This is a genomic window from Pseudomonas sp. Eth.TT006, from assembly GCF_054456575.1.
The window spans coordinates 1-57,063 of the sequence record NZ_JBTJEN010000007.1; the positions used below are offsets into that span (position 1 = coordinate 1).

Annotated in this window: 49 protein-coding genes, 5 tRNA genes and 1 riboswitch (1 of these 55 only partly in view); of the genes, 18 read left to right on the plus strand and 36 right to left on the minus strand. The window is 58.7% G+C overall.

Annotated features, from left to right (window positions below):
• Positions 1–152 precede the first annotated feature (152 nt).
• Both cheR and ACXR0M_RS12750 read right to left on the minus strand, forming a co-directional pair.
• On the minus strand, positions 153–980 hold the full coding sequence (gene cheR, locus ACXR0M_RS12745; protein WP_458832210.1) for a protein-glutamate O-methyltransferase CheR: 828 nt from the start codon (positions 978–980) through the stop codon (positions 153–155).
• A 46-nt stretch (positions 981–1,026) separates the two neighbouring features.
• Positions 1,027–1,959, minus strand: coding sequence for a chemotaxis protein CheV (locus tag ACXR0M_RS12750; protein ID WP_458832211.1), 933 nt, complete (start codon positions 1,957–1,959; stop codon positions 1,027–1,029).
• An 82-nt stretch (positions 1,960–2,041) separates the two neighbouring features.
• On the opposite strand from ACXR0M_RS12750, the gene flgA reads away from it, so the two are divergent.
• From flgA to ACXR0M_RS12770, 4 genes are all read left to right on the plus strand, one after another.
• Positions 2,042–2,803 carry a flagellar basal body P-ring formation chaperone FlgA gene (gene flgA / locus ACXR0M_RS12755; RefSeq protein WP_458832212.1) on the plus strand — a complete coding sequence of 254 codons (762 nt, stop codon included), beginning with the start codon at positions 2,042–2,044 and terminating at the stop codon, positions 2,801–2,803.
• A gap of 161 nt (positions 2,804–2,964) precedes the next feature.
• On the plus strand, positions 2,965–3,291 hold the full coding sequence (flgM, locus tag ACXR0M_RS12760; protein WP_458832213.1) for a flagellar biosynthesis anti-sigma factor FlgM: 327 nt from the start codon (positions 2,965–2,967) through the stop codon (positions 3,289–3,291).
• Between the two features lie 48 nt (positions 3,292–3,339).
• Entirely contained in the window at positions 3,340–3,807 is a 468-nt protein-coding gene (locus ACXR0M_RS12765) for a flagella synthesis protein FlgN (protein WP_458832214.1), read from the plus strand.
• A 91-nt stretch (positions 3,808–3,898) separates the two neighbouring features.
• Positions 3,899–4,645 (plus strand): flagellar brake protein, encoded by a 747-nt coding sequence (locus tag ACXR0M_RS12770; protein WP_458832215.1) that lies wholly within the window; start codon positions 3,899–3,901, stop codon positions 4,643–4,645.
• A 277-nt stretch (positions 4,646–4,922) separates the two neighbouring features.
• Here the strand turns inward: ACXR0M_RS12770 and ACXR0M_RS12775 are convergent, their stop codons facing one another.
• The 4 genes from ACXR0M_RS12775 to ACXR0M_RS12790 form a co-directional block, all read right to left on the minus strand.
• A complete protein-coding gene (locus ACXR0M_RS12775) occupies positions 4,923–6,275 on the minus strand; it encodes an MFS transporter (protein ID WP_458832216.1) in 1,353 nt (450 codons plus the stop codon).
• Between the two features lie 69 nt (positions 6,276–6,344).
• Positions 6,345–7,586, minus strand: a complete 1,242-nt coding sequence (locus ACXR0M_RS12780) for a glutamine synthetase family protein (protein WP_458832446.1) — start codon at positions 7,584–7,586, stop codon at positions 6,345–6,347.
• Between the two features lie 311 nt (positions 7,587–7,897).
• A complete protein-coding gene (locus ACXR0M_RS12785) occupies positions 7,898–8,590 on the minus strand; it encodes a sensor histidine kinase (RefSeq protein ID WP_458832217.1) in 693 nt (230 codons plus the stop codon).
• Positions 8,587–10,191 carry a response regulator gene (locus tag ACXR0M_RS12790; RefSeq protein ID WP_458832218.1) on the minus strand — a complete coding sequence of 535 codons (1,605 nt, stop codon included), beginning with the start codon at positions 10,189–10,191 and terminating at the stop codon, positions 8,587–8,589. Before ACXR0M_RS12790 ends, ACXR0M_RS12785 begins: the two co-directional genes overlap by 4 nt.
• A 210-nt stretch (positions 10,192–10,401) precedes the next feature.
• On the opposite strand from ACXR0M_RS12790, the gene ACXR0M_RS12795 reads away from it, so the two are divergent.
• A complete protein-coding gene (locus tag ACXR0M_RS12795) occupies positions 10,402–11,769 on the plus strand; it encodes a lysozyme inhibitor LprI family protein (RefSeq protein ID WP_458832219.1) in 1,368 nt (455 codons plus the stop codon).
• Between the two features lie 83 nt (positions 11,770–11,852).
• On the opposite strand, the gene ACXR0M_RS12800 is transcribed toward ACXR0M_RS12795, so the two are convergent.
• Positions 11,853–11,929, minus strand: a tRNA-Arg gene (locus ACXR0M_RS12800).
• A gap of 295 nt (positions 11,930–12,224) precedes the next feature.
• Between ACXR0M_RS12800 and ACXR0M_RS12805 the strand changes: the two genes are divergently transcribed.
• On the plus strand, positions 12,225–12,455 hold the full coding sequence (locus tag ACXR0M_RS12805) for a hypothetical protein (RefSeq protein WP_458832220.1): 231 nt from the start codon (positions 12,225–12,227) through the stop codon (positions 12,453–12,455).
• Between the two features lie 20 nt (positions 12,456–12,475).
• Positions 12,476–12,655, plus strand: a complete 180-nt coding sequence (locus ACXR0M_RS12810; RefSeq protein ID WP_458832221.1) for a PA3371 family protein — start codon at positions 12,476–12,478, stop codon at positions 12,653–12,655.
• Here ACXR0M_RS12810 and phnN read toward each other — a convergent pair.
• Positions 12,630–13,199, minus strand: coding sequence for a phosphonate metabolism protein/1,5-bisphosphokinase (PRPP-forming) PhnN (gene phnN / locus ACXR0M_RS12815; RefSeq protein ID WP_458832222.1), 570 nt, complete (start codon positions 13,197–13,199; stop codon positions 12,630–12,632). The genes ACXR0M_RS12810 and phnN overlap by 26 nt on opposite strands.
• Before the next feature lie 390 nt (positions 13,200–13,589).
• Here phnN and ACXR0M_RS12820 point away from each other — a divergent pair, with 390 nt between their 5' ends.
• The gene (locus ACXR0M_RS12820) at positions 13,590–13,916 is read left to right on the plus strand and encodes an Arc family DNA-binding protein (RefSeq protein WP_003178899.1); all 327 of its coding nucleotides are present in this window, start codon (positions 13,590–13,592) and stop codon (positions 13,914–13,916) included.
• A gap of 135 nt (positions 13,917–14,051) precedes the next feature.
• Here ACXR0M_RS12820 and mgtE read toward each other — a convergent pair whose 3' ends face one another.
• Positions 14,052–15,494 (minus strand): magnesium transporter, encoded by a 1,443-nt coding sequence (gene mgtE, locus ACXR0M_RS12825; RefSeq protein ID WP_007963078.1) that lies wholly within the window; start codon positions 15,492–15,494, stop codon positions 14,052–14,054.
• A 321-nt stretch (positions 15,495–15,815) separates the two neighbouring features.
• Between mgtE and ACXR0M_RS12830 the strand changes: the two genes are divergently transcribed.
• Positions 15,816–16,331 carry a DUF4124 domain-containing protein gene (locus ACXR0M_RS12830; RefSeq protein WP_458832223.1) on the plus strand — a complete coding sequence of 172 codons (516 nt, stop codon included), beginning with the start codon at positions 15,816–15,818 and terminating at the stop codon, positions 16,329–16,331.
• 19 nt (positions 16,332–16,350) lie between these two features.
• Here ACXR0M_RS12830 and ACXR0M_RS12835 read toward each other — a convergent pair.
• The 8 genes from ACXR0M_RS12835 to ltaE all read right to left on the minus strand — a co-directional run bounded on the left by ACXR0M_RS12835 (position 16,351) and on the right by ltaE (position 22,463).
• Positions 16,351–16,427: transfer RNA gene (locus ACXR0M_RS12835), tRNA-Arg, on the minus strand.
• A 72-nt stretch (positions 16,428–16,499) separates the two neighbouring features.
• Positions 16,500–16,576, minus strand: a tRNA-Arg gene (locus ACXR0M_RS12840).
• 71 nt (positions 16,577–16,647) lie between these two features.
• Positions 16,648–16,724, minus strand: a tRNA-Arg gene (locus ACXR0M_RS12845).
• Positions 16,725–16,831: 107 nt separating this feature from the next.
• A tRNA-Ser gene (locus tag ACXR0M_RS12850) sits at positions 16,832–16,922 on the minus strand.
• A gap of 62 nt (positions 16,923–16,984) precedes the next feature.
• Positions 16,985–17,173, minus strand: a complete 189-nt coding sequence (gene csrA, locus ACXR0M_RS12855; protein WP_002554426.1) for a carbon storage regulator CsrA — start codon at positions 17,171–17,173, stop codon at positions 16,985–16,987.
• Between the two features lie 188 nt (positions 17,174–17,361).
• Positions 17,362–18,603 carry an aspartate kinase gene (locus ACXR0M_RS12860; protein ID WP_007919332.1) on the minus strand — a complete coding sequence of 414 codons (1,242 nt, stop codon included), beginning with the start codon at positions 18,601–18,603 and terminating at the stop codon, positions 17,362–17,364.
• Between the two features lie 90 nt (positions 18,604–18,693).
• Positions 18,694–21,312 (minus strand): alanine--tRNA ligase, encoded by a 2,619-nt coding sequence (gene alaS, locus ACXR0M_RS12865; RefSeq protein ID WP_458832224.1) that lies wholly within the window; start codon positions 21,310–21,312, stop codon positions 18,694–18,696.
• Positions 21,313–21,458: 146 nt separating this feature from the next.
• Positions 21,459–22,463, minus strand: coding sequence for a low-specificity L-threonine aldolase (gene ltaE, locus ACXR0M_RS12870; protein ID WP_458832225.1), 1,005 nt, complete (start codon positions 22,461–22,463; stop codon positions 21,459–21,461).
• 302 nt (positions 22,464–22,765) lie between these two features.
• Positions 22,766–22,936: riboswitch (FMN riboswitch) on the plus strand.
• A 102-nt stretch (positions 22,937–23,038) separates the two neighbouring features.
• Between ltaE and ACXR0M_RS12875 the strand changes: the two genes are divergently transcribed.
• Positions 23,039–23,548: a 6,7-dimethyl-8-ribityllumazine synthase gene (locus ACXR0M_RS12875; RefSeq protein WP_458832226.1), complete on the plus strand. Its 510-nt coding sequence runs from the start codon at positions 23,039–23,041 to the stop codon at positions 23,546–23,548.
• A 161-nt stretch (positions 23,549–23,709) separates the two neighbouring features.
• Here the strand turns inward: ACXR0M_RS12875 and astE are convergent, their stop codons facing one another.
• From astE to ACXR0M_RS12910, 7 genes are all read right to left on the minus strand, one after another.
• A complete protein-coding gene (gene astE, locus ACXR0M_RS12880; protein ID WP_458832227.1) occupies positions 23,710–24,720 on the minus strand; it encodes a succinylglutamate desuccinylase in 1,011 nt (336 codons plus the stop codon).
• 12 nt (positions 24,721–24,732) lie between these two features.
• Positions 24,733–25,023, minus strand: a complete 291-nt coding sequence (locus ACXR0M_RS12885; protein WP_458832228.1) for a topoisomerase II — start codon at positions 25,021–25,023, stop codon at positions 24,733–24,735.
• A gap of 57 nt (positions 25,024–25,080) precedes the next feature.
• Positions 25,081–26,427 carry an N-succinylarginine dihydrolase gene (gene astB / locus ACXR0M_RS12890; RefSeq protein WP_458832229.1) on the minus strand — a complete coding sequence of 449 codons (1,347 nt, stop codon included), beginning with the start codon at positions 26,425–26,427 and terminating at the stop codon, positions 25,081–25,083.
• Positions 26,428–26,593: 166 nt separating this feature from the next.
• Positions 26,594–28,063, minus strand: coding sequence for a succinylglutamate-semialdehyde dehydrogenase (gene astD / locus ACXR0M_RS12895; RefSeq protein ID WP_458832447.1), 1,470 nt, complete (start codon positions 28,061–28,063; stop codon positions 26,594–26,596).
• Entirely contained in the window at positions 28,060–29,085 is a 1,026-nt protein-coding gene (astA, locus tag ACXR0M_RS12900; RefSeq protein ID WP_458832230.1) for an arginine N-succinyltransferase, read from the minus strand. Before astA ends, astD begins: the two co-directional genes overlap by 4 nt.
• Positions 29,086–29,137: 52 nt before the next feature.
• The gene (gene aruF / locus ACXR0M_RS12905) at positions 29,138–30,157 is read right to left on the minus strand and encodes an arginine/ornithine succinyltransferase subunit alpha (RefSeq protein WP_458832231.1); all 1,020 of its coding nucleotides are present in this window, start codon (positions 30,155–30,157) and stop codon (positions 29,138–29,140) included.
• 216 nt (positions 30,158–30,373) lie between these two features.
• Positions 30,374–31,594, minus strand: coding sequence for an aspartate aminotransferase family protein (locus tag ACXR0M_RS12910; RefSeq protein WP_458832232.1), 1,221 nt, complete (start codon positions 31,592–31,594; stop codon positions 30,374–30,376).
• 310 nt (positions 31,595–31,904) lie between these two features.
• Between ACXR0M_RS12910 and ACXR0M_RS12915 the strand changes: the two genes are divergently transcribed.
• Positions 31,905–36,926, plus strand: coding sequence for a dermonecrotic toxin domain-containing protein (locus ACXR0M_RS12915; protein WP_458832233.1), 5,022 nt, complete (start codon positions 31,905–31,907; stop codon positions 36,924–36,926).
• Between the two features lie 4 nt (positions 36,927–36,930).
• On the opposite strand, the gene argR is transcribed toward ACXR0M_RS12915, so the two are convergent.
• The 7 genes from argR to acs form a co-directional block, all read right to left on the minus strand.
• Positions 36,931–37,923 carry a transcriptional regulator ArgR gene (argR, locus tag ACXR0M_RS12920; RefSeq protein ID WP_458832234.1) on the minus strand — a complete coding sequence of 331 codons (993 nt, stop codon included), beginning with the start codon at positions 37,921–37,923 and terminating at the stop codon, positions 36,931–36,933.
• 234 nt (positions 37,924–38,157) lie between these two features.
• Complete coding sequence (locus ACXR0M_RS12925; RefSeq protein ID WP_003227281.1) at positions 38,158–38,922, minus strand: ABC transporter ATP-binding protein; 765 nt, start codon at positions 38,920–38,922, stop codon at positions 38,158–38,160.
• 27 nt (positions 38,923–38,949) lie between these two features.
• Positions 38,950–40,062, minus strand: a complete 1,113-nt coding sequence (locus tag ACXR0M_RS12930; RefSeq protein ID WP_458832235.1) for a M14 family metallopeptidase — start codon at positions 40,060–40,062, stop codon at positions 38,950–38,952.
• Between the two features lies 1 nt (position 40,063).
• Positions 40,064–40,762: an ABC transporter permease gene (locus tag ACXR0M_RS12935; RefSeq protein ID WP_458832236.1), complete on the minus strand. Its 699-nt coding sequence runs from the start codon at positions 40,760–40,762 to the stop codon at positions 40,064–40,066.
• Positions 40,759–41,448, minus strand: coding sequence for an ABC transporter permease (locus tag ACXR0M_RS12940; RefSeq protein WP_003227287.1), 690 nt, complete (start codon positions 41,446–41,448; stop codon positions 40,759–40,761). Before ACXR0M_RS12940 ends, ACXR0M_RS12935 begins: the two co-directional genes overlap by 4 nt.
• Before the next feature lie 91 nt (positions 41,449–41,539).
• The gene (locus tag ACXR0M_RS12945; RefSeq protein WP_458832237.1) at positions 41,540–42,313 is read right to left on the minus strand and encodes an ABC transporter substrate-binding protein; all 774 of its coding nucleotides are present in this window, start codon (positions 42,311–42,313) and stop codon (positions 41,540–41,542) included.
• 747 nt (positions 42,314–43,060) lie between these two features.
• Positions 43,061–45,016, minus strand: coding sequence for an acetate--CoA ligase (gene acs / locus ACXR0M_RS12950; protein ID WP_458832238.1), 1,956 nt, complete (start codon positions 45,014–45,016; stop codon positions 43,061–43,063).
• 419 nt (positions 45,017–45,435) lie between these two features.
• Between acs and ACXR0M_RS12955 the strand changes: the two genes are divergently transcribed.
• From ACXR0M_RS12955 to ACXR0M_RS12965, 3 genes are all read left to right on the plus strand, one after another.
• Positions 45,436–45,696, plus strand: a complete 261-nt coding sequence (locus ACXR0M_RS12955) for a DUF2790 domain-containing protein (protein ID WP_458832239.1) — start codon at positions 45,436–45,438, stop codon at positions 45,694–45,696.
• Between the two features lie 564 nt (positions 45,697–46,260).
• Positions 46,261–47,511, plus strand: coding sequence for a ribonucleotide-diphosphate reductase subunit beta (locus ACXR0M_RS12960; RefSeq protein WP_458832240.1), 1,251 nt, complete (start codon positions 46,261–46,263; stop codon positions 47,509–47,511).
• 489 nt (positions 47,512–48,000) lie between these two features.
• Entirely contained in the window at positions 48,001–48,225 is a 225-nt protein-coding gene (locus ACXR0M_RS12965; protein ID WP_458832241.1) for a DUF2188 domain-containing protein, read from the plus strand.
• 88 nt (positions 48,226–48,313) lie between these two features.
• On the opposite strand, the gene ACXR0M_RS12970 is transcribed toward ACXR0M_RS12965, so the two are convergent.
• The 3 genes from ACXR0M_RS12970 to dcm all read right to left on the minus strand — a co-directional run bounded on the left by ACXR0M_RS12970 (position 48,314) and on the right by dcm (position 51,705).
• Positions 48,314–48,742 (minus strand): very short patch repair endonuclease, encoded by a 429-nt coding sequence (locus ACXR0M_RS12970; RefSeq protein ID WP_458832242.1) that lies wholly within the window; start codon positions 48,740–48,742, stop codon positions 48,314–48,316.
• A 139-nt stretch (positions 48,743–48,881) separates the two neighbouring features.
• A complete protein-coding gene (locus tag ACXR0M_RS12975) occupies positions 48,882–50,093 on the minus strand; it encodes a type II restriction endonuclease (protein ID WP_458832243.1) in 1,212 nt (403 codons plus the stop codon).
• A gap of 175 nt (positions 50,094–50,268) precedes the next feature.
• Complete coding sequence (gene dcm / locus ACXR0M_RS12980; protein WP_458832244.1) at positions 50,269–51,705, minus strand: DNA (cytosine-5-)-methyltransferase; 1,437 nt, start codon at positions 51,703–51,705, stop codon at positions 50,269–50,271.
• Between the two features lie 573 nt (positions 51,706–52,278).
• On the opposite strand from dcm, the gene ACXR0M_RS12985 reads away from it, so the two are divergent.
• A complete protein-coding gene (locus ACXR0M_RS12985) occupies positions 52,279–52,788 on the plus strand; it encodes a BRO-N domain-containing protein (RefSeq protein ID WP_458832245.1) in 510 nt (169 codons plus the stop codon).
• A 275-nt stretch (positions 52,789–53,063) separates the two neighbouring features.
• Entirely contained in the window at positions 53,064–54,047 is a 984-nt protein-coding gene (locus tag ACXR0M_RS12990) for a hypothetical protein (protein ID WP_458832246.1), read from the plus strand.
• Positions 54,048–54,050: 3 nt separating this feature from the next.
• Here ACXR0M_RS12990 and ACXR0M_RS12995 read toward each other — a convergent pair whose 3' ends face one another.
• Both ACXR0M_RS12995 and ACXR0M_RS13000 read right to left on the minus strand, forming a co-directional pair.
• Positions 54,051–55,187, minus strand: a complete 1,137-nt coding sequence (locus ACXR0M_RS12995) for a hypothetical protein (RefSeq protein WP_458832247.1) — start codon at positions 55,185–55,187, stop codon at positions 54,051–54,053.
• Positions 55,188–55,250: 63 nt separating this feature from the next.
• On the minus strand, positions 55,251–56,066 hold the full coding sequence (locus ACXR0M_RS13000) for a sulfite exporter TauE/SafE family protein (RefSeq protein WP_458832248.1): 816 nt from the start codon (positions 56,064–56,066) through the stop codon (positions 55,251–55,253).
• A 111-nt stretch (positions 56,067–56,177) separates the two neighbouring features.
• Between ACXR0M_RS13000 and ACXR0M_RS13005 the strand changes: the two genes are divergently transcribed.
• Both ACXR0M_RS13005 and ACXR0M_RS13010 read left to right on the plus strand, forming a co-directional pair.
• Positions 56,178–56,945 (plus strand): AraC family transcriptional regulator, encoded by a 768-nt coding sequence (locus ACXR0M_RS13005; protein ID WP_458832249.1) that lies wholly within the window; start codon positions 56,178–56,180, stop codon positions 56,943–56,945.
• 95 nt (positions 56,946–57,040) lie between these two features.
• Positions 57,041–57,063, plus strand: the 5' portion of a protein-coding gene (locus tag ACXR0M_RS13010; protein WP_458832250.1) for a helix-turn-helix domain-containing protein. 295 nt of this gene lie beyond the right edge of the window; 23 of the gene's 318 nt are visible here — the first part of the coding sequence; its start codon is at positions 57,041–57,043; the stop codon falls past the right edge of the window.

The window sequence follows — 57,063 nt, forward strand, 5'->3', positions numbered from 1 at the left end:
ATCAAGATCAAGATCAAGATCAAGATCAAGATCAAGATCAAGATCAAGATCAAGATCAGAAGATCGCAGCCTTCGGCAGCTCCTACAGGAAGCAAAATCAAAAAAAACGGGAGTCCTTGAGGACTCCCGTTTTTTGTGTCGCCGATGAACGGTTATTTCGCCTGGTAAATGATCCCCGGGCTGCACTGGACCATCTGGTAATGATCCGGCAAACCGTTCAGCGCTTCGGAAGCGCCAAGGAACAGATACCCGCCCGGTTTCAGCGTGCTGTGAATGCGCATCAGAATGTCTTTCTTCACCTCGGCGGAGAAGTAGATCAGCACGTTGCGGCAGAACACGATGTCGAACTTGCCCAGGCTCGCATAGCTGTCGAGCAGGTTGAACGAGCGGAATTCCACGCGGTTCTTGATCGGCGCCTTGATCACCCAGCGACCCGGCCCTTTCGGCTCGAAGTAACGCTGCAGACGTTCCGGCGACAAACCGCGGCCGATCGCCAGGCTGTCGTATTCGCCGGTCTTGCAGTTGGTCAGCATCAGGCCGGACAGGTCAGTGGCAACGATCTGCACACCCATCTTCAACTGACCGAGGTTGCTGCGCTCGAACTCATCGATCGACATCGACAGCGAATACGGTTCCTGCCCCGACGAGCACGCCGCCGACCAGATCCGCAGGCGCTGGTTCGGACTGGCCTTGATCGCCTCCGGCAACACCTTGTTCTTCAAGACCTCAAACGGATAGGTGTCACGAAACCACAGGGTTTCGTTGGTCGTCATGGCATCGACCACCTGCTCGCGCAAACCGCTGCGTGGCTGGGTCTGGATGCGCTGCACCAGTTCGCCCAGGGACTTGATGCCTTGCTGCTCCATCAGTTTGTTGAGGCGGCTCGACACCAGATATTGCTTGTTTTCACCGAGCAAAATGCCACAGGCTTTTTCCAGGAAGACCCGGAACTGTTCAAAATCCAAATTACCCGTAGACAATGCTGCCGCCTCTTAAATCGTGTTGAACGCCAGGAGCAAAAGGCCCCTAGCTGATATCTGCTGCTTTGATCCGGTCGACTACCCGGGATGCCAGGTCATCAGGACGGAATTTGGCCAGGAAGTCATCGGCACCGACTTTCTTGACCATCGCCTGATTGAATACCCCCGACAACGAAGTATGCAGGATGATGTGAAGCTTTTGCATGCGTGGATCGCTGCGGATCTCCGCCGTCAGGGTGTACCCGTCCATCTCCGGCATCTCGATGTCGGAAATCATCATCAGGAACTCTTCTTCCGGCTTCTTGCCCTCATCGACCAGCTTGCGCAGGTAATCCAGCGCCTGCCGGCCGTCGTTCAGCGCCACTACTTCGACACCGATCGTCTGCAGACAACGCGTGACCTGTTTGCGCGCCACCGACGAGTCATCGACCGTCAGCACCCGCAGCGACAACGCCTTGCTCTGGGTCTCGACATCGACCACACCCTGGGAAATCGCTTCCGGCGTCGGCGCAACTTCCGCCAGCACCTTCTCGACATCGATGATTTCGACCAACTGATTGTCGACTCGTGTCACAGCGGTCAGGTAGTGATCACGACCCGTGCCCTTGGGCGGCGGATGGATCTCCTCCCAGTTCATGTTGACGATGCGCTCCACCGAGCGGACCAGGAAACCCTGGGTCTTGGTGTTGTACTCCGTGATGATCACGAACGGACTGTTCTTGTCTTTCAACGCCCCGGAACCGGTCGCCATTGCCAGATCAAGGATCGGAATGGTCGCCCCCCGTATATTCGCCACCCCGCACACGACAGGACTGGACTTGGGCATCAACGTCAGCGACGGGCATTGCAGCACTTCCCGCACCTTGAACACGTTGATTCCGTAGAGCTGCTGACCGTCGAGACGGAACAACAACAGCTCCAGGCGATTCTGCCCCACCAGTTGCGTGCGCTGGTTCACCGAATCCATTACACCAGCCATGCCCAGACTCCTACACCAACGCCAAGTGTTGTTGCGACGCACATTCATTGCTAAACGGCACGGCGCTTGCTTTTCAACTCGTATGAACGCTCAAACGACATTTTCCCGACGTCTGACCTCCCGCACCCGCAAAGCGCTGTGCGCGGTGGCCGCCGTCTGCTTTTTCTTCGCTGGCAACCCTGCCGGTGCTGATACGGTTACCTTGCCTGACATGCTTATCGGCGTCACTCAGGGCTTTCTTGAATTCACCGTAGAAGACTATCTGGCTACCAGTCAAACCGAAGGCCGCTACGAAATCGAGGTCAACCAGCTCGACCCGCGTATGCGCATGCCTATGTGCGACAAGGAATTGACAGCGACATTGGAGAGTCCGGCGCGTCCGCTGGGCCGGGTAACGGTCAAGGTCCGCTGCGAGGGAAGCTCGCCGTGGACGGTGTTCGTGCCCGCTCAAGTCCGCCTGTTTCGCGAGATTGTCACCACCACCCGCCCGCTTAAACGCGCCGGCATTATCGAGCCGCAGGACGTGACCTTGCGTGAACGCGACGTCAGTCAGATCAATCAGGGTTTTCTGACGTCGGTGGATGACGCCATCGGGCAGAAATTAACCCGACCAACGGTCGCCGATCAGGTGCTGACGCTGGTGCATCTGGAACAGGCCGAAGTGGTGCGCAAGGGTGACCAAGTGGTGATCATCGCCCGCAGCGGTACGCTCGCGGTGCGCATGCCCGGGGAAGCCCTGGCCAATGGCGGTTTGAAGGAACAGATCCGGGTGAAAAACCTCAATTCCAACCGGGTGATCAAGGCGCAAGTCATCGCACCGGGTCAGGTGGAAGTGGCCATGTAAAAACCCTCACGCAGAAAACTGGCGCGCGCCTCGACGCTTCCCTAAACTGTGCCGCAGCAGAACACGCTTCGGTACATGCGGCTCATTGCAAAGTGGGCCTAAAGTTTTCCAGGGAATGGCCGAGAACATGGCAAGCGTCCAAATTCCCAGAGGTTTTTATCATGGTCATCGACTTCAGCCGTTTGAACAGCTCCTCGTCACTTACCGGTAGTACACGTACCAGCAACGCCAAGGAAACCGCCGAAAACGGCACCTCCGCGCCGCTGAATACCCAGGCCGAAACGGCCAGTACCGCAAAAAGCGGGGAATCGGTACACCTCAGCAATGAGGCTCAACAGTTGCAGAAGGTCACTGACAAGCTGCGCGATCAGCCTGCCGTCGACAAAGCCCGTGTGGCCGAGTTGAAAGCAGCGATTGCCGATGGCAGCTATAAAGTCGACAGCAACCGTGTAGCCAGCAAACTGCTCAACTTCGAAGCCCAGCGCTAGGCATTTGCCAGCGCCAGGCTTTTGGACGCTTAGACCCCAAGGCCAGCCATGCACGACACTAATTTATTGCAACTGATCATCGACGACTTTGCTCCAGCGCAACAATTGCTGGAGTTACTGCAAACCGAGTCCCTCGCCTTGCACGGTCGCGACATGCCCCTGCTGGAAGAAATTCTGGCGCACAAACAGGCATTGATCATTTTGCTTGAACAGCATGGCCGCAAGCGCAGCGAAATCCTCGCCAGTCTCAACTTGCCGACCGACCGCAGCGGTCTGGAGCAGCTGGCTGGGCAGTCGAGTATTGGCGACCAGCTGTTGGCGCAAGGCGATGCATTGACTGATCTCATTGCTCAATGCCAGGCCGCCAACGTCAAGAACGGCCAGTCGATCCAGATCCAGCAGGCCGCCACGGCCAATCAGTTGAAGATCCTCACCGGTGGTGAAGCGCCAGCGCTTTATAACGCCAGCGGTACTTTTGCCAAGCCCGCCGTACCGCGTCCGCTCAGCCAGGCATGAGCCGTTGATGCGCCAGCTCTATCAACCCGCGAAACATGCTGGCAAAATGCCTGCCAGTCGTAGTCAAATTTTGTCTGGAGATTGAGAAAACGTGCCAAACGCCCAAAGCGCGGATGATAGTCCGCAGCCTCCAAAGGTGCTGACCACGCCCCTGGAAATCTCCAGCAACCTGCGCCAGCTGCAGGAAAGCCACGATCCGCTGATCATTACCTTCCATGAGCGTAACCAGCGTTTCCAGAGTTTCCTGATCAAGGTTGACCGCGACACCGCGACCATCGCCCTGGACGAAATGATCCCGCGCGATGGCGAGCGTTTTCTGCAGGCGGGCGAGCCGTTCAAGGTTGAAGGCTTCCATGACGGCGTGCGTATCGCCTGGGAGTGCACCGGCAAGCTGAACATTCAAGAGTCTGCGGGCGATCGTTTCTACACCGGCGAACTGCCGACCGAAGTGGTTTACCACCAGCGCCGCAACGCCTTCCGCGCCGCGCTGAAACTGACCGATCTGGTCAGCGTCGAACTCGGCGGTGAAAAGCTCAAGGCGCCGATCAACGGCAAACTGCTGGATATTTCCGCCACCGGTTGCAAGCTGCGCTTTGAAGGCGACATCACCGATCGTCTGCAACTGGGCCAGGTCTACGATCGCATGATCGCCCCGCCGCTGTTCGGCAATCAGCCGATTTCGGTCGAACTGCGCTATCTGCACTTCGAAGAAAAGCTCAACATCACCTTCGCCGGTCTGCGTTTCCACAACATCAGTGGTCAGGCAGCACGTAACGTCGAGCGCTTCGTTTATCAGTTGCAACGTGAAGCACGTCGTTTCGATAAAGACGATATGTGATTCGCACGCACAAAGAAAAAGGGCAGTCCTGCACGGGACTGCCCTTTTTTATGCCTGCTGAAAATTCCCAGTAACACCAAGATCCCTGTGGTGAGGGGATTTATCCCCGATCGGCTGCGCAGCAGTCGCAAAATCATCCAATGCGGTGTGTCAGGAAGAATGTGCAGTCAGGGCTTGGGGGCTGCTTCGCAGCCCATCGGGGATAAATCCCCTCGCCACAAGGTTATCCATTCATCATTAAATCTGTGTTCACCACAGGTGAATATTGCAGTCAGAGTCAGGGCCTGGCGCCGCTGATGTCTGGCGTCGGTTTATCGGTTCCATCATCGGGCCCTGGTTCCACTACTGGCTCCGGCTCAGGCTCAACCGGGGTCTGCATCTGCTCCTGCACCACCTGCTCATCGACACGTGGGTCGAGGGCCGCCACCAGCGGCGAGGCGGACATGCTGTCGGGCATCGCCACGTGATGCAGCGGCGCGTCGTCGACCTGGTGCAGATTGGTCACCGCTTTCGGGCGGATGCGCCACACCAGCACCAGCGCAAAGAAGCTGAAGAACGCGTACAGGCTCTGGCTGCCGAACAGTTTCATCAGCACCCCCGCCAGCAACGGGCCGATACTGGCGCCGACGCCGTAGGTCACCAGCAGCATCGCCGTCAGCGACACCCGGCGATCGCCTTCGACGTGGTCGTTGGAAAAGGCCACCGCCAGCGGATACAGGCAGAACTGCACCAGCGAACAGAGGAACCCGACCACGAACAGCACTTCCAGCGGCACCTGCGGCAGAATCGCCAACGGTAACGCCGCCACCGCCAGGAACCCGGCAAAGCACCGAATCAGCAATGCCCGGTCATATCGGTCGGACAACCAGCCCAACGGCCACTGCACCAGCAGTCCGGCAAAAATGCAGCTACCCATGAACAGCCCGACCTGCTCGGTCGACAGCCCCTGCTGCGAGGCATACAGCGGCGCCAGACCATAGAACGAGCCGATGATCAGACCAGCGCCCAGCACCGTACTCAACGACTGTGGCACGCGCTTGATAAAGAAGCGCGGTTCCATCGGTGCCGGATGCAGCGGCGCCGGGTGAATCCGCCGGGTCAGTGCCACCGGCACCAGACACAGGGCGAAACACAGCGCCACCAGCATCAGCAACTCCAGGCCCAGACCCGGGTGCATGACCAGAATCAGCTGACCGAGTACCAGCCCCAGATACGAAGCGATCATGTAGCCACTGAACACCAGCCCGCGCTGGTTGGCATCGGCCTGCTCGTTGAGCCAGCTCTCGATCACCATGTACTGGCACATCATGCCCAGACCGACGATGGTCCGCAGCACCAGCCACGCCGGCAGCCAGTCGACCAGGCCATGCCCGAGCACTGCCGCACCGACGATCCCGGCACACGCCGAATACGCACGGATATGCCCGACCCGGGCGATCAAGCGGTGACCGATCTTGCCGCCCAGCACCAGACCGAAATAGTTGGCCGCCATCAGCGCACCGACCCACAGCCCGTCGACATGGTCAGCGGCCAGGCGCAATGCCAGATAAGTCGATAGCAGGCCCGAACCGATCAACATCATCAGCGAGGCGAAATACAGCGCTCGAAAGGATTTCCAGATTTGGCGCATCGGCGTTCCGAGCGGCTCCTTGCAGTGAGGATCGGACTCTCAAAACGATAGTCCGACAGCGACAGTTAGTCAGGCCTGGGCTGCGAGAACACGCCGTTCCCAGGGAGTTATTTCATCAAAGAAGCTGGTCAACTCCATGGTCTTCGAAGCGATGTAGCCTTCGATGAACTCCTGTCCGAACAGTTCCCTGGCCAATGGGCTACGTTTCAGACGCTCAAGTGCGGCATGCAAGGTACACGGCAGCGCAAGATTGTCCGGCACTTCGAATTCGCCCTGAATCGCTTCGCTCGGTTCCAGCTCATGTTCGATCCCGTGCAAACCGGCGGCGAGGCTCGCGGCAATCGCCAGATACGGGTTGGCGTCGGCGCCGGGTAACCGGTTTTCCACGCGCCGGGCTTGCGGTGAACTGGCCGGAATGCGCAAGCCGGCGGTGCGGTTGTCGTGGGACCAGCAGGCATTGTTCGGCGACGCATACGGGTGGCACAGGCGCTGATAGGAGTTCACGTTCGGCGCAAACAGCGCGGTGAAGTCCGCCATGCACGACTGCTGTCCGCCGATGAAATGGCGGAACATCGCCGTCGGCTGGCCGTCCTTGTCACTGAATACATTGTTGCCGGTGGCGATCTCGACCAGGCTCTGATGAATGTGCATCGAACTGCCCGGGGTGTGCGCCAGTGGCTTGGCCATGCACACCACGCTCAGGCCGTGCTTGAGCGCGACCTCTTTGAGCAGGTGCTTGAACAGGAACGTCTGGTCGGCCAGCAACAGCGGATCACCGTGCAGCAGATTGATCTCGAACTGGCTGACGCCCATCTCGTGCATAAAGGTATCGCGCGGCAGCCCGAGCGCCGCCATGCATTTGTAGACTTCGCTGAAAAACGGCCGCAGACCGTTATTGGAACTGACACTGAACGCCGTCTGGCCGTCCTCGCGACGCCCGTCGAGGCCGACTGGCGGACGGAACGGCTGAGTCGGGTCGGGATTCGGTGCGAAGACAAAAAACTCCAGCTCGGTCGCTACCACCGGCGCCAGACCGCGCGCGGCGTAACGGGCGATGACGTTCTTCAGTTGGCCACGGGTCGACAGGTTGGAGCTTTCGCCGCTCAGTTCGTCGGCATCGCAGATGGCCAGGGCACGCGGCTCATCGCTCCATGGCAGCGGGTGGACCATGTCCGGATCGGCCACCAGTGCCAGGTCGCCGTCGTCACTGCCGTAAAACCGCGCCGGCGGATAACCGCCCATGATGCATTGCAGCAGCACACCCCGCGCCATCTGCAAACGCCGCCCTTCGAGGAAACCCTCGGCGGTCATCACCTTGCCACGCGGCACGCCATTCAAATCCGGCGTGACACATTCAACCTCATCAATGCCGGCCAATCGCTGCGCGAGTGAACGCTGACCATCGCTTGTCATGACGCAATCCTTGTTATTCGTGCGAGCCGCGAACGGCGACCTGCACAAAATAGGCTCCGGCTGTTCGGAATATCAAGCAGCGTCAAACAAAAACCAACCGTACTCGCCCCCTGTAGGAGCTGCCGATGGCTGCGATCTTTTGATGTTGCTTTAAAAACAAGATCAAAAGATCGCAGCCTGCGGCAGCTCCTACAGGGGCAAGTGTTGTGTCAGGGAAGGTAGAGGCTGAACACTCCGCCGCCCAAGGGTCCGCCGTTGCTGATTTCGGTGCGTCCGACCACGCCGTTGCGCTGATGCAACGCGGCAATGCGGTTGGCGAAATACAGGCCCAACCCGGTGCTGCCGCTGCCGTGATTGATGCCCTGCACGTAGTCGGCCTGACGTTCGAGCATCTCGGCCGGGTAACCGTCGCCGTCATCATTGATGCTCAACACCAGTTGACCGGCCTCGTCGCTGACAGTGATCAACAGCGACTCGCGGGCATAGCGAATCGCATTGTTGATGCAATTGCCCAGCACCGAAGCAATCAGCTCGCGATCAAAGAACCCCAGCGGGCTCAACGGATCGACTTCATAGGTGGCGATGATCCCGCGACTGGCGAACACCTCTTGGTGCGCCGCCAGTTGCGCCTCGATGAAATCATCGAGCTCGTGATAAGCCGGTTGCAGCGGCATCTGGTTGACGCCGAGCTTATACAGCCCGAGCAGCTGCACCAGCATGCCGTTGAGGTGGGCGAACTCGAAATCGATCACGCCCTGCTCCGCGCCGCTGCGCTGCGCTTGCGGCAGACGCGCCAGCCATTGGCTGTGAGCCTGCATCAACATCGCCAGCGAGTTTTTCATGTCGTGCACGGTGGAGGCGATCACCGTAGAGAAATCCAGTGTCTGCTCGTCGTGGTTCATTCGCCAAACGCCTTGCTTTTCAGCTTCTGATAACGCGCAAAACGCGCGTCGGTGTCGGGCATCAGGCCAACCAGTTTCAGGCAGGCCCGACATTCTTCCAGCTCCGCCGACGGCACACTGGTGTCGGTGCCGTGCAGCAGTGCCTGGGCCATGTTCAGCGCGATACTGATGTTTTTCGGTTGCATCTTCAGCGCCTTGCGGAACACCTCGCGGGCCTCCACCAGGTTGCCGGTCTTGTACACGCGCACGCCCTGGCGGTTGAGGTCAGCGGCGGCGTTGCTCGAACTGAGGATGGTCGGGTCGTCGGTGAGCTTGGCGATGTCTTTCATCACTGCCGGATCGTCGCCGTAGATCTCCGCGCAGCTCTTGAGCATCGAGGTGCCCGCCTCGGCCTGACCGAGCATCTGCAACTGCTTGGCGACCAGCAGCGCCGCCTCGGGGCTCATGAACTGCTCCATGCCGTCGAGGCGCAGCAGTGCCTGTTCGGTGAGCTTGTCGGCAGTCTCGGCATCGTTGAGCAGCAGACTGGTGGCTTTCATCAAGCGCGCACGAATCTGCAGACCCGGGTCGGTCGGGTTCTCTTTCGCCACCGCGCTGAGGGTGGTGTTGATCTCCAGCCGTGTGCGGGTATCGAGGCCGCGCTCACTGCCCTTGCTGATCAAGGCATGGGCCAGGCCGAGGTTGCTTTCCGGATCCTTGAAGCGCGACTGCGCGCCCTGCGCCACGGCCTGCCGATAGGCGCGCGAGGCGGTTTCGAAATCTTCGTTGGTCATGGCCAGTTTGCCGAGCAACGCTTGCCGGCGTACCGCCAGCGGCGACAAACGAATCGCCTCCTCAAGCACCCGCTGCGCGCCTTTGCTATCGCCTTCGGCGACCAGCACATCCGCCATGCCGTCGTACAACGCCGGCATCATCGGGAACACTTTCAGGGCTTTTTCGTAAACCTCTTTGGCCTGCGCGATTTGCCCGCGCTTGAACAGCAACTTGCCCAAGCCGGCAAACGCCCATGGCAACGGCCGATCGGCAATGATGCTGTCGTAAAGGCGTTCAAGGGCTTCGTTCTGATTCATGTCGCGCAAGGCATCGGCACGATAACGCAGGCACAGCGGCGAATAACGGATGTCCTGCTTGCACAGCGCAATACAGGCATTGAGCACCTCGACCGGTTTACCGCGATCAAGGGCTTGCAGAATCGGTTTGAGCAACGTCTTGCGCTGCTCCAGACGCTCCAGGCGCTGCGCCAGGCCGGAACGGTTGAACGGCTTGGTCAGGTACGCATCCGGCTCATGCTCCAGGGCACTGAGCACCATCGCCTGACTGGTTTCGGCCGTCACCATGACAAACACCGCTTCATGGCTGATGAGCTTTTCCGACATCAGGTCTTCCAGCACCTGCTGGCCGTTTTTCTTGCCATCGCCGAGGTGAAAATCCTGCAGGATGAAATCGTAGGACTTCTGCCCACACATCTTCAGCGCCTGCTCGCCGGTATCGGCGGTGTCCACATCCTTGACCCCCAGCTCGCGCAACATCGAACGCACGGAACTGCGGAAATCCGAGAAATCATCGACGATCAGAAAACTCTTTTGGTGATACGACGACATCGAGCATTTCCAGGCAATTGAAGTAAGGGCAATTTCAGGCGCGCAGATGATAGCTGCCGGCTAAATGCTATCAAGCGCTATCACGCGACTTTTAAGTCACCGAGTGGGTTATCGGCCGCGAGTGGTGTTACCTGAAGCGCACACTTCAACATTCCTCGGCCAGCGCTTACCCTGCGCGCCGGCTGATCTTTCGACTACAAGGGTTATCTCGTGTACATCAAAGGACGTTACCTCGTGTCCGCCTGCGCGCTGCTGTTTTTCCAGCAGGCGATGGCGAACGGAATGGATTGTGAAAAAGCGGCGAGTGCCGTGGAGAATGCGGTTTGTGCGGATAAGAGGTTGTATGCGTTGGATGTGCAGATGGGCTCGGCTTACCGGGAGCTGATGAAGATCTCCGGTGAAGGACAACCTGAACTCAAGCGTACACAACGGTTGTGGCTCAAGGCACGCAATCAGTGCGACGCGGACATTGCTTGCCTTGAGCAAAGCTATCGCGACCGCCTGAAGTTACTGCAGTCACAACAGATGGATGCCATGGCGCACAGACCGACCGGCATCGACCAACAGGTTGTGGAAGATCTGCAACGCAGCATCCAGAAAGCCAGCGAGGGCGGCAATCGCGAGGTTGCGGTTGAACGAGTGCTTGCTTCGCTGATTATCGATTCTGGAGAAACATCGTTTTCAGGCGACGTCGACAACGACAACCCCAGCGAGCTGACGCACTTTCCAGCGACGATTCCAAAAGACGTTAGCGCGGATGAATGGAAGGCATTGACCGCCACAGGCATCGACGCGGCGGCAGAAACCGGTCAAACCGCCTACTCGTTGCTGGACATGGACGGCGACGGACAACGCGACCTGATCGTCCAGACTTACGCCGGTGGCACCGGTATGTTCACTTACGTGGAAACCTGGCGCCGAGACGGTGACCGTTTTGTCAAAAGGTCTCCCGAGCCTGAAAGCGCGTTGTTTTACACCAATGATCGCGGTGCCAACCAGTCGGTCTACTGGATCAAGGCTCGGGGCAATATTTACGTCGCCTATCGCAACGGCGCCTACGGCGTTGATCACATCTACTTGCTCAATCCGCTGGAGATCAACCGTGAAGTACCCACCGTGACGGTGCGATATCGCTACTCCCTGAACGTACCCTCCACACAACACAAGGATGACGGCACCAGCACCTTCGAGTTGCAACCCGATCTACGCCTTACGCTCAATCAGGCAATCACCAAAGCGAACGAAGCACAGACTGATCGCGTGAACACTCAGCACACACCTCTTTGCCCGATCCCTGCAACAGGTGCTGGCGAGAACGATTACTACAGTTACGGTCCGGTGCACTACTCGGTGGAAGATGTTTTCGACCTATCTGTTTTTATCGGTAACGACTGCTACATCGGAAAACTGGTTGACTGGTTTGGTAGCTACGACGAAAAAAAGGGGCTGTTTGCACAATTGGCCCTGCGCAGACCGGACACTGATGCAGAGGGGCGCAGTTACGAGGTCAATGCACGGCGGCAGGTGATCGAGGTCAGCACGTCGATTGGCAAGGCGGACGGTGGCGCAGTGAACTGACCCCCTTCCCACGAGCATGAAAAAGCCCCGCCAGATCATCCTGTGCGGGGCTTTTTTTGCGAGCCATGTGAGGCTCTGAATGGTGGTGTCCCAGGCGGGGTTCGAACCTGCAACCTTCCCCTTAGGAGGGGGATGCTCTATCCAATTGAGCTACTGAGACACTGCGTTGTCGCGGCCAGACACGGCGCGACGGACGGCGTGCATGTTAACGGCCAGCCCCTGATTTGTCATGTCGTCCGTGGGCTTTTCTAAGTGTAGGCAGGCGCCTTGCAATGCTGCGGGAACATTTACCGTGCAATTTGCACTCTTGCAAAATGCCATCATTGCAGATTGCAACCTTCGACTTCGAAAAATCCCTGTTAAATGCTTGTTTTTAAAGGACTTAACAGCGGTTAGACTGTTGGCACGACGGCTGCTTTATCTGTTCGCATAACAGAACAATCGGAGTCCGCACCATGAACAGCACTCTCTTGCTTGCAAACGCAATCGCACTTGCAGTTTTGCTGGGCTTTCATTTTGCCCCCAAGGATGCTGAACCGGTGGCGCAGCGCATGCCGCATTACTTGCAAGTGCAGAAAGCGCCGCAGTGGGCGGTGCTCAGCGATCACGGCAACTTCGCCGCACAGGCGGTCAATGAGCCTGAGCAAGCCCTGCCAACGCGCGACACCGAACGTCTGGTTTTTTGAAATATCTTCAGGAGTACCGCATGTCCAGATCAGCCGCAGGCTTTCTGATCCTCGCCTTGTTGAGTGGCGTTGTGCATTTTTCGCTGTTCACGGAAACCGAAGTCACCTTGCCACTCGTGAGTTGCGGCGTGTTTGTTGTGTTGTTTGTGTTGGCACTGGCAGCGGGACGCAAAATCAAGTTTGATCCGGTGCTGCGTTAAGCCGAATCAGTTCCAGAAGTTGATTGACGGCGTCCGACAGGGCGTCTGAGTTATCGATCAGATACACGGGCAAATCGCTGGCTCTGCGGTCCTTGAACAAGGTATTGCGCGCCAGCCTCGCGTCGATCTGTTCTGGCGTCTCGCGGCCCCGTCGCAGCAGGCGCTCACGTAGCACCTCATCCTTCACCGTCAACAGCACCGGCAGCAACGTTGGATAGCGTTCCTGCGCCTGACGCAGATTGGCGCGCGAGCCGTTGACCAACACATCGCGGCCGGCGCGCAACCATTCGTCCATTTCTTTCGGGATGCCATAAGCGAGGCCATTGGCGTGCCACGACAGGGCAAAATCACCTGCGCGCTGACGCTGATCGAAGTCTTCGGGCGTGACGCCGATGGCATCTTCACCGACCGATTCCGCTGATCGGGTGATCACCCGGCGGATGATTTCGCAGTTCATTACGCGCAACGACTCACGTGCAGCCTCGATCAGACTGTCCTTGCCTGAGCCGGAAGGACCCATCAGATAAATAACTCTGCCATCCATCCTGAAAACGCCCTCCTACGGGTGTTTACCCCTAGTAAATCGGCAAATTGCCACTATCCTGTACAGGAAAGGATCAAGGAACGAAAACCGCATAGCATGCACCTTCTGATGGTCTTCGGACACCAGGCGATGCGCATCAGGAAGCAGGCAGTGATGCCGGCAGAGGCGAAGTTTTCAAACCAGTCCGCATTTCTGATAATTGGTGCTGGCATTACGCCTTTACGCAGCTCAATATTTGTCACAGAATTGACGCCAATGATCTGGCAATTTTGAGGCATGATGCGGGCCTCTTAACAATTCAGGTTGAACCATTTGGCGCGGATGCTTGTCCTACCACACATCCTGCGGCCAATCCCGAGAACCGCTCCCCTGAACTAACCGGTTAAATATATGCGCCCATTGAAACAGGCAATTTATTCCAGCCGTACGGCTGACAAGTTCGTCGTACGTCTGCCAGACGGGATGCGTGAACGCATTGCCGAGGTGGCTCGCAATCATCATCGCAGCATGAACTCCGAGATCATTGCGCGCCTTGAGCAGAGTCTTATTCAGGAAGGTGCACTGGGCGAAGAGTTGAGCATGCGCCTGGACAGCCCTGAGCTGTCGCTACACGAACGTGAACTGCTGCAACGCTTCCGTCAGCTGTCCCACCGTCAACAGAACGCTTTGGTGTCGCTGATCGCTCACGACGCCGAGATGGCCGCAGACGCGTCCTGAGCCGTACCGAACATCTCAAGCCAGCTTCATTGCTGGCTTTTTTTTGCCTGAAATCTGGCTTGGGCACCCCTCACCACAATAAATACACAGGCACAAAAAAGCTCGCCGATTGGCGAGCTTTTGCGTTGCAACGAATCAGAGCAGAAAGATCGTCGCCAGCCCCAGGAAGATGAAGAAGCCGCCGCTGTCGGTCATGGCCGTGATCATCACGCTGGCACCCATCGCCGGGTCTCGGCCCATTTTGGCCAAGGTCATCGGGATCAACACCCCCATCAACGCTGCCAGCAGCAGATTCAACGTCATCGCCGCCGTCATCACCACGCCCAGCGACCAACTGCCATAGAGCAGGTAAGCGACCACACCGATCACCCCGCCCCAGACCAGACCATTGATCAACGCCACCGCCAGCTCCTTGCGCATCAAACGCGAGGTATTGCCGGTGCTGACCTGGTCGAGCGCCATGGCGCGCACGATCATCGTGATCGTCTGGTTACCGGAGTTACCGCCGATGCCCGCCACGATCGGCATCAGCGCGGCAAGCGCCACCAGCTTCTCGATCGAACCCTCGAACAGCCCGATCACCCGCGACGCGACAAAGGCAGTGATCAGGTTGATCGCCAGCCATGCCCAACGGTTGCGCAGGGATTTCCACACCGAGGCGAAAATGTCTTCCTCTTCACGCAGACCGGCCATGTTGAGGACTTCGCTTTCGCTCTCCTCACGAATCAGGTCGACCATCTCGTCGATGGTCAGACGGCCGATCAGCTTGCCGTTCTTGTCGACCACCGGGGCCGAGATCAAGTCGTAACGCTCGAACGCCTGAGCCGCATCATAGGCATCTTCGTCCGGGTGAAAACTCACCGGGTCGCTGGCCATGACTTCAGCAACCTGTTTTTCCGGATCGTTGACCAGCAAACGCTTGATCGGCAGCACGCCCTTGAGCACACCGTCGTAATCGACCACGAACAGTTTGTCGGTGTGTCCCGGCAATTCCTTGAGGCGGCGCAGATAACGCAGCACCACTTCGAGGCTGACATCCTCACGGATGGTCACCATCTCGAAGTCCATCAACGCACCGACCTGCTCCTCGTCATAGGACAAGGCCGACCGCACGCGCTCGCGCTGCTGCTGGTCGAGCGTCTCCATCAGCTCATGGACGACGTCTCGCGGCAGCTCGGAGGCCAGGTCAGCAAGTTCGTCGGCATCCATGTCCTTGGCGGCAGCCAGGAGCTCGTGATCGTCCATGTCGGCGATCAGCGTTTCCCGAACGGAATCGGATACTTCAAGAAGAATGTCGCCGTCGCGATCAGCCTTGACCAGTTGCCAGAGCGTCAGACGATCGTCCAGCGGCAGGGCTTCAAGGATGTAGGCAACGTCGGCGGAGTGCAGGTCATCGAGTTTGCGTTGCAGCTCGACGAGGTTCTGCCGGTGAACCAGGTTCTCGACCCGGTCGTGGTGCGCGCCTTCCTGGCGATGAGTCAGGTCTTCGACGACCTTCTGGCGCTGCAGCAGCTCAACGACCTGAGCCAGGCGATCCTGCAGGCTTTCCTGGGTTTTCTTTACTTCGATTTCAGACATAGGCGAACTCCACTCCCAGCAGCGGGGCACGCCGGAAGGATCAATCAGTCAATTCATGATTGGTGAAACGGGCTACTGAGTAACTACTGGGTAAGTCCATGGAGGTTTTCCACTAGCCCCGGCGGGGCTGACGGGCGCAATGATACACCGCCTGACGGTTTTAAACGTTAAAAAATCGTGGCCGAAACAAGCGCTTGCGAAACAAACCTGAGCGCTGTGCTGAGCCGTGCAAATGCGACGACGCATTCTGAAAAGAAAACACACCGGCGTTCAAAAATGGAGCAACTACCCTTGAGCGTAGACCGTCAAGGAGGACGTCGAATGCGCTCTGGAACATCACGTTTTGTACTCGCCACCCTGCTCTGCCTGCCGCCCGCCGCGGCCTCTACCACCTTGCACCGCTGCGAAGCGCCCGACGGGCGCATCACCTTCACCAGCCTGAGCTGCGCAAACGATGAGCAGCGTTCAGAGCAGCAGGTTCACCCCTACTCGCCCGGATCCGTGGTGCCGATCATGCCGGAGCACAATCACGAAGAACTGACCGGCATGACAATCAGAGGCGAGCCGGGCATCGTTAGCCGTCAACAGGACAAATGCGGAAACCTGATCGATGCCAGACAGCGCCGCGCGGCAATCATCAATCAACGGGTGATTGCCGGTATGAGCCAGGAGGATGTCGAAAGTGCCCTTGGCAAACCGGACAAGGTGAATATCCGAGCATCGACGACCAGCTATCGCTACGACCTGAAGCGTGGGCGCACTGCTCAAGTCGATTTTGATGAAAGAGGATGCGTGAAAGGAAAAGGCAAATCGCAGACAGCAAAAAGCCCGCGTTAAACGCGGGCTTTTCGGTATATGGTGCACTCGACAGGATTCGAACCTGTGACCGCTCGGTTCGTAGCCGAGTACTCTATCCAGCTGAGCTACGAGTGCATTTTGTGTTTTTAAACCAGACCACAACTGGCTGAAACCGAGTTACCCGCATTACTGCAAGTTTCTCTTAAATGGTGCACTCGACAGGATTCGAACCTGTGACCGCTCGGTTCGTAGCCGAGTACTCTATCCAGCTGAGCTACGAGTGCATTTGTGTTTTTAAACCAGACCACAACTGGTTGAAGCCGAGTCACCTGCATTGCTGCAAGCTTCTCTTAAATGGTGCACTCGACAGGATTCGAACCTGTGACCGCTCGGTTCGTAGCCGAGTACTCTATCCAGCTGAGCTACGAGTGCATTTGTTGCGCCGCATTATAGCCCGTCTAATCTCTATTCCAACCACTTTTTCTAATAAATTCAACAACTTACAGAAAAAGCCAGATTACAACGTACTAAGCAAATAATGGCGGAGAACGGGGGATTCGAACCCCCGACACCCTTTTGAGGTGTACTCCCTTAGCAGGGGAGCGCCTTCGGCCACTCGGCCAGCTCTCCGCAACACGGGGCGTATATTAACCACCTTCTTCCCCGTTTGCAAACATAAAAATCGATAAAAATTAATGGCTTGGTTCTTCGTCCTTCTCTTTCTTTATACGCAGGTAAATTTCCTCACGGTGCACGGCAACCTCTTTCGGGGCGTTGACGCCGATACGCACCTGATTTCCTTTAACGCCGAGCACAGTCACGGTGATTTCGCCATCACCGATAATCAGGCTTTCTGCACACCGACGAGTCAGAATCAGCATACCTTTCTCCTCACGCATTTCATTTCAGGGACAACAGTCTGCAAAAAAAAGGCACCCGACCTACAACCGGAGCGATCGTAGCCCTACATGCCTGAGTATTGACCAGCACGAGCAAAAGAACAGTTCAGGGGCTCGCGCCATTCAAAAATAAAGGGCGCGGTCAGACCGCGCCCTTCAGATGACCGGATTTACTCGCCCTGACGGGCAGGCGCGTCCAGTTCGAAAGCCGTGTGCAGGGCGCGCACGGCCAGTTCCAGGTACTTCTCTTCGATCACCACGGAAACCTTGATTTCCGAGGTCGAGATCATCTGGATGTTGATGCTTTCTTTCGCCAGGGATTCGAACATGCGGCTGGCCACGCCTGCGTGCGAACGCATGCCGACGCCGACGATCGAGACCTTGGCAATCTTGGTGTCGCCGACCACTTCCCGGGCACCGATCTCGCGAGCGGTGTTTTCCAGCACGGTCTGTGCGGCCTGGTAGTCGTTGCGGTGTACGGTGAAGGTGAAGTCGGTGGTGTTATCGTGCGCGACGTTCTGCACGATCATGTCGACTTCGATGTTCGCGGCACTGATCGGGCCGAGAATCTTGAACGCCACGCCCGGGGTGTCTGGCACGCCACGGATGGTCAGCTTGGCTTCATCGCGGTTGAAAGCGATGCCGGAGATGATCGGCTGTTCCATGGTTTCCTCTTCATCAATAGTAATGAGGGTGCCCGGACCCTCCTTGAAGCTGTGCAGTACGCGCAGCGGAACGTTGTACTTGCCGGCGAATTCCACCGCGCGGATCTGCAGCACCTTGGAACCGAGGCTGGCCATTTCCAGCATCTCTTCGAAGGTGATCTTGTCCAGACGCTGAGCCACCGGCACCACACGCGGGTCAGTGGTGTAGACACCATCGACGTCGGTGTAGATCTGGCACTCATCGGCCTTCAAGGCCGCCGCCAGGGCCACACCCGTGGTATCGGAACCGCCACGGCCGAGGGTGGTGATATTGCCGTGCTCGTCGACGCCCTGGAAACCGGCGACCACTACCACGCGACCGGCTTTCAGATCACCGCGAATCTTCTGGTCATCAATCTGCAAGATACGCGCTTTATTGTGCGCACTGTCCGTCAGGATCCGCACCTGATTACCGGTGTACGACACCGCCGGCACACCGCGCTTGATCAGCGCCATGGCCAACAGGGCAATCGTCACCTGCTCACCGGTGGAAACGATCACGTCCAGTTCCCGCGGAACCGGTTGCGTGTCGCCACTGATTTGCTTGGCCAGATCGATCAGACGGTTGGTTTCGCCGCTCATTGCAGACAGCACAACCACCAGGTCATCGCCGGCATCGCGGAATTTCTTAACCTTGTCGGCGACCTGCTCGATTCTCTCGACAGTACCGACCGAGGTGCCTCCAAATTTCTGTACGATCAAAGCCATTTCAAAGCCGCCTCTGCCCATGAAGGGCGCCCAATAATCAATCGAACAGCCGCCGGGCCTGCCACTAGACCGCAGGCCCGACGGACCGTCTTATAAACCCTGCTCGACGAATGGAACGGTCAGCGCCAGTGCGCCATCCAGTGCGCCGGCGTCGACACCGCCGCCCTGCGCCATGTCCGGACGACCACCGCCCTTCCCGCCCACTGCCGCAGCAGCCTGTTTCATCAAATCACCGGCTTTGAGTTGGCCAGTCAGGTCCTTGGTTACACCGGCAACCAGTACGACCTTTTCCTCATGGACACTGCCGAGCAGGATCACTGCGCGGCCGAGTTTGTTTTTCAGCTGATCGACCAGCGCCAGCAGCGCCTTGCCGTCCTGACCATCCAGACGTGCGGCCAGCACCTTCACGCCTTTGACGTCGACTGCCGAGTTCGACAGATCGTCGCCCGCGGCGCTGGCAGCCTTGGCCTGCAACTGCTCGAGTTGCTTTTCCAGCGCGCGGTTGCGCTCCAGCACGGCCGACAGCTTGTCGATCAGATTGTCGCGGCTGCCCTTGACCAGGCTGGCCGCTTCCTTGAGTTGTTCTTCAGCGGCGTTCAAGTAGGCCAGTGCCGCAGCACCGGTGACTGCCTCGATACGACGCACGCCCGATGCCACACCGCCTTCGCTGATGATTTTCAGCAGGCCGATGTCGCCGGTACGGTTGGCGTGGATACCGCCACACAGTTCGACGGAGAAATCGCCGCCCATGCTCAGCACGCGCACGTTGTCGCCGTACTTCTCGCCGAACAGCGCCATGGCGCCTTTCTGCTTGGCGGTTTCGATGTCGGTTTCTTCGGTTTCAACCGCGGAGTTCTTGCGAATCTCGGCGTTGACGATGTCTTCCAGCGCCTTGATCTGCTCTGGCTTGATCGCTTCAAAATGGCTGAAGTCAAAGCGCAGACGCTGGCTATCCACCAACGAGCCTTTCTGTTGTACGTGCTCGCCCAGCACCTGACGCAGTGCTGCGTGCAGCAAGTGGGTGGCCGAGTGGTTCAGCGAAGTGGCGTGACGCACTTCGGCATCGACGTGGGTTTCCACTGGCGCGCCAATGGTCAGGCTGCCCGAACTCAATACGCCGTGGTGCAGGAAGGCGCCGCCGGTCTTGGTGGTGTCGCGAACGTCGAAACGTGCGTTACCGGCCTGGAGGAAACCGCAGTCGCCGATCTGGCCGCCGGATTCAGCGTAGAACGGCGTCTGGTTCAGCACGATCACCGCCTCTTCGCCTTCACTCAAGACGTCGACCGACTGGCCATCTTTATAGATCGCGACGATTTTTGCCGAACCGCTGGTGTCTTTGTAGCCGGTGAACTCGGTGGCCACATCAACCTTGACCAGGGTGTTGTAGTCCAGACCGAACGAGCTGGCGGAACGCGCACGCACACGCTGGGCTTCCATTTCACGCTCGAAGCCGACTTCGTCGACGGTCAGCCCGCGCTCGCGGGCGATGTCGGCGGTCAGGTCCATCGGGAAACCGTAGGTGTCGTAGAGTTTGAACACCACGTCGCCCGGGACCACGGTGCCTTTGAGTTCCAGCAGGTCCTGTTCGAGGATCTTCAGGCCATGCTCCAGCGTTTTGGAGAACTGCTCTTCTTCAGCCTTGAGCACGCGCTCGATGTTGCCCTGCTGTTGCTTCAGCTCCGGGAAGGCGTCGCCCATCTCGGCGACCAGCGCGGCCACAATCTTGTAGAAGAAGCTGCCAGTAGCGCCCAGTTTGTTGCCGTGACGGCAGGCGCGACGGATGATCCGGCGCAGCACGTAGCCGCGACCTTCGTTGGACGGCAGCACGCCGTCAGCGATCAGGAAGCCGCAGGAGCGAATGTGGTCGGACACCACTTTCAGCGACGACTGATCGCCGTTTTCGCAACCGATGGCTTCGGCCGAGGCTTTCAGCAGGTTCTTGAACAGGTCGATGTCGTAGTTGGAATTGACGTGCTGCATCACCGCACTGATCCGCTCCAGGCCCATGCCGGTGTCCACCGACGGCGCTGGCAGCGGATGCAACACACCATCGGCGGTGCGGTTGAACTGCATGAACACGTTGTTCCAGATCTCGATGTAACGGTCACCATCTTCTTCCGGCGAACCCGGTGGGCCGCCCCAGATGTGCTCGCCGTGATCGTAGAAAATCTCGGTGCACGGGCCGCACGGGCCGGTATCGCCCATGGTCCAGAAGTTGTCGGAGGCGTACGGCGCGCCTTTGTTGTCGCCGATGCGGATCATGCGTTCGACCGGCACGCCGATCTGTTTGGTCCAGATGTCATACGCTTCGTCATCGGAGGCGTAGACGGTGACCCAGAGCTTTTCCTTCGGCAGTTTCAGTACGCCGGTCAGGAAGGTCCAGGCAAAGGTAATCGCGTCGTGCTTGAAATAGTCACCGAAGCTGAAGTTACCGAGCATTTCGAAGAAGGTGTGGTGACGAGCGGTATAACCGACGTTTTCCAGGTCGCTGTTCTTGCCACCGGCACGCACGCACTTCTGGCTGCTGGTTGCGCGGGTGTACGCGCGCTTTTCCTGCCCCAGGAAGCAGTCCTTGAACTGGTTCATCCCCGCGTTGGTGAACAGCAGGGTCGGGTCGTTGCCCGGAATCAAAGAGCTGGAGGCTACACGGGTGTGGCCTTGCTCTTCGAAGAAGCGAAGGAAGGCTTCACGGATTTCTGCGCTTTTCATTAGGTTCTTCCACGGAGGCTGCGGCCAAAGGCCTGTACGAAACGTCAACAGACGAAACGACGGCAAAGGGCCGCATTATATCGGCCCTTGGCGCGGGGTACAGCGTGTTTATACGATAGTAACGGTCAATTGGACGGGTAATCCTGTCACTTGCGCGAAAACTCGACGAATGTCGCGAGCACTTGCTCGATTTGCGCGCGATTGACATCCATGTGCGTGACCATACGCAGGCGCGCCGCGGCGCTCAACCTGATCCCGCGCTCGGCGGCAAACGTCTTGAGCGCTTCGGCCTGGTCGCCGATCTGCACGTAGACCATGTTGGTCTGCACCGGCTCGACGCTGAAGCCGGCCTCGCGCAGGCCTTCAGCCAGAAATTGCGCATTGGCGTGGTCATCCGCCAGACGCTGAACGTTGTGCTCCAGCGCATACAGCCCGGCCGCCGCCAGCAATCCGGCCTGACGCATGCCGCCACCAACCATCTTGCGCAAGCGCCGCGCCTTGCCGATCAGGGCCTCGGAGCCGCACAGCACCGATCCGACCGGTGCGCCCAGACCTTTGGACAGGCACACCGACACCGAATCGAAATGCCGGGTGATTTCCCGCGCATCCACGCCGAGTTTGACCGCCGCGTTGTACAGGCGCGCGCCATCCAGATGCAGGGCCAGACCATGCGCTTGGGTGAATTGACGCGCCCGCGCCAAATACTCCAGCGGCAACACCTTGCCTTGCATAGTGTTTTCCAGCGCCAGCAGCCGCGTGCGGGCGAAATGGAAGTCGTCCGGTTTGATCGCCGCTGCCACCTGATCCAGATCCAGCGAACCGTCAGCCTGCACTTCCAGCGGCTGCGGCTGGATCGAACCGAGCACCGCCGCGCCACCACCTTCATATTTGTAGGTGTGCGCCTGCTGCCCGACGATGTATTCGTCACCGCGCTCGCAATGCGCCATCAGCCCCAGCAGGTTGCTCATGGTGCCGGTCGGGACAAACAAGGCTGCGGCGAAACCCAGTCGCTTGGCCAGTTCCGCTTCCAGACGATTGACCGTCGGATCTTCGCCATACACATCATCGCCGGTAGCCGCCGCGGTCATCGCGTCGAGCATGGCCGGAGTCGGTTGAGTGACGGTGTCGCTGCGAAGATCGATAACGCTCATGAACCTGGCCTCGGTATCAGCAGGGGAAATCCCTTTTCGAAGGTGAATTACTGCGGTCATGAGGCAGATTATTCAAGCCTTTCATGAAAAAAGGCCACGTTACTCTTCAGGAAAGCGCAATCCATGTGGGAGCGGGCTTGCTCGCGAAGGCGCACTGCCAGCCAATATTTGCGTTGAAGGTCAAATCGCTTTCGCGAGCAAGCCCGCTCCCACAGGTTCTGTATTTCGGTCGGCCGGTATTGAGTATGCAAGCCCTGAAAATATGTGTTACAAACTTGCCGCCGCCCGCCATAGGGCGGCGAACACGTTCTCAGGGCGGGGTGCAATTCCCCACCGGCGGTAATTGCGCGCAATGCGCATAGCCCGCGAGCGCTTGGCGACGACACCACTTTGGCGGTGCACGGCGGCAAGGTCAGCAGACCCGGTGTGATTCCGGGGCCGACGGTCATAGTCCGGATGAAGAGAGAACGGGATTGACACCAAAGGGCCGCCCGCGCGCTTGCGTGCTCGTGCGTACCCTCGAATCCCTTTCGATTCATAAATGCCCTGTTTTTCACACAAACAGGAGTCAGAACATGCAACCCACCGCTATCGACAGCAAAACCAAACACCCTCACGGCGAGCGCGTTGCGTTCATCCAGGCCTGCTGGCACAAGGAAATCGTCGACCAGAGCCGCAAAGGCTTCGTCGCCGAAATGCTTGCCTTGGGTTATCAGGAATCGGACATCGACATCTTCGAGGTCGGCGGCGCCTTTGAAATGCCCCTGCACGCCAAGTTGCTGGCCAAGACCAGTCGTTATGCCGGCATCGTCGCCGCCGCACTGGTGGTGGACGGCGGTATCTACCGCCATGAGTTCGTCGCTCAGTCGGTGGTCAGCGGCCTGATGCAGGTTCAGCTGGAAACCGAAGTACCGGTGTTCTCGGTGTCCCTCACCCCGCACCACTTCCATGCAGGTGAAGAGCATCAGAAGTTCTTCTTCGAGCACTTTGTGCACAAGGGGCAGGAAGCGGCACGGACGTGCGCGGATACGCTGCAGAAGGTTCGGGCGCTGCGTCGCACAGAGCCGCGCGCAGTTGCGGTGTAAGGCGATCCGGAACTGAGTGAGGTCTCAAGTCTCACTCAAATCCAAATGTGGGAGCGGGCTTGCTCGCGAATGCGGTGTGTCAGTAATAGATGTTTCACTGATACACCGCATTCGCGAGCAAGCCCGCTCCCACAGTGATTTATGTCGAACCGGTAATTGCGTCAGGCGAGGCTTTCGTCAGTGGCCGGCACGATCAGGATGCCCGCGCGCAGGCCGTTCTTGACCTTGGGATTGGGGAAGATGATGCGAGCGCCCTCTTCCTCGATGACCCAACGGGTATTGGCCAGGTCTTCGGCCAGCACATAACCCGTCTCCAGCTCGGAAAAGTTCTCGATGTCCGCCGGCAGATTCAGGCGGAACGCATCGCTGTGCTTGATGATTTCCCGGGCGACGCTGAACAGCTGCAACCCGTCCAGACCTGCTTCATCCAGATCCGGCTCATTGCCTTCGATGATCTGCTTCAGACGGGTTTCCAGCCGCGAGACATTCACGCCGTCGTTCTGCCCGAACGGTCGCGCCTTGCCCAGCTCCAGGGTAAATGCCTCGGCCCCGAGCCTGTCGTAGGTGTAGGCGCTGAACACGATCGACGGTTTGTTCTGCAACAGCACCGCTTCCATCCCGGCGGCACGCAGGCGCGCCAGTTCGCGGCGCGAATGCGGGCGACCTTCCTTCCACGGATACAGGGCGAACTGCTCGATCTTCGAGCCACGGATCGCGGTGTGCAGGTCGTAGTGCAGACGCTGGCGGTCCGGCAGGCTAAAGAAGCTCGCCGCCAGACGCTCCAGCTCACAGGCGCGAATGGCTTCAGAGCCGCTGGTCTGTTCATGACGGCCGTTGAACAGCCGGTTGACGTCCTGCTCGACGAAGCGCTCGCCCTTGCGAATCGCTTCCGGGTTGCCGAACAGGAACAGAATGCGTGCACGCGGCTTCAGATCGCCGCGAGCGATGTCATGCAGCAGCCGGTCGAGCAACTCGATCGGCGCTGTTTCATTGCCGTGGATACCTGCCGACAGCAGCAGGTCCAGGCCATTGTCACGCGCTTCGGGTGGCCGTACTTCCAGCGCACCCTCGCTCAACCAGCGCATACGCACGCCTTCGACAGTCAGTTGAGTCTTCTCCGCCGGTTCGCGGCCGGCGAGGGTCAGTTCAAGCAGTTTGCCGAGGGCGAGCATAGAGCGGTTTCCTTAGTGATCGTGGTTGCAATCCGGGCCGTGCACGTGGTCTTCATCGTCACCGAGGTCAGCCGGTTCCATTTCCAGTTGCAGACTTACCAGATTAGTCGCCAATGGGCGCAGCAGCAGGTTGGCGTACTCTTCATCGCCTTCCTCGACGTCCACGCCGATCAGCAGCTGGCCACGGCCGTCCTGCTGGATCCACAGCTCTTTGCCTTGCCACATGACCGCGACGCGGGTGCACGAGGTTTGCAGTTGCGTGCCGTCGGTGTCTTCAAGGATCAGCTGCAGGGAATCGCTCATGTTTTTACTCTCTTGGTGAGACAAGCCGCGCGCCGCGCTCAGGCGGCGCGCCGGCCATCAATTGATCTGAAATGGATAAACCGCGCCCAGTTTAAGGATTTGCGTCAGTTCATCCAGTGCCGTCCGGCATTCCAGCAGTAACTGCGGATCCGCCAGATCGCTTTCGCTGAGGCGGTCGCGGTAGTGCTTTTCAACCCATGCGGTCAACGAACCGTACAACGGTGCGGTCATGATAACCCCTGAGTTGACCGCCGCCAGCTCGGTTTCATTGAGCGCGACGCGCAGTCGCAGGCACGCCGGGCCACCGCCGTTCTGCATCGACTGCTTGAGGTCGAAGACCTTCACTTCGCGGATCAGACCGCCGGAGCTGGTCAGGCTTTGCAGGTAAGCCCACACGCGCTCATTGGCCTGGCACTCCTGCGGCACGATCAACAGCATCGAACCGTCGGCACGCGACAGCAACTGGCTGTTGAACAGGTAGGAACGCACCGCGTCATCCACGGTGACCGCCGAACGCGGTACGCAGATCGACTGGAATTGACCGCCGACCTTCGCGAGCTTGCCCTGCAGCTCGGCCAGCATCTGTTCGGTGTCGAGGAACGCGTCCTCGTGATAGAACAGCACCTCGCCGTTGCCCACCGCGATCACGTCGTTGTGGAACACCCCCTGATCGATCACCGCCGGGTTCTGCTGTGCGTAGACCACGCCCTCGTCCCGCAGGCCGTGCAGACGCGCCACCGCTTGCGAGGCTTCCAGTGTCTGGCGCGCCGGGTACTTCTGCGGCGCCGGGTAACGGGTGTCGAACGCGCTGCGACCGAACACGAAGAACTCGACCCCGGCCTCGCCGTACTCACGGCAGAAACGCGTGTGGTTGGCGGCGCCTTCGTCACCGAACTGCGCCACGGCCGGCAAAGCGGCGTGATGGGCGAAGTGCTGCTGATCGGCGAACATCGCCCCGAGCACGCGGCTGGTGGTCGGGTGTTCGATGCTGCGGTGGTATTTGCAGTTGAGGTTGGCGGCGGTGAAATGCACGCGGCCGTCCGCGGTGTCGGCGCTCGGGCTGACGGTGGCGGCGTTGGCCACCCACATGCTCGAGGCCGAGCAACTGGCAACCAGCAATGGCATGGCTTCTTTGGCAGCGCGCTCGATCACTTGCGCGTCGGTGCCGCTGAAACCCAGACGGCGCAACGCGGCCACGTCCGGACGTTCCTGCGGCGCCAGCACGCCCTGCTGAAAGCCCATGTCCATCAGCGCTTTCATCTTCGCCAGACCTTGCAGCGCCGCTTCCTTCGGATTCGAGGATTGCTGGCTGTTGCTCTGCGACGCAACGTTGCCGTAGGACAGACCACCGTAGTTATGGGTCGGCCCCACTAGACCGTCAAAATTGACTTCATAGGATTTCATCAGCGAGGCTCCACGAGAATCTGTTGTTATAGGCTTCAGTAACTAACTGTTCAGTGCGACCGCGTCGCGGCCATCGCTGGCAAGCCAGCTCCCACAGTGACTGAGTCGGACACAAGAAATGTGAACACCGCCGAACCTGTGGGAGCTGGCTTGCCAGCGATAGGCATCACACCATTTTCACGCCAGGCGTCAGGGCCGCCGGCAACACCAGGCTCGGCGTCTCCAGCGAGGCCACCGGGTACGCGCAGTAGTCCGCCGCGTAATAGGCACTGGCGCGATGGTTGCCCGAAGCACCGACGCCGCCGAACGGCGCGCTGCTCGCGGCACCGGTCAGCTGTTTGTTCCAGTTGACGATACCGGCGCGGCTTTCCAGCCAGAACTGCTGATAACGTTCCTCGGAATCCGACAGCAAACCGGCCGCCAGACCATAAGCGGTGTCGTTGGCCTCAGCGATCGCCGCCGCAAAATCGACGTAGCGAATCACTTGCAGCAACGGGCCGAACAGTTCTTCGTCCGGGCGCTCGGCGACGGCGCTCACGTCGAGAATGCCCGGGGTCAGCAGGGCCGATTGCGCCTGTGGCTGGGTCATCGCCAGCAGCGACACCGCGCCATTGGCCAACAGATGTTCCTGAGCGTCCATCAGCGCTTTCGCCGCGCCGAGGGAAATCACCGAGCCCATGAACGGTGCTGGCTGCTGATCGAACGCACCGACTTCAATGCTCGCACTGACCTCCACCAGACGCTTGAGCAGACTGTCGCCCCACGCGCCTTGCGGCACCAGCAGACGCCGGGCACAGGTGCAGCGCTGGCCGGCAGAGATGAACGCCGACTGAATGATCGTGTACACCGCCGCATCCAGATCAGCCACCTGATCGACCACCAGCGGGTTGTTGCCGCCCATTTCCAGCGCGAGGATCTTGTCCGGACGCCCGGCGAACTGCTGGTGCAGATGGTTGCCGGTACGGCTGGAACCGGTGAAGAACAGGCCGTCGATCCCCGGATTCGCCGCCAGGGCGATACCGGTTTCGCGCGCGCCTTGCAGCAGGTTCAGGACGCCGGCCGGCAGACCGGCTTCGATCCAGCACTTGACCGTCAGCTCGGCGACTTTCGGCGTCAGTTCGCTGGGCTTGAACAGCACGCTGTTACCGGCCAGAAGCGCCGGCACGATATGCCCGTTCGGCAGGTGCCCAGGGAAGTTGTAAGGGCCGAACACCGCAACCACGCCGTGTGGCTTGTGGCGCAGCACGGCGGTGGCGTCGCCCAGCGGGCCGCTCTTCTCACCGGTCCGTTCACGGTAGCTCTGCACCGAGATCGCGATCTTGTTGACCATGCTGGTGACTTCGGTCGCGGCTTCCCACAGGGGCTTGCCGGTTTCCTCACCGATGGTGCGGGCCAGTTCGTCGCTGTGGTTTTTCAGCGCAGCAGCGAAGGCTTCGAGCACGCCGATGCGCTCTTCCAGCGAACGGCGCGCCCAACCCGGGAACGCCTGACGCGCCGCTTGTACGGCGGACTCGACCTGAGCAGCGGTCGCGCCCTCCCCCGACCACAGCACTTGCTGGGTCACCGGGTTCAGCGATTGAAAAGCTTCGCCCTGACCGGACAGCCACTCACCTGCGATGTACAGAGAATTCATTATTTCGCCTCCCGGGCAGCGGACAACGCCACGGCGCGCACTTGATCGCCAGCGTTGAGTTGAAGACGTTTGGCGGTCAGCGGATCGACCACCAAGGTGCCGGCGGCCAGTCGGGCCGGGGCAGCCGTGATGCGGCAATCTTCGCGCTTGCGGTTATGGATGATGAACGGCGTGGCGTCGTCGCCCGGCGTACCGATCGCCAGCACCAGCGCTTCGCTGTCACGCACCGCGCGGATCTTGTTGGTTTCGCATTCGATGGCCGGGCCGGCGTCGAAAATGTCGACGTAGCCCTGATAGCTGAAACCTTCGCTCTTGAGCATGGCCAGCGCCGGCTCGGTGTCCGGGTGCACCTGACCGATGACGTTGCGCGCGTCCGGCGACAGGAAGCAGGTGTACAGCGGGAATTTCGGCATCAGTTCGGCAATGAACGCCTTGTTGCCGACGCCGGTCAGGTAATCGGCCTGGCTGAATTCCATCTTGAAGAAGTGCCGGCCGAGGCTTTCCCAGAACGGCGAGCGGCCGGCGTCATCAGAGACGCCGCGCATTTCGGCGATGATCTTGTTGCCGAACAGCTCAGGGAATTCGGCGATGAACAGCATGCGCGCCTTGGACAGCATACGGCCGTTGAGGCCGGTGCGGTAATCGGCGTGCAGGAACAGCGAGCACAGCTCGGAATTGCCGGTCAGGTCGTTGGCGAGGAACAGCGTCGGGATCTCGCGATAGATGTTCAACTCCTGCGAGGCGCTGACGGTCAGGCCGACGCGGAAGTTGTACCACGGCTCACGCAGACCGACCGCGCCAGCGATGGCGGAAATCCCCACCACGCGGCCGTTGTCGTCTTCGAGCACGAACAGGTAGTCCGCGTCGCCACGGCCGGCTTCGCCGCGAAAGGTCTTCTCGGCCCAGCCGACCCGATGGGTCAGGCGCTCTTCGTTGGCCGGCAAGGTGGTCAGGCCGGTGCCGGTGCTGCGGGCCAGGTCGATCAGCGCGGATAAATCGGCGCTGCGTACGGGACGAACAATCATGCTATCTCCTCAAACGGGCCGCCTTCGCCACCCGTGAAACTCGCTAAGGCGTTTAAACCGCCACCAGGCGCACGCTGGCACCTTCACCGACGCCGAGGGCTTCGGCTGCTTCCAGATCCAAGGTCACCGGTTTGCCCGGCGCGTAATCCAGCTCCAGCAACACCGCGCGGTAATCCTGCAACTGCGCGTTGGCCACCAGATACTGGCGCCCGGCACCTTTGACCGGCTCGCCGATCTTCACCGGCACCACGCGGCTCTGGGCGATCGAACGGATCCCCGACACACGCGCATGCAGGGTCGGGCCACCGTCGAAAATGTCGATGTAGTGATCGGTCTCGAAGCCTTCGCGCATCAGGATGTCGAAGGTGATCTGCGCGCGCGGGTGCACCTGGCCCATCGCTTCCTGAGCGGAGTCCGGCAGCAACGGCACGTAGATCGGGTAATGCGGCATCAGTTCGGCGAGGAAGGTGCGGCTCTTCAGGCCACACAGGCGCTCGGCCGCAGCATAGTTGAGGTCGAAGAAGTTGCGACCGATCGCGTCCCAGAACGGCGAGTCGCCGTTTTCGTCGCTGTAGCCGACGATTTCGGTCACCACTGAATCGGCGAAGCGCTCCGGGTGACTGGCGACGAACAACAGACGACCCCGGGAATTGAGTTCGGACCACGGCGAACCCACCAGCTCGCGCTGCACGTAGAAACTGGTCAGCAAGCTGTTGCCCGTCAGGTCGTGGCACTGCGAAAGCACGTGGATCTTGTTGTGGATCTTCAGCTCGCGGGAGGCGTGGACGAAGGTCTCGTTGCGGAAGCTGTAGAACGGTTCCGAATAACCGGCCGAGGCGACGATGGCCGAGCAACCGACCAGTTTGCCGGTGGCGGTGTCTTCGAGGACGAAGAAGTAACTCTCCTCGCCATTGAAGCTCACTTCGGCGGCAAACGAGGCTTCGCTCGCCGCGATCTTGTCGCTCAGACGTTCCACGTCATCCGGCAAGGAAGTGACACCAATCGGACTGTCCGCAGCCAGACGCTGTACCTCGCCCAGATCAGCCATTTGCGCAGGGCGCATCACCAGCATGGTGTCACTCCTTTCTCGTCTAAATTCACAGAAAAAATAACCGGGCCTGCATGCAGATCATGTGTGGGAGCGGGCTTGTTCGCGAAAGCGTTGTGTCAGCCAACATTTTCGCTGTCTGACCCACCGCTTTCGCGAGCAAGCCCGCTCCCACATTTGATCCAGCCTGGCATTAAAATTTTGATCGACGCCCGCAATCCTCAGGCGTCGAAAGGTCCATCAGGCTTGCGTCAGTGCCGCTGCAGCGCGTTCGAAGCGGTCGAGACCGGCGTCGATATCAGCGTCTTCCACCACCAGGCTCGGGGCGAAACGGATCACGTCCGGGCCGGCCTGGAGAATCATCAGGCCTTCTTTTTCAGCGGCATTGAAGATGTCCTTGGCCTTGCCTTTCCAGGCATCGCTCAGTACACAACCAATCAACAGGCCGAGGCCACGCACCTGAGTAAACAGGCCGTACTTCTCGCCGATCTGCTGCAGGCGGGTCTTGAACTTGTCGTGCTTGGCATTCACGCCGTTGAGCACTTCAGGGGTATTGATCACGTCGACGACCGCTTCGGCTACGGCGCACGCCAGCGGGTTGCCGCCGTACGTGGTGCCGTGGGTGCCGACGACCAGATGCTTGGCCAGCGCTTCGGTAGTCAGCATGGCCGCGATCGGGAAACCGCCGCCCAGGCTCTTGGCACTGGTCAGGATGTCCGGGGTCACGCCGTAATGCTGGTAAGCGAACAGGTGGCCGGTACGGCCCATGCCGGTCTGCACTTCGTCGAACACCAGCAGCGCGTTGTTCGCGTCGCACAGCTCGCGCGCACCTTGCAGGTAAGCCAGTTCGGCCGGCAGCACGCCGCCCTCGCCCTGGATCGGTTCCAGCACGACCGCGCAGGTCTTGTCGGAAACCGCGGCTTTCAGCGCGGCCAGGTCGTTGTAAGGGACATGGGTAATGCCGGTGATTTTCGGGCCGAAACCGTCGGAGTACTTCGACTGGCCACCGACGTTGACGGTGAACAGGGTGCGGCCGTGGAAGCTGTTGAGCGCGGCGATGATTTCGTACTTCTCGCTGCCGAACCGGTCGAACGCCACGCGACGGGCCAGCTTGAACGCGGCCTCGTTGGCTTCGGCGCCGGAGTTGCAGAAGAACACGCGCTCGGCAAACGTGGCGTCGATCAGCTTGTGCGCCAGGCGCAGCGCCGGCTCGTTGGTGAACACGTTGGACACGTGCCACAGCTTGTTCGCCTGTTCGGTCAGCGCACCGACCAGCGCCGGGTGCGCGTGGCCCAATACGTTAACGGCAATCCCGCCAGCGAAGTCGATCAGCTCGCGGCCGCTCTGGTCCCAGACGCGGGAACCGGCGCCACGCACCGGAATGAAAGCGGCAGGCGCGTAGTTGGGAACCATTACCTGGTCGAAATCGGCGCGTTGTACCGCAGCGTGCTCAACGGACATCGGAGTCTCCTGAAGAGGAACACCCGCCTGGAACTGGCGAGCGATGAGGGGATTGTAAGGACAGTTTTATGCCCGGCCTTGTCGCCAAGCGACAACTTCTTATAGCGCAAACCCCGGAATTTCCGGGGTTTACGGCAATGCGACATATAGCGTCACAAAGGCGCAGTTTAACTGGCGTGACGGCTTTGCGGCAGAGCAATCCCTTTGTATCTCAAAGCGATTTTTCAACTGCGGTAGTCATGTACCACCTGGCGGGATCGCTGCCGGGGTTTGCTACGCGTCTTTGAACCGCGACGGCGACCTTTTGCGCATGAATCACGCACCCGACAACACCCCGTTCGACCTCACCCGGCCCGACAGCCATTATCAGCCTCTGCTCGACGCCATTCCGCTGTGGCTACGCCAGTCTGCACCTGAGCAACGCGCAGCTCTGAGCCAGGCAACGCCGAAACTGCCAACCGCGCTGCAACACACTCGATCTGCGCAACGCGCGGCGCTGGATACGCGACTCGCACAGCACGCCAGCAGCCATAACCGAGTTGTACGTGCGCTGGCCGACCTCAAGAATCCAGCCGATTTCGCCGAACCGCTGCTGCAGGCGCTGCTGGAAACCCGCTTTGGCCTGACGGTAGATGTACGCCAGACCTGTCTGCACCTGCACATCCCCACGCACCTGCCATGGCTGCGGGCGAAGACCGGCGCCGCGCGAACCTGGACCGTTTCGTTGCTGGAGGCCGCGCTGCACAACTTCGAAAGTGGCGAAACCGAGGCCGCCGCATTCGACTCGACCTCAACCTACATCACGCCACCTTCGGCCAATGGACAGTTCAGCGAGTTGCCGCAGATCCTGGAAAAGATGCCCATCAGCGGGTTCACCCGGTTATGCCGTGAGCTGGATATCGGCCAGCAGTACAAGGCTTATCTGGAAAACTACCTGAACGTCAACAAACCACAGGCCGCCGCGCCGCTGCAGGGAAAGATCCGGCACCGCGAAAAAACCGCTCTGAGCGCAGCGCTGCACATGGCGCAGTTGCAAAAACGGTTGGCGAGCGATGTGCATTCGCTGATTCTCGGATTGCTCGATAACACGCCCCATCGGCAGCTCAAAGGACAGCTTTGGTACAGCCACTCGCTGAGCATCATGGACGTGCCACTCAGCGGCGTGCTGCTGTTCGCTCCCGATGCAGCGCAGGCGCAGGAGGTCGTCAGTGTGGTGGCTTATATCCCGGACGATCCTGAGCATCCGATCAAGCAATACCCTTCGTCGGCAGCATTTGATCGGGACCTGAGCCAACGCCTGAGCGATACCGGCTACCAGCGTTTTTTCAGCCGCTTCATCAACCACGAAGATCAAGGCCGTTTTTTCGCGCAGCTGAATCAGGAACTGAATCCGGTCACCTGGCACCCCCTGACGCCGAACGACCCACAACCGGCCTGGCGGGCAGAACCCAACCCGAACGCGCGGCTGCGCCTCAAGGCGACCGCGCTCAAGCTTGCGCCCCTGACGCACCTGTATCGCAGCAAACTCGACAAGATACTCAATGACGCCCGCGTGATTGCGGTGTCCACCGCCGAAGTCGACCGGCGAGCACGCTGGGCGTTATGGGATGCCATGACCGACATCGCCTCGACGCTGCTGACCATCGCCGCGTTCATTGTTTTGCCATTCGTGCCGGTGCTGGGCGAGCTGATGCTCGGCTACATGGCCTACCAACTCCTCGACGTCGCCTTTGAAGGGGTCATCGACTGGGCCGAAGGCCACGGCAAGCGAGCCATCGGCCACTTTGTCGGGGCCGTCGAATCAGCGGTACAAATGGGCACCTTTGCCATCGGCGGGGCCATTGCCGCGAATGAGTTCCGCGCCCTGCTGCCAGAGGAAATCGTCCGGTTCATCGATCGCCTCAGCCTGGTCAAGCGGCCTGACGGGACAAGCCGTTACTGGTCTGCGGACCTGAAACCCTATGAACGCGGCAATCCGTTACCCGATGCACTCGAACCCGACGCTCAAGGCTTGCACCAGCATCAGGGCAAACGCTGGCTGACCATCGAAGGCAAACACTATGCGGTCGTCACCGACCCTGCCAGCGGCGAGTACCGCATCGAGCATCCCACACGCCCCGAGGCTTACCAGCCGCAGCTCAGGCACAACGGCGAAGGACTGTGGAAAACCGAACTCGATCAACCGCTGACCTGGGACCAGCCCACCTTGCTGCAGCGCTCAGGCGTCGAGGTGCAGCGCCTTTCCGAACGCGAGCGTCTGCTGCGCGTCAGCGATTGCTCCGAGAACGCGCTGCGCAAGGCCCATGTCAATGGCACACGCCTGCCGCCGTTGTTTGCCGATACGCTCAAGCGCTTCAACATCGATCACGACATCGAAACCTTCATAACCCAGACGGCCAGCGATCAAGCGCAGGTGTATTTGCAGGCAGACCCGCTGATGCAACTCGAACTGCTGCAGAACAGCCAACACTGGCCGGCGAACAGAGGCTTGCGCCTGCATGACGGACAGGGGCAAACGTTATGGCAACACCCGGCCGCCGACACCCTCACCTTGCAGATCGATGTGACCCGACTCCAGCACGGCGATCTGTTGAAAACACTGTTGCTCGCCCTGCCGGAAAACGAAGTCAAAACCATGATGGGCGACAGTTTCGGCGCACCGGCGCAGTCTTTGGAGGTCAGGGCGCAACGCTTGCGACAGTTTTTGTCGGCGCGGGCGCAAACTCGCCGGCAAAGCCTGTTCGAGCAACGTTATCGCCGACTCGAACAAGGCACTTCGGCGCTCGCCCGATACATCATGGACGCGCACCGCGACATTCCGCGCAGCGTTGCCGAAGCCCTGGTCGAAACCACGCACGGGGCGCAGCGGCGCAAGCTCAGCCGTGGCGTGCTGTCACCGCGCCTGACCGAGCTGACCCGGGAGGCCGCCTTGCAAGTGCGTATGGCCCGCGCCCGCGAAGGGCTCGAGTTGCAATCGACTCGCCACAACCCCGACACCGAGTTGCTGGCGCTGCATACGCTGGAACACCTCGCGGGCTGGCCGCGTGGATTGCGCCTGGAAGTCCGCCACTATGATTTCGAGGGTGCTCTGATCGACAGCATTGGCCCTGCGGACGCGGCGGAACGCAAGGTGCTCGTCCTGACCATCGAGGGCAACCATCAGGCCTTTGACGGTGCAGGCGCAGAACTCAGTGGCGGCGAAGACTTTTACGATTGCCTGCTACGGGCCATGCCGGATCGGGCACGCGCGGCCTTGAAACTGCAAACAGGTGAGGGCGAGAAATTCAAACGCCTGATCAGCGTACACAGGCTCAGCCGTAACGACTTGCGCGCGTTGCTGGCGCGGCATCCCGACTACAAGCCGACGTTCGACCCCGAGGTAATGCGTCTGCTCGGCGGAACCGACGGCTACCGGCAGATGCCCCGCAACATGCCCACCCTCAAAGACCGAACTGAAAACTTGTTGCCGCACCTGTCACCGGAACGACTCGACGCGTTTGTCCAGCGCCTGCAACAACACCCCGATGGCCCCCGGGCAGAACTCACTCGCTTGATTGCCGAGTATGCCCAATTGCAGCAAACGCTCGGGCCATGGAGTGCGGATATTCCGCATGTTTTCCCCGGCACTCGCATCAATCTCGCGCCGGAGCAGATGGTTGCCCAACGCAGCACACGCCGGGAGTTTGCCGTCAGCCTGCTCGACGCCTGGCGACTGCAGCAGGATATCGCCGAAGAACAGGTGCTGGTCGTCAGCCTCAGCATCAACCATCCGATCATTGGCGAGCTGCCGGTGCTCACTTGCGACTTCCCCGGCGCCACTCACCTGACCCTGGAAGGCCATGCCACCACTCGCGGCGTTCACGAGTTCCTGCAACATTTCAAAGGCGTGCAACGCTTGAACATGCGCGGTTTCAATCTGCGCTACCTGCCGGATGCAATCGCCCACTTCCCCCGACTGGAAGAACTGGTGCTCAGCGACTGCGGGATCACACTCACCGCGCAAAGCCGAGCGACGCTGGCGCAATTCATACATCTGAAATCGCTCGATCTGTACAAGAACCCGTTAGGCCTGGCGCCCGATGTCGCCAGCATGCCGAACCTGGAATACATCGATCTGGCGCACACCGGGATCGAGCACTTTCCCGATGGCCTGCTGACTCGAACCCGGCTCAATACCGTACTGCTCAATGACAATGCCATCGTGCAACTGCCCGAAGCACTCTTCGCACTGCCACCCAGCATTCAAGAAGGCATTGATCTGGGAAAAAACCCGATAGACCTCGGCACCCACGAGCGCATCAAACGCCACTATGCCGAAACCGGCCTCGACTTCAGCATCTACGCGCCGGAAAACGACATCCTGCAAGTGCAGTCGCTTTACCCGTTGATGGATAAAGAAGAAGCCAGCCGCTTTATCTATCTGCTGCCGGGTGATCTCGAACAGGGAACCGCCGAACTGTCGCGTCTGCAGGGTGAACTGCTGAGCCTGCACAATGACCTCAATCGCTGGACTGCCGACATCCCCGCCCTGCATCCGAGCAGCGGACTGCCATTCACCGAACGGCAACTGTCAATCGAACAGGCGTCCCGCGATGAATTCAGAGAACTGCTGTTGCGCTGCTGGCGCAGGGAAACCGAATCGGAGGAACCCGGCGACTTGATGAGCGCAGGTTACGAACTGGGCCTGGACACGGTCGTCACCGGCGACCTGCCGGCACTGAACGCCGATTTCAGCCATGTTTCGCTGATGTACCTGAGCAGCAGCCACGGACACACCGGCAACGTGACCCGGTTTCTGCAGAGTTTCGCGAAACTGCGCGCGCTGACGTTGCGTGAGTTTCGTCTGACGGAACTGCCGCCGAGCCTGTTCCAGATGAGCGAACTCAGGGCGCTGAACCTCTCCGAATGCGAAATCACCCTGACCCCGGATGCGGTGCTGGAACTGGCACAGATGACGAAGCTGGAACATCTGTCGCTGAGCAACAATCCGCTGACGCTGACGCCCGACGTGAGTCAGATGGCAGGGCTGAAAACCTTGCGGCTCGACAATACCGAGATCACTGAACTGCCCGTCGGGCTCGGGCAACTCACGCAACTGGAATTAGCCGACTTCAGCGACAACGCCATCACCGAGGTGCCCAGCGATTTACTGGAGTGGCCCAGGGAATTCAGCGAAAACATCGATTTGCAGGGCAATCCGTTTTCCGAGGCGAGCCTGAAGATTCTGATTGAGTATTTCCGACTGACCAGCGTCGATTTCGACATCGAAGCGGTGATCGAGCGCGCGGAAATGGAGGTATCGTCCTCGGGCGACTCGACTCACGAGGATTGAGCCTTTAGCCGCGCTCGGGCGGCACCGAGGACAATTCGAACGGGCTGCTGCTGCGCCGCTGGTTGCGATCTTCCCGCGGCGTGGCGCCGAAGAAGTTGCGATAGGCGCTGGAGAAATGCGGCCCGGAGGAGAAGCCGCAGGACAGGCCGATCTGGATGATCGACTTGCTGGTCTGCATCAACATCTGCCGGGCCTTGTTCAGGCGCAGTTCCAGGTAGTACTGGCTCGGCACGCGGTTGAGGTACTGCTTGAAGATCCGCTCCAGTTGCCGACGGGACACGCACACGTGCTGGGCGATTTCGTCGGTGGTCAGCGGTTCTTCGATGTTGGCTTCCATCAGCAGCACCGCTTGGGTGAGCTTCGGATGGCTGGAGCCGAGGCGATTCTGCAACGGAATGCGCTGGCGTTCGCCGCCTTCGCGGATGCGCTCGACCACCAGTTCTTCGGACACCGCACCGGCCAGCTCTGCGCCGTGGTCACGGGCCAGCACCGCCAGCAACAAGTCGAGCACCGACATGCCGCCACACGCGGTCAGGCGATCGCGATCCCAGTCGAACAGATGGCTGGTGGCAATGACCTTCGGGAAGCGTTCGGCAAAATCGTCCTGCCAGCGCCAGTGCACGGCCGCGCGGTAACCGTCGAGCAGACCGAGTTGCGCCAGCGGATAGACACCGGCCGACAGACCGCCGATCACACAACCGGCACGCACCAGTTGCTTGAGCGCGCTGCTGAGCGCCGGAGCCAGGGTGGTCGGCGGTTCGTCAGCGAGCAAAAACAGTTTCTGGAAGTTTTCCAGCTTGCCGGCCCACGCCTCGCCCGGCAGCTGCCAGGCACCGTCGGCCGCGCCATCGGTCACGGCTTCGGCCTGCAGGAACGACAACTCGTAAACCACTTCCGGGTGTACCCGCTGAGCAACACGCAAGGCCTCCTCCGCCAGCGCCAGCGTCAACGCTTTAGTGCTGGGCCAAATCAGGAAACCAATTCGATGGGCAGTCATGGGCGGGCAATCCGAAACGAACAACGGTGATGAAGGCATGGGCCAATGCTAGCCCGTAATCGAAGCTGTCGCAGGTCCATTGTGGGAGCGGGCTTGCTCGCGAAGGCGATGGTTCAGACAGCAAATGATGTTGACTGATCGACCGCTTTCGCGAGCAAGCCCGCTCCCACAGGGGGGACCGAGCCAGTCTTCAGGTCGCGAAGCATGACCTAGTTTGGTGCATAACGGCAGCGATTACTTGAGGCTGCCCGACAGGAACTGCTGCAGACGCTCCGATTGCGGATTGACCAGCACTTCGCGCGGGTTGCCGCTTTCTTCCACGACACCTTTGTGCAAGAACACCAACTGGTTCGACACTTCACGGGCAAAGCCCATTTCGTGAGTCACCACGACCATGGTGCGACCTTCCTGAGCGAGGGCCTGCATCACTTTGAGCACGTCGCCGACCAGCTCCGGGTCAAGGGCCGAAGTCGGTTCGTCGAACAGCATGACTTCCGGCTCCATCGCCAACGCACGGGCGATTGCCACGCGCTGCTGCTCGCCACCGGACATGTGCCCCGGGAACGCGTCTTTGCGATGGGCCACGCCGACTTTGTTCAGGTAGTGCTCGGCTTTCTCGCGGGCTTCAGCCTTGGACACGCCCAGCACGTGGACCGGCGCTTCCATGATGTTTTCCAGCGCGGTCATGTGCGACCACAGGTTGAAGTGCTGGAACACCATCGACAGGCGCGAACGCATGCGTTGCAGCTGCTTCGGATCCGCGGCTTTCAGCGCGCCGTCCTTGTTCGCCACCAGTTTCAGCTCTTCGTTGTTGAGCAGAATCTTGCCGGCGTGCGGCTGCTCGAGCAGGTTGATGCAGCGCAGGAAGGTACTTTTGCCGGAGCCACTGGAGCCGATGATGCTGATCACATCGCCGGCGGCCGCTTTCAGGGACACGCCCTTGAGCACTTCGTGACTGCCATAGCGTTTATGCAGGTCTTGGACTTCAAGTTTGTACATGCGGTCGGTTCTCACAAAAACAGTCAGTCAGTCGTTGAGCAAGCGCCCGTGACGCAGCGCTTCGCGCCCCGCCACCTTGGCCAGCCAGAAACCGGGTTGGGCATAGCGCAGCCGTTCAATGGCAAACAGCACCCCGGAGGTACCAGCACACACCGTGCTGACCCGATCGGACACAGGATCGATCACTTCGAAAATCTCATCCCCGGCGTCGACCCACTCGCCGGGCTTACGCAGGAAACTCACCACACCAGGGTGCGGCGCCAGCAGCAATTCAGTGCCTTCGAACGGCATGCCTTCGCAAGCTTCGTGCGCCGGTTGCGGCCACTCGCCGGTGATCAGGCCCTGCTCGGCGAGGAACGCCAGAATGCCTTCAGCCCAGGCCACGGCATCGGCGCGGTCAGTGTTGGCCTGACCGCCAAGTTCGACGGTGGTCGCCAGGCACGCCAGCGGAATCTGCGCGTCCGGGAACTGCCGCGACAGGCGCAGCCACGGTAACGAACACGCCTCGTCAAACGAGCTGCCGCCGGAATCTTCTGCCAGCAAACCGACCTTCACATTCAGGTGCGCGGCCAGCGAACGCCACTGCGGCCAGTGCTGCGGCAGCGCGTACATGTGCAGCGCGGCTTCGGCGTCGCAATGCAGATCGAGCACCACGTCAGCGGTGCAAGCGTGGCTGAGCAAAACCCGCTGCATGCCTTGCAGCTGGCTGCTCGCCTCGGGCAGTGCCGCCAGATGATCAGCCATGGCCTGACGGATCAGGCGGATGTTGGCGTGCGGATCGTCACCGAGGCTGTCGGCCAAGGCTGCCGCTACCGGCGCGCTCAGCTCGACGAAGTCGCGGTTGAAATTCTTGCCGCTGCCCGCTTCGAAACGCCCCTGATGATTGCCTTGCAGCAATTGGCCGAGGCCCAGCGGGTTGGCCACTGGCACCAGCTCGATCACACCGTTGAGCAGGCCTTGGGCTTCGAGTTCGCCAAGGCGTTTTTTCAACTCCCAGGCGGTGCGCATGCCCGGCAGTTCGTCGGCGTGCAGGCTGGCCTGGATGTAGGCTTTACGCTCGCCGTGGCCAAAGCGGAATACCGAAATTTTGCGCTCGCTGCCCAGATGGCTCCACGGCAGTACGTGGTCGATGCGTTCCATATCAGTGCTTCCGTGGGGCCAGGTAGCTCAGCCAGCGCCGTTCGGCCAGCTTGAACAGGCGCACCAGAATGAAGGTCAGGCACAGGTAGAACAGGCCGGCGGTGATGTACGCCTCGAACGGCAGGTAGTACTGCGCGTTGACGGTACGCGCCGCGCCAGTGATGTCGATCAGGGTCACGATCGACGCCAGACTGGTGGTCTGCAGCATCATGATCACTTCGTTGCTGTACTGCGGCAGCGCCCGGCGCAGGGCCGATGGCAGCAGGATGCGCTTGTACATCTTGAAGCGCGACATGCCCATGGCCTTGGCCGCTTCGATCTCGCCATTCGGCGTGGCCTTGAGGCTGCCGGCGATGATTTCCGCGGTGTAGGCGCTGGTGTTGATCGCAAAAGCCAGGCACGCACAGAACGTCGCGCTGGACAGCCACGGCCAGAGGAAGCTTTCGCGTACCGCTTCAAACTGCGCCAGACCGTAGTAGATCAAAAACAGCTGGACCAGCATCGGCGTGCCGCGAATCACATAGGTGTAGAGCCACGCGGCGCCGTTGACAATCGGGTTCTTGGAGACGCGCATCAGGCCCAGCGGCAGCGCCGCCAGCAGACCGAACAACAGCGACAGCGCGAGCAATTTCAGGGTGGTCAGCAGCCCGCCGAGGTACAGCGGCATCGCCTCCCAAATGACGTTGTAGTCGAAGATCATAGATCAGCCGCCCTTACGCCTACCGAGTAGCGCTTCTCAAGGTGACGCAGCGCCAGCAACGAAACACTGGTGATCACCAGATACATCGCCGCCACTGCGAGGAAGAAGGTGAAAGGCTCGCGAGTGGCGTCTGCCGCCTGCTTGGCCTTGAACATCATGTCTTGCAGACCGACCACGGAAATCAGCGCGGTGGCCTTGGTCAGCACCAGCCAGTTGTTGGTGAAACCGGGAATCGCCAGGCGAATCATCTGCGGCACCATCACCCGGAAGAACACCTGAAAACTGCTCATGCCGTAGGCCATGCCGGCTTCGGCCTGACCTTTGGGGATCGCCATGAACGCGCCACGGAAGGTTTCCGAGAGGTACGCACCGAAGATGAAACCGAGGGTGCCGATACCGGCGGCCAGCGGGTTCAGGTCGATGTAGTCGTCATAACCAAGCATCGGGGCGACGCGGTTGAGCAGGTCCTGACCGCCGTAGAAAATCAGCAGGATCAGCACCAGGTCGGGAATCCCGCGGATCACCGTGGAATACAGGTCGCCCAGCCACGCCAGCCAGCGAATCGGCGACAGGCGCAAGGCGACCCCGATCAGCCCGAGAACGATGGCCAGGGCCATGGACGACAAGGCGAGCTGAAGCGTCAGCCATGCGCCATCGAGGATGACAGCCCCGTAGCCTTTCAACATGATTCAGGTCCTCGAAAGTTGGGATGAAAAAATGGCGCAAACCGCAGAGACCCTGTTGCTTGCGCCATTTCTGACTTGTCGCAGAGACGTGTTACTTGCCGTAGATATCGAAGGCGAAGTATTTGTCCTGGATGGCTTTGTATTTGCCGTTTTCGCGGATGGCCGCGATGGCGGAGTTGATCTTGTCTTTCAGCGCGTCGCCTTTGCGCACCGCGATGCCTACGCCGTCGCCGAAGTATTTGACGTCGGTGAACTGCGGGCCGACGAAGGCGAAGCCTTTGCCCGAATCAGTGTTGAGGAAGCCGTCCTGCAGCAAGGTAGCGTCAGCCACGGTGCCGTCGAGGCGACCGGCGGCCACGTCGAGGTAGATTTCGTTCTGCGAGCCGTATGGCTTGATCTCGGCACCCAGCGGGGCGAGGACTTCGCGGGCGAAACGCTCGTGGATCGAACCACGCTGCACGCCGATGTTCTTGCCCTTGAGCTCAGACAGGTTGTCGCTGACAACAGTGCCTTGCTTCATGACCAGGCGCGCCGGGGTGTTGTAGTACTTGTTGGTGAAGTCCACGGACTTCTTGCGGTCTTCGGTGATCGACATCGACGACAGGATCGCGTCGATCTTGCGCACTTTCAGTGCCGGGATCAGACCGTCGAATTCCTGCTCGACCCACACGCACTTGACCTGCATCTGCTCGCACAGGGCGTTGCCGATGTCGTAGTCGAAACCAACGATGCTGCCATCCGGGGCTTTGGAAGCGAACGGAGGGTAAGCCGCTTCGATACCGATCTTCAGAGGTTTTTCATCTGCGAAGCAATTCAGCGACAGCACGGACAGTGCCAGGGCGCCAAGCAGCACAAGTTTCTTCATCTTGGGACTCCATCGGTAAAGGGCAAAAACGGCAGAGTGAGCGACAGCCCAATATGCGAATGGGTGAATCGGGAAAGCGGCGCAGCATCGGTGGGAAATTTCCCATCGAAACCCTCGGGGGTTTCAACGTCAGCCACCATGAGCGGGTGATCGGCATTCTAACGACAGGCCCGAAGCCGATATTTCTTCAATGCGACAACTAATTACAGATGCACAGAGAAAGCCGCCTAGGCACATTGACAGCCCTGCAAATTCATGCAAGAGCGAAAGACAGTGAACCGAACTATGCTGCAAATTGCGGGCCTATTATTCGCAAACCCTTCTAATCCGGCAAGCGCAGCGTGGCGTCTTATTTTTAAACAGCGGTTTCGAGGCTCTAAAACGGGGCGTTGCGTTTCCCTTCGCCCCGGTTTGGCGCGGGCGGTTACACATTCGGTTACGTGGAAGGCGGTGGGTAACAGCAGGAAAGGTCTTACGGGGGAAATCGATAATTATTGATCGCCGATCGTTCCCACGCTCCGCGTGGGAATGCAGAAAAGGACGCTCCGCGTCCTCGGAGCCGACGCAGAGCGTCGAGGGAGGCATTCCCACGCAGAGCGTGGGAACGATCATCTGAACACACCACAAAACCTGTGGGAGCTGGCTTGCCAGCGAAGAGGCCAGCCCAGCCAGCACAAAACCTGCAGCCACAAAAAAGCCCTGTCCGGCGTACACCGAACAGGGCTTTTCAGCACATCAAGCCACTACTTAAGCCACATTCATGGTCTTGTGCGTATCAATCAAATGCTGCACCACACCAGGATCGGCCAAGGTCGAGATATCGCCCAACCCATCGTATTCCGCCGTGGCAATCTTGCGCAGAATCCGCCGCATGATCTTGCCCGAACGGGTTTTCGGCAGGCCCGGCGCCCACTGAATCACGTCCGGCGAAGCAATCGGGCCGATCTCCTTGCGCACCCAGTTCTTCAGCTCCAGGCGCAATTGCTCGCTCGGCTCCTCGCCATTCTTCAGGGTGACGTAGACATAAATGCCCTGCCCTTTGATGTCGTGCGGCACACCGACCACCGCCGCTTCGGCGACTTTCGGGTGAGCGACCATCGCGCTTTCAATTTCGGCGGTGCCCATGCGATGGCCGGAGACGTTGAGCACGTCATCCACGCGCCCGGTGATCCAGTAGTAACCATCGGCATCACGCCGCGCACCGTCACCGGTGAAGTACATGCCACGGAAGGTCTTGAAGTAGGTATCGACGAAACGATCGTGATCGCCATACAGCGTCCGCGCCTGACCCGGCCACGAATCGAGAATCACCAGATTGCCTTCAGCCTCGCCCTCGATGATGTTGCCGAGGTTGTCCACCAGCGCCGGCACCACACCGAAGAACGGACGCGCCGCCGAACCCGGTTTCAGCGCATGCGCCCCCGGCAGCGGGCTCATCATGTTGCCGCCGGTCTCGGTCTGCCACCAGGTATCGACGATCGGGCAACGCGACTTGCCGACATTCTTGTAATACCAGTCCCAGGCTTCCGGGTTGATCGGCTCGCCTACCGAACCGAGCAGACGCAGGCTGCTGCCATCGGCGCCTTCAACCGCGGCGGTGCCGGAAGCCATCATTGCGCGGATCGCGGTCGGTGCGGTGTAGAGGATGTTGACCTTGTGCTTGTCGACGATCTTCGCCACCCGGGTGATGTCCGGGTAGTTCGGCACGCCTTCGAACAGCACGGTGGTCGCGCCATTGGCCAGCGGGCCGTAGACGATGTAACTGTGGCCGGTGACCCAGCCGACGTCGGCGGTGCACCAGTAGATTTCGCCCGGGCGGTAGTCGAACACGCGCTCGTGGGTCATCGCCGCGTACAGCAGATAACCGCCGGTGGTGTGCTGCACGCCCTTCGGCTTGCCGGTGGAACCGGAGGTGTAGAGGATGAACAGCGCCTCTTCAGCGCCCATCTCTTTCGGCGCGCAGACGGTGCCCGCCACTTTCATCAGGTCTTCGTACCAGATGTCGCGATGCTGGTTCCATTTGATGTCGCCGCCAGTGCGCTTGCACACGATGACTTTCTGGATGCTGTTGGTTTCCGGGTTGGTCAGTGCGTCGTCGACGTTGGCCTTCAGGGAAATCTTCTTGCCGGCGCGGATGCCTTCGTCAGCGGTGATCACCACTTTCGAGCGGCAGTCGATGATGCGCCCGGCCAGGGCTTCCGGCGAGAAGCCGCCGAACACCACCGAGTGAATCGCGCCGATCCGGGTGCAGGCCAGCATGGCGACCACGGCTTCGGGGATCATCGGCATATAGATAGTCACCACGTCGCCACGGTGCACATCCTGACCACGCAGGGCGTTGGCCAGTTTGCAGACTTGCTCGTGCAGTTCGCGGTAGGTGATGTTGCGGCTTTCGGAAGGATCGTCACCTTCCCAGATGATCGCCACCTGATCGCCGCGCTCGGCCAGATGGCGGTCGAGGCAGTTGTAGGAAACGTTGAGGGTGCCGTCGGCGAACCATTTGATGTCGACATGGTGATCGTCGAAGGAAGTCTGCTTCACCGTGGTGAAAGGCTTGATCCAGTCGAGGCGCTTGGCTTGCTCGCGCCAGAAACCGTCAGGGTTGACGACCGACTGCTGGTACATGGCTTTGTAGGTCGCCTCGTCAGTCAGCGTATTGGCCAGAACCTCGGGACGAACGGGATACAGAGAAGCCGCACTCATCTTTCTTACCTCGGTGGAATAGTTGTTTTTGTATGACCCCGTTGTAGCCCGGGGCGGGTCCATAGAACCATTCGACGATGGTTGTAGGAGCTGCCGCAGGCTGCGATCTTTTGATCTTGCCTGGCAAAAATCAAAGGCAAAAGATCGCAGCCTTCGGCAGCTCCTACAAGGGCTGACGGTGTTTTTGCGAGCGATTGTTACCAAATATGCCAAAAGTGTTTATCAAAACCGCACCTGTTTACCCTCACCCCACCGCTCTAAAATCTGCATCGCCAACCGGCAAACGCGATTAACAACGTTACAGCCCCCACGAAGGCCGTTAATCCAGCTCTGAAGTAATAACTGCAAACGATGAAGTTCCACACGCAACCCCAAAAAGGTTGCGTGACCCCACTCGACCGCAAAAAGGTAAATCTGAAATGAAAGCTTTATTGGTTCTGGCCCTCAGCAGTCTGTGCGCAACCGCCATGGCAGACGAGGTCCCGACTGATGTCGCACAGCAACAACCGGCTATCGAGGAATACACTTACTCCACACACCTGGACATCGCCAAAGTTGTATCCATGAGCGAAATACCCAATGTCTGCGAAGTAGTACCGGCGACAATGGAGTACGACGACTCCAAGGGTCAGCGGCACATCCTGCGTTACAGCGTCATGGGTAATGGCTGCACCAATTGATGATTGAGACTGCACCGAATCGGATCGCTCAGCGCGGTATTTGAGGGTCGATTCCAGCCCGGCTTCGGTCGGGCTCAGTTGTGTCTGCAGTCGCTCAAAAGGCTTGCAAAACACAAGATATAGTGAAAAACCCGTTTTTTTGCTCATTTCTTGAGCAACCAGCGCCGCGCAGAAAAAATAATGAAAAAAATTTCTCGCAGACCGACATCGGCGAAAGCCCTGTAAACCCTCGCTCCGACTCAAATCCCCCTCCCGATCAAACGCCCTGCGCTGTTTCGCCCTCCCCCACGACCACATTTTTTTCCCTATAATGCCGCCCTAATCGGGTCAGCAATATTCCCTTACAGGGATCAAAGCCATTCTGAAGCCCCGCAGCAGCGTTCACGCTGATCTGCGCCCGTCAGAGGCTCTCGGAAACCCGGACAAAATTCTGTTTTATTGCCTGCCTTGGCTGCCGCAAAAAACGATTCCTTAAGATCCAACGCGGTCTGTACGACCGTGTGAACCACCAACCCATCAGGTTTCACACGGGGCGACAGGCCCTCACGCAGGAGACGACACGTCATGCTGAGCTGGGACGAATTCGATAAAGAAGACAGTGCAGAAACCGTAGCCAAAGGCGCCAACGCCGGCCACGCGACTGAAGCCAACATGGACCGCCTCGACAGCGCCGGCGGTGCCGCCGCACTGGAAGCCCGCGCCGTGACCGCCGACGACTCGGCCGCCGTGGCCCGCGCCAAGGCTGCACTGGATTCCCTCGACGTCGCCGAAGGCCTCGCCGAACTCGAAGGCGCCTCCGCCCGCGTCGCCGTTGACGAAAAGCGCATGATCAACTGCCGCGCCGACCTCAACCAACTCGTACCGTTCAAGTACGACTGGGCCTGGCAGAAGTACCTGGACGGCTGCGCAAACCACTGGATGCCGCAAGAAGTCAACATGACCGCCGACATCGCCCTCTGGAAAAACCCGGAAGGCCTGACCGACGACGAGCGCCGCATCGTGATGCGCAACCTCGGCTTCTTCTCCACCGCCGACTCCCTGGTTGCCAACAACCTGGTGCTGGCCGTGTACCGCCTGATCACCAACCCGGAATGCCGCCAGTACATCCTGCGCCAGGCCTTCGAAGAGGCGATCCACACCCACGCCTACCAGTACTGCATCGAATCGCTGGCCATGGATGAAGGCGAGATCTTCAACATGTACCACGAGATCCCGTCAGTCGCGAAAAAAGCCGCCTGGGGCCTGAAATACACCCGTTCGATCTCCGATCCGAAATTCGAAACCGGCACCCCGGACACCGACAAAGAACTGCTGCGCAACCTGATCGCCTACTACTGCGTTCTGGAAGGCATCTTCTTCTACTGCGGCTTCACCCAGATCCTCTCCATGGGCCGCCGCAACAAAATGACCGGCGTCGCCGAGCAGTTCCAGTACATCCTGCGCGACGAATCCATGCACCTGAACTTCGGCATCGACGTGATCAACCAGATCAAAATCGAAAACCCACACCTGTGGGATGCCGAGATGAAGGAAGAAGCGACCCAGATGATTCTGCAAGGTACGCAGCTGGAGATCGAATACGCGCGGGATACCATGCCTCGCGGCGTGTTGGGCATGAATGCGGCGATGATGGAGGATTATCTGAAGTTCATCGCTAACCGTCGGTTGTCGCAGATTGGTTTGAAAGAGGAATACCCAGGGACTACCAACCCGTTCCCTTGGATGAGCGAGATTATGGACTTGAAGAAAGAGAAGAATTTCTTTGAGACGAGAGTTATTGAGTATCAGACTGGTGGGGCGTTGAGCTGGGATTGATTTCTGAGTGCGCAGCCTGAAACATCGACGAGGCTGTAAGCCCTTCGTGTTTTTTGTGAGTTTGAATCAGGTCAGAACGAAGCTGCTGTCATTACGATTAGCGGCTTCAGTTTGACGTATCTCGCGGACAGCTGCTAACCGCTCAGCATTCAGCACAGAAATAGCTGCAAGTAGCCTCTGCGTCTGCTTTCGAGAGATTGCGAAAAGATGAGGGGTAAAAACAAGGAACCCACAGCAACCGTTGGCGCGGATGCTGTGAGTCTTGACCGTACTGGTGAACAAAGCCCACTTGTACGGGCCGTAATCGGGGGAACCCACAATCACGAAAGCATTTGGGAAATGCGGGACGTGATTATGGACGACCTTTGAGCGGTGTCAACGGCTGATCGTCGGAGATTGGGTTTCGTACGAAATCCTATTTCCATAGCACATCGGCGAGCTAGGCAATTTTGCCAAAGCTCAGACATCCATATTGATAGGATCCTTATCATGTCCAAGAAAAATCAGCATGTAGTACCACATGGAGACGACTGGGCCGTGAAAGGCGCGGGCAACTCGAAGGCTACAAAAGTTGTGGACACGCAAGCGGAGGCTATCCAGCTCGCGCGCGAGATCGCAAAGAACCAAGGCAGCGAAATGTTCATTCATGGACAGAATGGGCAAATTCGAGAGCGCAACACCTATGGCGATGACCCTTTCCCTCCGAAGGGCTAATCGCATCGGCTCAAGGAAGAGCCGATTTTTTTGCTACAGAATAAGCATTTTTCTCGAACTCACCCAACGCTCTCTGCCCACACCATCATTAAGCTGTCTGGTGTAAAGCGATCACACGCAATTTCTCAGCCAGCGCCTCCAAAGTATCGGGGTCATTCTTAAGACAGCATTCCCAAACTATCAGAACATGCCACCCGGCAGATTCAAGTGCCTGGATGTTGGCTAAATCTCTGATCACATTCTTTTGAAATTTTTCTTGCCAGAATTCATGACGTGTTTTCGGAGTAGTTGCGTAGGCGCAACCCGGATGACGATGCCAGAAGCAACCATGGACAAAAATGCAGACTTTCAGACGAGGAAGTACAAGATCAGGCTTTCCAGGAAGGTCTTTCCGATGGATCCGATACCGATAGCCCCGCGCATGCAGGAACCTTCTGACCAACATTTCCGGGGCGGTATTCTTTCCGCGAATGCCGGACATCATTCTGGAGCGAGTTGCCGAGTCAACTATGTCCACGCCAATTCCACCTAGAAACCTCGTCGCTATACCAGATTAGCCGCGCAGCCTATAGAACTAAACACCTTGACCATGCATCGAGGGGGGAATGAAACGAATATCCCTTGCTCCCCCTCGAAGATGTCCGTGACAAGGGATGTCAGCGTATATCTTTGGCTTCCACAATAAAGTCATTCAGCGTCATAAGCTGCCCACGCACTTCATCCGGGTATTTCGTATGCAGTGGTTTAGGAACCACTAGTTTGACATTCTCATCCTTCATCTCTGCAAACTGATGAGGAGAAACGCCCTCCTGAAGCGTAAAAAGGTGAATCTGCTCCACTCTATTGGCTTCATTTAAAACCTGGCGCCAGCGGTCTTTGCAGGTCGTTTTGACAGCCAGCATGCGCAGATTCTGCTGAGGGTACGCTGGGTCATGATAGTCAGCACATGAGGGGAAGATAAAATCGGGTCGTTTGTTCCCTTCAGTTCTGCATTGGGAACTAAATTGTTCAAGTCCGAACTGCCGAAATAGGTGCTCGAGATGTATCTCTAAAGATCTTCCAGATCTCGATTTACGTCGATTGCTGACCGAATTCGCCACCTGCATAAACTCGTCAACGGAACCGAACCCCTGCTGAACTCGGTGCAGAATATGAAGCTCTTCAACCTGGCGGAACAGTTTGTACTCGTTGTCACGCCGTTCAATGATGAGCTCATCGGGCGTTGTCTTGCCGAAACGAAAAACAGTGGGGAGATAGGCAATAATTTCTTCGCCACTTGGGAATCTATCTTCCCAAAGTGGAGGAATTACAACATGGCTAGGCTCTTTATCTGAACCAGCAGCGAAGCCGGCAAACAACCGATCCCCTCTGTCAAAAAGCGAACTGCCGGGAATCACTTCGCCAATCTTGCTCTCGACAAACTCCTCCTCTTCCAGTCCTTTGCAGATCCAGATATCCAAAAACTCGGAATCCAGCCCCAAATGAGGTACATGAAAAGCAAAAATAGCTAACGCACCGGTATTCTCGGGATCTTGAGCAGGGCTGTTTCTAAAATCTGTATTCCATCTCGTCAAACGATGCTCGTTGCGTGATCCTGGGCCTTCGAAATGACGATTGTTGTAGTAGATGCCCCTCAGCGTTTGCTCGGGAAGACCATGTGACGTGATTTGTGCAGTCAGACTGCAATCAGGATTTTGACAGCAGGTGCTTGAAATGGACGGTAGTGCTGTCGCTACAACAGCTTTGGGTACATAAATACCTACGCCGTTACCCCCCGTAAGACCTGTGTCGTTGGCTGAAAGCCGCTTGATGAATATCCACCATTCATCTTGATTCTTGTCTTCAATCCATTGGGAAAAGCTTGTCATGGGTAAGGCCGCTGAACAATTGAGGTGTCGAAAGGAAAGTATTTCCGACAGATTCGCAGAATTGTCTTTCTGAGAGAAGCCTCAAGCGGAGGTATGTATGTGATGTCGCAAAGCCCTGCAGCTGGTGTCAGGTCTTTGCGCATCAATCATCGAGAGCGAAAGGCGGTGCAACTGATTACTCAGGAAGAGCAAACTCCAACTGCGGCCGCTCCTTATCAGCAGTTTTTTCCTTCGCCGCCAAAATGCGGTCCTTCATCAACCGAGCCACAGCCTCAAAAACAGGAACCGCCACGGAGTTACCAAACTGTCGATACGCTTGAGTATCGGAGACAGGAATCACAAATTTGCTTTCCCCCGGCTTGTCAAAACCCATCAGACGCGAGCACTCGTGCGGTGTCAGTCGACGAGGGCGATTGAGCTGATTCAATTCGCTGTTGAAGTCCAAAGTATCGACAAAGCCGCGGTCAACCAAGATTTCCGAACCATCCTTGTGATATCTCGCCGAAAGCGTACGAGCAACATCGTTTGGACGAGTCAAGCCAAAGCCAAAGCCATTGCCTTTCTCACGGTGCTTCTCTGCATACCGATAGAGGTAATCCCAAAGCTTCGGTGTAAGGATGTATTTTTCGTCCACTTCCTTATCAAGCAGATCCCCAAAGCTAGGTCGCTGCTTCGGTATGAGTTTACTGATGTCGCTCAGTGTGAATCCTTGGTGAACATTCAAGTCGCGCCGGAAGCCGACCAGCACGATTCGCTCACGATGCTGTGGCACGAAATGTCTGGCATCAATGACCTTCGGATCTGATCCCTTTGGCGCATTTACATCCGCGACCTCGTAGCCCAGTTCATCCAACGCTTCGCAGATGATCCGGAACGTATTGCCCTTGTCATGACTTTTCAGGTTTTTCACGTTTTCAAGCAAAAATGCTGCCGGGCGTTTTGCGGCGATAATCCGCGCCACGTCGAAAAACAGAGTGCCTTGGGTCTCGCACTCGAAACCGTGCTTACGCCCTAGTGAGTTCTTCTTGGAAACACCTGCAAGCGAAAACGGCTGGCATGGAAAGCCTGCCAACAGAACATCGTGATCAGGAATTTCACGATCAATATTCTTGTAGGCTTCCTCGTCACTGATTTCGGGCTTGTCAGAAAGCGTGACGGAGCGAATATCGAGATTGAAGCGATGACGGGCAGGATCGCAATAGTGGTTCGCTTTGTACGTTTTAACGGCGTACTTGTTCCATTCGGATGTGAACAAGCACTCGCCACCGATGGCTTCAAACCCTTTCCTGATACCGCCAATACCGGCAAAGAGATCGATAAAGGTGAATGAAGGTTTGTGGTTCAAACGCTTGGGCAAAAGATCCTTGAGACGAGTGAACTCAATATGGGAGAGCTTCGGAGAGGCCTTTCCCTTGATCCAGCGATTGATGGTTTCACGGCACCAGTGGCTTGGGCTCACATCGTTGAGAATGTCGGCCAGCTGACCTTGGTCATAGATTTCCAGCAGTTTATGCAGCAGCGCCAAGTCAGTTACGGGATGGGTATCAGGCTCGTACGAATCCGAGGTTGCTTCGCTCATGGATTCAAAAGACGGTGTTTCAAAAAGATTCATGAGCCCGAAATTCCTCTGGGTCAAAGCTGTGACGAATGGTCACCATTCTAGCCCGCAAAACTTCAAAGTAAATGAAATTTCCTGGATTCCGTGAGATGAGTCGTGGCGACACGGATATGGGAGCAGCGGGATTCGATGGCGATCATGCACTGGATATAAACACAGCATAATTTACTCTGCGTCTTTGTCTAGGTTTCCTTTCGCCTCACGACCAGTAGGAAAAGTCGCTGGTTGACGACCCTCCCTGATGCCCCTACCCTCAGCTCCGAGCCTAAGAAACTCTGCAAACCAGAGCGGTCCTCCGCACCCGACAGTCATGCGGCTCTTTTTCGTCTGCGGTTTCTCTACGCCTGCGAAAAATCCCGTTATGTCGGGAGTGGGCGAATACAAGACCCGAAAGGGGAATATGTCCGGCCCGTCTCTGGTGGGTTTCTTAGCTCCCGACACCCTAACGAATGCCCTAAGAAAGCAGCCAGAGGTAAATGGAAATGCCTGACTATCCAACCTTCATGATGAAGGTGAATCGCTGTACCCGACGTTTGAATCCCGTGCCTCTTGATCAGGAGGCATGCCATGTCTGAACCACTTCTCCCGACTCGTTTCACCCGCAATAAAACCCACTTGCACGCCCTTCTGGTTGAGAACCAGGCGTGGTTCTGCGTCCATGAGCTTGGTCGGTTGATGGGCAAACATCTTGATGAGCGCCAGTTGCGCAAACTTGACGCCGATCAGCGGCAGATAATGCGCGTTGAGACTTATGGCGAAGCCGAGGACCACATGATGGTGAGTGAGTCCGGTGTGTATGCACTGCTGATCTATCACTACTGTCCTGAGTATCGGCAGCTCCGTGAGTGGCTGACGCATCAGGTTGTGCCTGCGCTGCGTGACGCTCGTCCGGCGCGTTCGGTGGAGCGTCCGACATTGAGTGTTTTGAGCTGGCCGCAGATGTCGTTGAGCACGCTGCACTGGCAGGACGAGCCGTGGATTCGGTTACGGGATATGCCCTGCTTGTTGGCTCAGGATCCGTTCAATCGGCAGGAATCATGGTTGCGCAGGGCTTCGCGATTGTTGCGAGGTTGCTGATCATTTGAAGATCCGCTGCTTGAGGTTCAAGCAGCGGATTTTTTGTGGGTCTGAATGTTTGGGGCAGCTCCGCTGCCCATCGGGGATAAATCCCCTCACCACAATTGAAATGTGTTGCTGCAAAGTGAGTATCTGGCAGCAGGACTGAGTTGATGCCTGAAATCGCCAGCACGCTGTCTCCCACAGATTCCGCATCATCCTGAAAACAATCAGTGCAACCCGCGCCACCTCCCGCTATTAATACCCCTCCCCCACTCAAGGATCCGAGCCCCACCATGAAATTCGACCTCGCCTACTGCCTCAGCCTCGACGACAAGTTGTCGATCTATGACGTTCGCGATCTCAATTTCGATGAGACGGTAGCGTTCGACTCCGCGAAAGAACACTTCCAGTGCCCCAACGATGCCTGTCGTTCGGCGTTTAATGCCTCAAACGAGCTGGGCACGTTCAACGCCAAGAATGTGAATTACGTGCGCACACCGCACTTCAAGAATCTGCCCACGACGCAGCATGTAGCGGGTTGTCCGTATGTGAGTTTGAAGGCTTCAGCATCCGGTGTTGAAACGGCGGATGGCGAGACGGATGACGGTCGTGAGGAGCATTTCCCATCGGAGTTGTTGCTGACGCGGCGTGAGTATGTGCGCAAGCCGGCTGCGCCTGCGGGAGCGGCGGATGTATTGCGCGATGATCCGGTGCGGGCGGCGTCGGACAGTGGTAAGGAATCAACGAGCCGCGAGACGGCGCCGGACAAGACCAGTGTGTTTGCGCATCCGGTGGAGTGCTTTGTGTCGAACTTCGCCGACAAGGAGTTGCTCAAGCGCATGCCGTTGAAGATTGGCGAGCACACGGCGCCGTATGGCTCGTTCTTCAAGAAGATCGAGTATCTGACGGATAACAAGGGGCTGATTTACTGGGGCAAGATCAAGGAGATCAAGGATTACACCCAGAGTTTTCGTATCGATTTCGAGCAGAAGGTCTGGTTCAAGCGGGCGGATGAGGCGAAGAAGAAGCCGTATTCGGTGAACGTGTACTTGAGCAAGAAGTTGATCGACAACTACCGCAAGCGCAAAGCGTTTCTGCAGGAGATCAAGCACGCGATCGACAGTGACAAGGAGTTGTTCTGTTTCTTCTATGGCGTGACGCCGGAGTTGAAGCAGGTGCCGAGCAAGAAAAACCCCGAACAGACGTTCGGGGTGTTCAGTGCCAACATCGAGAACCTGGATCACTTCATTGTGCGGGAAGCGCCGGGGTTGGCGTGACGGTCAGTCTTTGGGCAGTTGCAGTTTTGCCGCGCCACGATGCTGGTTCACCAGCGAGTACGGCAGCACTGACCAATCGGGATCGTCGCAGTTGCGTTGGTAACGGGCGAAGTAAGCGCCCAGGTACAGCCCCTTCGGCGTGAAGTGCCAGTTGGAAGAACCCCAGACGTCTTCATTGGAGTAATCGCAGTCGCCGTCTTCATCGGCGGGCTTTTTCATTTCGTTGGGGTACAACTTGGTAAACTGCTGAACCAGCCACGGCGCCATGACTTTCATCTGATCGTATTCGGTGGCCGAGTTATTCGGTTCACCGATCCATAGCACATCTTTGAGTTGCAACAACTTGCCAGTGTGGACATCGAGGTTGATCGGCGAACTGCCGAAATCCGGGTGCGCACCGCCGCAGCTGTAACTGGTGGAGATGTCCAGGCTGACGACGTCTGGCGAGAGAAACTCCGGCGCAGCGCCTTGATCGAACTCGGCGTATTCCCCGCCATCCAGCATGCAGCGGTGATAGTCGATGACTTCAGCCCAAAGCCGGCCAAGCAGAAGGTTATTGATCCGCTGCCGCTCTTCCTGCGTATACCCCGACTCGACACTGAACAACGAAATCTTCGACTCAGGCTCCGTCCACCATTGCAGGTCGTAGCCCATGAAGTTTTCTTTCTTCTCCGCTTTGAGTTTGAGCCCCTGTAAGCGCAGATACTCGTACGGATCATCTTTCGGCAACGTGGCAACAAACGGCAGCGTCGTTGCGCTTGGCGCAGGCAGTTTGGCTTCGCTCAGTTGCACCGGCAACTTTTTGCCCTTGGGGTTTTGCCATTCGCCCTGCCAGCCGTTGGCGGTGGATTTCAACTTCAGGGTCGGCAGCGGCTTGTCGTCGCCATAGCGGTTGTTGCCTTCCACCAGGTTCAACGTGCTGTCTTGCAGCGAACCGCTAAGTTCGAGGTCGCGGTGATATTTCTCATAGAAGTAACGGCCAGTGACTTCGTCCTGTTGCATGGTGTTGAGCTCCAGCACAATCGGCATCTTGCCCAGTGTGCCGGTGAACACACGGCGGCCATCTTCGGCATGGGCGGTGGAAATCAGTGTGAACAGCGCCGCAGCGTATGGCGCCAGGCGCAACAGTCCCTTGAGCATGGATCGATCCCTGAGTGAATGAGGCTACGGATTATGCAGAGGATGCGAGCAGGAATCGAGGCTCTACTTGAGCAACATGCCCAGCACCACGAGGATCAGCAGCGCGATATACACCCGCGCATGCAGCCGATCCGGAATCCGCCCGATCCATGGCGCTGCCAAACGAATCCCCAACAATGACCCCAGCGTCAGCGCCGCAAACGCCAGCAAATCCACATACCCGACAAACCACGCGCCCAGATCCGTTTCGCTGAAACCGGCCAGCGCCATATACGTCAGCGTCCCCGCTACTGCCACCGGCACACTCAGCGGGTTCGCCATGGAGGTGGCCTGGGACATGCTCAACCCGCAGCGACGCAAGAGTGGCACGGTCATGACGCTTCCTCCTACACCGAGGAAGGTAGCGATGGCGCCGATGCCTACTCCGCCGGCGGAGGTTTCTGTGCTGCTGAGTCGGCGCGGGATGACGTCTTCGCTGCGGGTGAGGAAGCCGCGTCTGAACAGGCAGTCGAGGATGGTCACGCCGAGGTAGGCGATGAAGGCGTAGCGAATGACGTCGCCGCTAACCCACACCGCACCTATCGCGCCGAAGGTCGCACCCAAAGCGATAAAGCCGCCGAGCGGCCACAGGTAATGGCGAATCAGGTTGCCGGCGCGGCGGTGTTTGTCGGTGGCGATCAGTGCGTTGACGATCATCACGCAGGTCGAGGTGGCAACGGCGATGTGCATTGCCGATTGGCCGATGGTGTCGTCAGCGCCGTGGCTGGCGCTGAGCAGGCGGTACAGCAGCGGCACGACGACGAAGCCGCCGCCGAAGCCGAACAGCACGGCGGTGATGCCGCTCAGGCAGCCGAACAGGGTGAGCAGAAGGTAGAACATGCGCGGCTTCCGGTGATGGGGAGCCGTCGACGATAGAGCGATCTCACTTGGCCCGCATCAGCAACTCAGCCAATAATGTTTGCGTTTACGCCAACCACCGGGAATCGCTCGATGCGCAATGTTTCGATCAATCGGCTGGACGACACGCCGCGTGCGGTGGTGGCGATCGGTACGGATTATTCCCACGGCCATCTGTTGCCGTTTCATACGCATAGGCGGGCGCAATTGTTGTACGGCGCGACCGGGGTGATGCAGGTTCGCACCCATGACGGTAACTGGGTGGTGCCGCCGCAGCGGGCGGTGTGGATTCCGCCGGGGGTGGCGCATGAAGTGCTGATGCTCGGGGTGAGCACGCGCAGTCTTTACATCGAGCCGGGCACGGTGGATTTGGGTCAGCGCTGTCAGGTGATCAGTGTGTCGCCGTTGATGCGCCACTTGTTGATGGACGCGGTGGAAGTGCCGCTGATGTATGAGCTCCACGGACGCGATGGCGCGCTGATCGAGTTGTTGTTGCATGAACTGGAGCGCAGTGCGCCCCTGCCCCTGCACATTCCGCTGCCGACTGACGGAAAGTTGCTCGCGCTGTGTCAGAGCTTTCTGCATCGCCCTGACGCCCACCAAACACCACAAGAATGGGCCGATCAGTTGCACGTAAGCTTGCGCACCTTCAACAGATTGTTTCGGCAGCAGACCGGGTTGAGCTTCAGCCAATGGCGGCAACAGGCTTGCGTGGTACTGGCGCTGGCACGACTGGCGGCGGGCGAAGCGGTGACGCGGATCGCCCTGGACTTCGGCTATGAGAGCCCGGCGGCGTTCTCGACCATGTTCCGACGGATCCTCGGACAGGCACCGTCCGTCTGGTTGGAGGCGGCGAACTAGGGCAAATCAAAAAATGCGTTTGATCCCGGCCGAAAACAACTGTACAAAAACACAGTACATTTTCAATCAGCACTTTTGAGCCCGGAGCACACACCATGGCCTCTCTTGCGATGAACCA

What these genes read in the sequence shown, in the direction of transcription:
- flgA (WP_458832212.1), top strand. Translation starts at nt 2,042, where the DNA reads ATGAACGCTCAAACGACATTTTCCCGACGTCTGACCTCCCGCACCCGC.
- ACXR0M_RS12990 (WP_458832246.1), top strand. Translation starts at nt 53,064, where the DNA reads ATGAAATTCGACCTCGCCTACTGCCTCAGCCTCGACGACAAGTTGTCG.
- dcm (WP_458832244.1), bottom strand. Translation starts at nt 51,705, where the DNA reads ATGAATCTTTTTGAAACACCGTCTTTTGAATCCATGAGCGAAGCAACC.
- ACXR0M_RS12860 (WP_007919332.1), bottom strand. Translation starts at nt 18,603, where the DNA reads ATGGCTTTGATCGTACAGAAATTTGGAGGCACCTCGGTCGGTACTGTC.
- ACXR0M_RS12775 (WP_458832216.1), bottom strand. Translation starts at nt 6,275, where the DNA reads ATGCGCCAAATCTGGAAATCCTTTCGAGCGCTGTATTTCGCCTCGCTG.
- argR (WP_458832234.1), bottom strand. Translation starts at nt 37,923, where the DNA reads ATGACTGCCCATCGAATTGGTTTCCTGATTTGGCCCAGCACTAAAGCG.
- ACXR0M_RS12935 (WP_458832236.1), bottom strand. Translation starts at nt 40,762, where the DNA reads ATGATCTTCGACTACAACGTCATTTGGGAGGCGATGCCGCTGTACCTC.
- ACXR0M_RS12910 (WP_458832232.1), bottom strand. Translation starts at nt 31,594, where the DNA reads ATGTCCGTTGAGCACGCTGCGGTACAACGCGCCGATTTCGACCAGGTA.
- ACXR0M_RS12750 (WP_458832211.1), bottom strand. Translation starts at nt 1,959, where the DNA reads ATGGCTGGTGTAATGGATTCGGTGAACCAGCGCACGCAACTGGTGGGG.
- ACXR0M_RS12805 (WP_458832220.1), top strand. Translation starts at nt 12,225, where the DNA reads ATGAACAGCACTCTCTTGCTTGCAAACGCAATCGCACTTGCAGTTTTG.
- ACXR0M_RS12785 (WP_458832217.1), bottom strand. Translation starts at nt 8,590, where the DNA reads ATGAACCACGACGAGCAGACACTGGATTTCTCTACGGTGATCGCCTCC.
- astB (WP_458832229.1), bottom strand. Translation starts at nt 26,427, where the DNA reads ATGAAATCCTATGAAGTCAATTTTGACGGTCTAGTGGGGCCGACCCAT.
- ACXR0M_RS12985 (WP_458832245.1), top strand. Translation starts at nt 52,279, where the DNA reads ATGTCTGAACCACTTCTCCCGACTCGTTTCACCCGCAATAAAACCCAC.
- ACXR0M_RS12975 (WP_458832243.1), bottom strand. Translation starts at nt 50,093, where the DNA reads ATGACAAGCTTTTCCCAATGGATTGAAGACAAGAATCAAGATGAATGG.
- astA (WP_458832230.1), bottom strand. Translation starts at nt 29,085, where the DNA reads ATGATTGTTCGTCCCGTACGCAGCGCCGATTTATCCGCGCTGATCGAC.
- ACXR0M_RS12960 (WP_458832240.1), top strand. Translation starts at nt 46,261, where the DNA reads ATGCTGAGCTGGGACGAATTCGATAAAGAAGACAGTGCAGAAACCGTA.
- ACXR0M_RS12945 (WP_458832237.1), bottom strand. Translation starts at nt 42,313, where the DNA reads ATGAAGAAACTTGTGCTGCTTGGCGCCCTGGCACTGTCCGTGCTGTCG.
- ACXR0M_RS12965 (WP_458832241.1), top strand. Translation starts at nt 48,001, where the DNA reads ATGTCCAAGAAAAATCAGCATGTAGTACCACATGGAGACGACTGGGCC.
- ACXR0M_RS12830 (WP_458832223.1), top strand. Translation starts at nt 15,816, where the DNA reads ATGCGCTCTGGAACATCACGTTTTGTACTCGCCACCCTGCTCTGCCTG.
- ACXR0M_RS12885 (WP_458832228.1), bottom strand. Translation starts at nt 25,023, where the DNA reads ATGAGCGATTCCCTGCAGCTGATCCTTGAAGACACCGACGGCACGCAA.
- csrA (WP_002554426.1), bottom strand. Translation starts at nt 17,173, where the DNA reads ATGCTGATTCTGACTCGTCGGTGTGCAGAAAGCCTGATTATCGGTGAT.
- ACXR0M_RS13000 (WP_458832248.1), bottom strand. Translation starts at nt 56,066, where the DNA reads ATGTTCTACCTTCTGCTCACCCTGTTCGGCTGCCTGAGCGGCATCACC.
- ACXR0M_RS12925 (WP_003227281.1), bottom strand. Translation starts at nt 38,922, where the DNA reads ATGTACAAACTTGAAGTCCAAGACCTGCATAAACGCTATGGCAGTCAC.
- ACXR0M_RS12915 (WP_458832233.1), top strand. Translation starts at nt 31,905, where the DNA reads ATGAATCACGCACCCGACAACACCCCGTTCGACCTCACCCGGCCCGAC.
- ACXR0M_RS12810 (WP_458832221.1), top strand. Translation starts at nt 12,476, where the DNA reads ATGTCCAGATCAGCCGCAGGCTTTCTGATCCTCGCCTTGTTGAGTGGC.
- ACXR0M_RS12995 (WP_458832247.1), bottom strand. Translation starts at nt 55,187, where the DNA reads ATGCTCAAGGGACTGTTGCGCCTGGCGCCATACGCTGCGGCGCTGTTC.
- ltaE (WP_458832225.1), bottom strand. Translation starts at nt 22,463, where the DNA reads ATGAGCGTTATCGATCTTCGCAGCGACACCGTCACTCAACCGACTCCG.
- ACXR0M_RS13005 (WP_458832249.1), top strand. Translation starts at nt 56,178, where the DNA reads ATGCGCAATGTTTCGATCAATCGGCTGGACGACACGCCGCGTGCGGTG.
- aruF (WP_458832231.1), bottom strand. Translation starts at nt 30,157, where the DNA reads ATGCTGGTGATGCGCCCTGCGCAAATGGCTGATCTGGGCGAGGTACAG.
- ACXR0M_RS12940 (WP_003227287.1), bottom strand. Translation starts at nt 41,448, where the DNA reads ATGTTGAAAGGCTACGGGGCTGTCATCCTCGATGGCGCATGGCTGACG.
- ACXR0M_RS12820 (WP_003178899.1), top strand. Translation starts at nt 13,590, where the DNA reads ATGCGCCCATTGAAACAGGCAATTTATTCCAGCCGTACGGCTGACAAG.
- ACXR0M_RS12765 (WP_458832214.1), top strand. Translation starts at nt 3,340, where the DNA reads ATGCACGACACTAATTTATTGCAACTGATCATCGACGACTTTGCTCCA.
- flgM (WP_458832213.1), top strand. Translation starts at nt 2,965, where the DNA reads ATGGTCATCGACTTCAGCCGTTTGAACAGCTCCTCGTCACTTACCGGT.
- ACXR0M_RS12930 (WP_458832235.1), bottom strand. Translation starts at nt 40,062, where the DNA reads ATGGAACGCATCGACCACGTACTGCCGTGGAGCCATCTGGGCAGCGAG.
- mgtE (WP_007963078.1), bottom strand. Translation starts at nt 15,494, where the DNA reads ATGTCTGAAATCGAAGTAAAGAAAACCCAGGAAAGCCTGCAGGATCGC.
- ACXR0M_RS12780 (WP_458832446.1), bottom strand. Translation starts at nt 7,586, where the DNA reads ATGACCGCCGAGGGTTTCCTCGAAGGGCGGCGTTTGCAGATGGCGCGG.
- ACXR0M_RS12875 (WP_458832226.1), top strand. Translation starts at nt 23,039, where the DNA reads ATGCAACCCACCGCTATCGACAGCAAAACCAAACACCCTCACGGCGAG.
- acs (WP_458832238.1), bottom strand. Translation starts at nt 45,016, where the DNA reads ATGAGTGCGGCTTCTCTGTATCCCGTTCGTCCCGAGGTTCTGGCCAAT.
- phnN (WP_458832222.1), bottom strand. Translation starts at nt 13,199, where the DNA reads ATGGATGGCAGAGTTATTTATCTGATGGGTCCTTCCGGCTCAGGCAAG.
- alaS (WP_458832224.1), bottom strand. Translation starts at nt 21,312, where the DNA reads ATGAAAAGCGCAGAAATCCGTGAAGCCTTCCTTCGCTTCTTCGAAGAG.
- ACXR0M_RS12955 (WP_458832239.1), top strand. Translation starts at nt 45,436, where the DNA reads ATGAAAGCTTTATTGGTTCTGGCCCTCAGCAGTCTGTGCGCAACCGCC.
- ACXR0M_RS12790 (WP_458832218.1), bottom strand. Translation starts at nt 10,191, where the DNA reads ATGTCGTCGTATCACCAAAAGAGTTTTCTGATCGTCGATGATTTCTCG.
- astE (WP_458832227.1), bottom strand. Translation starts at nt 24,720, where the DNA reads ATGCTCGCCCTCGGCAAACTGCTTGAACTGACCCTCGCCGGCCGCGAA.